Consider the following 57671-nt stretch of genomic DNA (forward strand, 5'->3'; position numbering starts at 1 on the left):
ATGCAGGTGTAGTTCAATGGTAGAACTTCAGCCTTCCAAGCTGACTACGTGAGTTCGATTCTCATCACCTGCTCCATGTAAAACATCTACTCGCAAATGCGAGTTTTTTTATATTTAAAACGCCAAGGAATTACTCCTTGGCATCATTTATAAACGCATATACATCTTCATAAATCATTTGATTCTCTTTTTCATTTAAGATTTCATGTTTTAAAGTCGGATATAATTTACTAGAAACATTCTTATATCCAACACTCACTAAAAATTGTTTCAACTGTTCAAACTTATCTTTACCCTGAATGACCGGATCTTCTTGACCTGCAATCATCAAGATTGGCAATTCACTATTCGTTACCTTCCAATCCTTTTTATCAAATGCTTTCACCATCAATTGAAATAAGTTTATAAAACCATTTGTCGTAAATAAAAAGCCACACAATTCATCCGCTTCATACTGATCCACATTCTCTGAATTTTTACTCAACCAACGATTTTCTGATTCATACCCCGCAAAAGCCATCTTATTCAATAGTCCATTGCCTTTCTTGTCCTTGTAGAAAGGCTTTATTATTTTCGCTAATGCCAAACCAAGACTAGCAGCCGAATTTTCTGTTGGAGGACCACACAAAATCAAACGATTAATATACCCATCATATTTTTTTAAGTAACAACGAGCTACTAAAGTCCCCATACTATGACTAAATAAAGTAACCTCTAATCCAGGATACATATCACACACATACTCCGTGACCTGAAATAAATCATACACAATATAATCGGCATTTTCAGTATAGAAATATCCATAATCATTCTTTGACTTTACACTAGCACCATGCCCTCTATGATCATGAATCACACAAATATAGCCTCTTTCATTTAAATACTGCATAAAATCAAAATAACGCTCTTTATGCTCCGCCATTCCATGTGAAAACTGTACGATTCCTTTTGGATTATCACACTCCATGATCGCAATCTCTAACTTTAATCCATCTTGTTTCGATGTAATTTTTTTAATTATCATATTATAGTACCTACATATCTTTCTTATACTCATTGTACCAAAAATTAAACAATCAAAAACTAAACAAATACAAAAAAAAGACCATTTTTTAAATGGTCCAACTAGTTTTCACTAATTTCTACTTTGACTTTGTGATCTGCTTCCACATCAAAAGTAATCTTTGCGAAGTCATCTAAATGATTTGTGACAATATTATGAACTTGATCAAATACTTCATCCTCTTTTTCTTCAGACTTGCAATCATATTCAATAGATGTAACTGTGTGCTTTTTAATTTTTACATCTTTTAATTCTTCTAACATTGATTTCATAGCTATCTACCTCGATATAAGTCTATCACTTATTAAATCCAGTTGTCAAATTTATGCATGAAGCCAATCTACCCTATGATAATAAATAAAGAAAGTAATACTTGATAAAGACCAAGTAATCGGATAGATCCAATATACACACCAAATATTATGCACTAAAGCTCCCATAATTGTAAGACCTGCAACACGTACGAAGCACCAACAAACCATCATAACAATCATTGGAACCATAGATTTACCAGCTCCTCTTAAGATAGCCGATACACAATGTGAATAAGCTAATAAACAAAAGAAGAATGCACTGGTTTGTCCTCGCAATGTACCAAACTGAATAACTTCAGGTGTCGCATCAAAAGCTGCAATAAATTGAGAACCAAACACAAAAATAATCACACCAATGATTTCCGCCAAAGTCATCGAACAAATCATACCAAACTTAGCACCTTTTAAAACACGATCATACTGACGAGCTCCTAAGTTTTGTCCAACAAAAGTCGTAAGTGCCATTGTAAAACTTGTGATTGGCAAGAACGCAAAACCTTCAATCTTTGAATAAGCACCGCAACCTGCCATAGCCATATCGCCAAAAGAGTTGATATTCGATTGAACAACTACATTAGCTAGTCCAATAATGGAATTCTGAAATCCACTAGGCAAACCATACTTTAAGATTTCTCCTAGAAGTTCTTTATGAATCTTTATCTCAGAAAGAACAATACGATGTGTTCCCTTTGTCGTCAACAATAAATATAAACAAAGACCTGCCGAAATATATTGTGAGATAATCGTAGCTAGAGCAGCGGATCCTACTCCCATTTTAAGAACCGCAATAAAGAACAAGTCCAATACAATATTCACAACACTTGAAATAATCAAATAATAAAGTGAGTGCTTACTATCTCCTACAGCCTGTAAAATACCTACAAAAAAGTTATACATAATCGATCCAAAAGAACCTAAGAAATATATTTTAAAATAAGTTACAGAAGCATCCATTACACTTTCTGGTGTTGACATCCATTGAAGCAATGTTGGTGTAAAAAAGATACCTACAAGCGTCATAATAAAACTGACAATCAATCCAAACGCAACTGTTGTATGGATTGCACTTTGCATACGTTCTATTTCTCTTGCCCCAAAATATCGTGAAATGACTACACCTGCACCAATCGCAACCCCATTAAAGAAACCAATCATCAAGAATATAATGTTACCACTTGAACTTACAGCTGCAAGTGCCTGACTTCCTAAAAAGTTTCCAACAATCAATGAATCCACCGTATTGTACAATTGTTGAAATAAGTTTCCTAATAAAATAGGTAACGCAAAGAAAACCATCTGTTTAGGAATCGAGCCCGATGTCATTAACTTTTGTCCTTGTGCCAATCCTAACACCTCCTATGTTACTAAAAGAAAAGGAAGTTTAAACTTCCTTGTAAAAACTTTGTAGATGACTACAAGAAGAGTCAAACTGTTCTTTTTCTTCTTTTGTCATTTCAATCTCTACAACCTCTTTGACACCTGTCGCATCCAAAATAGCAGGAACACTAGTGAATACTCCATCTTGTCCATATTGACCATCTAAATAAGTAGAAACTGGAAGAACTACAGATTCGTTAAACATCAACGCACGAACAATACGTGTTGTACTTGCGGCAATACCATAACAAGTATTTCCTTTACGGTTAAAGATTTCCCAACCATCTTTCTTTACGGCTTCATGGATACTATCAAACATTCCCTCATTCATACGAGTTGGATTATCTTTAATGATTTGATAAATATCTTTACCACCAACACGAACTGTACTCCATGGAATCATTTCACTATCTCCATGCTCACCTAAAACATACGCATGAATACTCTTTGGATCTACATCAATACAATCGGCAATATGACATTGTAAACGTGCTGAATCCAATAATGTACCCGATCCAATGATTTGATTAGCTGGTAAACCAGAAACTTTATAAGCCACATACGTCATAATATCCACTGGATTCGATACAACGACAATAAAGCCATCAAAACCATTTTCCATAGCACTCGATACAATGCTCGTCACGATCTTAGAACTTGATTTTAAAGCCACTAAACGATCATTTTCCTTGCCCATTGGAGCACTTGCTGTAATGACTAAAACATCAGCATCTTTACAATCTGTATAATCCCCCAATTTGATTTCCATATTACGATTCATAAAGGCAATACTATGAATCATATCCAAAGTTTCCCCTTTAGCTCTTTCTGTATTCATATCAATTAAAACAATTTCATCACAAATTCCTTGGTTGATCATGCAGAAAGCTGTACTTGCACCTACATTTCCCGCACCAACAATAACTACTTTTCTCTTTTTAATCATAATGGCTCCTCCTACAAAAATTTAGAGATATATCCCTGTATAAATATTACCAAAATAATAACAGGAATGATATATGAAACATAGAAACCTACTTGTTTAGGAAAAGAGATTCCCTCACCACAATTGGCTTCCTTTAAAAAGTTTTTAAATCCCCATCCATATTTAGATGTGCAAAACAATACATAACAAAGTGATCCTAGTGGCAATAAATTATTCGATACAATGAAATCTTCTAAATCCTGAATCGTTGTACCAGCACCTAATGGTTGAATAAAAGACAACACATTAAATCCCAATGCGCAAGGTAAAGATAGCACAAAGACAAGTACAAAACTTACTTTGATCGTTTTTGAATGAGACCATCCTGTCCATTCCATTGTCATAGTGATAATATTTTCAAATACCGCAATAATTGTAGTTAATGCCGCAAAACTTAAAAACAAGAAGAACAAAGCACCCCATACATTACCAAACTGCATATTCGCAAAGATATTAGGTAATGTCTGAAAAATCAATCCAGGACCTTGACCAGGATCCACATTATACGCAAAACATGCCGGTATCACAATAAAGCCTGCAACCAATGCGACAAATGTATCTAAACATACTACTGTAATGGCTTCTGAAGTTAATTTCTTACTTTTATCAATATAGCTGCCAAATATCGCAATAGCACCAATGCCTAAACTCAAAGTAAAGAAAGCTTGTCCCATAGCCGCAAATACGACTTCCGATACATTTTGCATCTTTGAAAAATCAGGCAATAAATAAAATTTAACACCAGCCATGGCTCCTGGCAAAATAAGTGAACGTACTGCTAATATCAGCATCAATGCCAATAAGCACAACATCATATACTTTGATACTTTTTCAACACCATTCTGCAAACCTTTTGAACAAATGAAAAAGCCAATACATACGACTAGAAACATCATGCCAACCTGAATCAAAGGATTGGACAACATCAAACCAAACTCACCATTAATTTGACTTGCGTTTAAGCCATTAAAATCCCCTATCAACATCTTATAAAAATAATAGAATAACCAACCACATACAGATGTATAAAACATCATCAATATATAGTTACCCGCCATGGCCACATATTTCATAAAATGCCACTTCGTACCTTTTGGCTCTAATACATCAAAAGATAAGGCTGCACTTTTTTGACTGGCACGACCTACCGAATACTCCATAACCATAACGGGCAATCCTAATATGACTAGAAAAAATAAATAAATTAAGACAAAAGCAGCTCCTCCATATTGTCCTACAATATATGGAAAGCGCCAAACATTGCCAATTCCAATGGCGCATCCTGCACTAATTAAAATAAATCCTAAACGATTTGAAAACCGATCTCTCATCCTGTTATCTCCCTATAAAAACAATCTAAACAACCTATATACCTTCCATTCCAAGGTTTCATTCTTCCACAATAATGAATAATTACACTATTTTGTTTCACCCAATCCAAATCCATCTTATTTCTTGGATTTCTTAAATTATAAAAATTCATCATTCTTTCACTCAAATTATATTTACGATAATCCACAAGTTTAGTTTTATCCCCATATAATGCCGTTAATACATCTTGATCAAAAAGTACTAGTTTTTTCTTATATGTATTCACATAATTTAAGATATCTTGCTTATTCAATTGTTTACGTAACGCTATTAAGTTCATCAACAAAACCCCAGTATTGATATATGGAACATCTTCATTTAACCCTAATCTTTTCGCATTTAAATGCGTCATATTCTCACTCACATGACTACATGCGATATAAAGATTGTCTTCAAAATCCATATTATACAATTCCTTTAAACTTTGAATCACCACAATATCCACATCTAAGTATAGAATTCGATCCAATGAAGCCGGCAACAAATCCGATGCGAATAATCGATAATATATTTCTAAAGGATATCTAGATGAAATAGGAAATTCTTTAAATTCTTCTTCCTTTACTTCAATAAAATGAAATGTACATCCTAAAAAAGCATTTCTTAAATCATCCATATGTTCTTGATCCAAATCATGATGCAGAATATAAAAATCAATATTCTTGTCAAAACGAACGATGGAACGTATACATATCTTTGTCAAATCTATGAATTTTGCGTTAATTGAAAATAAAATGTTCATAAAATGATTTTATCACAAAATTAATTGAAAATCTTTTCATAAAATATGATACAATACTTACATTGAGGAGAAGATGATAATATGAAACTTATTATACCCGAAAACTACGATCCAGTATTAACTGTTCGAGAAACACAAGAAGCCATTAAATATATTCGTGACACATTTCAATATGAATTTGGTAAGGAATTAAATCTTTCTAGAATTTCTGCACCTTTATATGTCACACAAAGTTCTGGTTTAAATGACAACTTAAATGGTATAGAAAAACCCGTATCTTTTACCATGAAAGAATTGCCAGGCGAACAATTAGAAGTTGTACACTCTTTGGCAAAATGGAAACGTATGGCTTTGAAGAAATATGGTTTTAAACTACATGAAGGCTTATACACAAATATGAATGCCATTCGTAAAGATGAGGAATTAGATAACATTCACTCTACATATGTTGATCAATGGGACTGGGAAAAAATCATTTCTAAAAATGAGCGTACCCAACAAACACTAGAAGAACATGTTCGTACGATTTTTAAAGTCATTAAACACATGGAACATGAAGTATGGTACAAATATCCTCAGGCTGTGAATCATTTACCAGATGATATTTTCTTTATCACTACCCAAGAACTATTGGATATGTATCCAAATATGAACGCAAAAGAAAGAGAAAATGCCATCACAAAAGAACATGGCTGTGTATTTGTGATGCAGATTGGTGATAAGTTATCAAATAATGAAAAGCACGATGGCCGTGCACCAGACTATGATGACTGGACATTAAATGGAGATATTCTTTTCTGGTATGAACCGCTACAAAGTGCTCTAGAAATCTCTTCTATGGGTATTCGTGTGGATGAAGATACTTTACTTGAACAATTAAAAAAAGAAAATTGCCTAGAAAGATGTGAATTACCTTTCCATAAAGCCATTCTAAATAAAGAATTACCATATACATTAGGTGGAGGAATCGGTCAATCAAGACTTTGTATGCTTCTACTAAAAAAAGCACATATCGGAGAAGTCCAAGCCAGCTTATGGCCTGAAGACATGGTCGATACATGCTTAAAAAATAATATTCAAATTTTGTAGGACAATCGTCCTACTTTTTTATTATCGTTCCGTTGGGATTTGAAATATAGTTTCCATACACTAAATCCGATAATGCACATCCATCAAGCGTTATATTTCCATCACAAACGGTGATTGACCCATCTACACCTTCATAAAATCCATCATATATGAATGCACCATCAAATAGTAAACCATCCATGATGTTGTGTTTAATATCAATATCATCACATATTACACTAACAGTACATTGATCTTTCTTTGTACTGTTTTTTAAATGTGTATAATAAGCTCTTCCTAAATCAAAATACTTTTCCACACTATTCTCCTAAAGAAAAGGAATAGGCATTCACCTACTCCTTAAATCTTATTCTTCAGATTGGATATCGATTGAACCATTATCTGTAGTTTCTGCATCTTGTAGAATAGATTCTTCTACTGAAGCATCTACAGTATCCATCATATCTTTATCATCAGATCCTGATACTAATTTATCAAATTTTTCAGAATCCTCATTGTGAACTTCATTCATACGTGCAATACGTTTGTCACGAAGTTCTTTTGCCTTTGCAGCAACGATTTCATTCTGAGGACGATCACCTTGACATCCTGTACCAGCTGGAATCAATTTACCAATGATAACATTTTCTTTCAAACCAATTAAGTGGTCAACTTTACCCTTAATTGTCGCATCTGTAAGAACTTTTGTAGTTTCCTGGAATGAAGCGGCAGATAAGAAAGAATCTGTTTCAACAGAAGATTTAGAAATACCTAGTAATACAGGTTTGAAAGTAGCTGGAGTTTTTCCACTTAATAAAGCTTCACGGTTAATTTTTGTGATGTTGTTAAGTGACAATTGAACACCAACATTCAAATCAGTGTCTCCACTATCTACAACGATTACTTTCTTCATCATCTGTTTAATCATTACTTCCAAGTGCTTATCGCTAATTTCGATACCTTGGCTTTGGTATACTTTCTTAACTTCTTTTAAGATGTAGTCTTGAACTTCACGTACACCAGCAACACGTAACAATTCTTTTGGATCTAATGGACCTTCAGTCAACGCAACACCGGCTTCGATCTTAGCACCGATCTGAACCCATGGACGCATTGATTGGTTCGCATTGATTTTATGAGAAACACTTTCGTGTTCATTTGTGATAATAACTTCTTGGCGCATTGTTCCTTCAATACGTTCGATTGAAGTGATTTCACCAGAAATCTGAGCAATTACCGCAACACCTTTTGGACAACGAGCTTCGAACAATTCTTCAACACGAGGCAAACCTTGAGTAATATCTTCTGCACCGGCACCGGCAACACCACCTGTATGGAATGTACGCATTGTTAACTGTGTACCTGGTTCACCGATAGATTGGGCAGCCATGATACCAATAGCTTCACCAACTTCAACGTCTTTACCAGTAGCCATGTTACGTCCATAACATTTACGACAAATACCTAAACGAGACTTACAAGTAAATACAGAACGGATATACATTCCTGTAACACCAGCATCTACAATTTTCTTTGCAAGTTCATCTGTGATAAATTCATCACTCGCAATAATTAATTCACCAGTTTTTGGATCTGTTACATCTTGTTTTGAATAACGACCAACTAAACGATCTTGTAATGGTTCGATTACAGAGTTTGTCTTACGATCCATTAAAGTTTCGACCCAGTAACCCTTATCTGTACCACAATCATCTTCTTTGATAATTACATCTTGTGCAACATCAACCAAACGACGAGTTAAGTAACCAGATTCGGCTGTCTTCAAGGCAGTATCGGTTAAACCTTTACGCACACCGTGAGTCGAGATAAAGAACTCACTTACGTTCAATCCTTCACGGAAACAAGAGTAAATAGGAACTTCTATGATAGTTGGAACATATTCACCAGCACCAGCTTTGGCATGACCTGGCTTAGCCATTAAACCACGCATACCGGCTAACTGAGTAAAGTTTGACGCGTTACCACGAGCACCAGAAGTCGCCATCATGTTGATTGGGTTTTTACGAGGTAAGTTTTTCATCAATGATGTAACGATCTTATCTTTTTGATCATCCCACATCTTAGATAAATGACGTTCCCATTCTTCCATCGTCAACATACCCTTACGTTGTAAGTGTTTTAATTGATCGGCTTTTACACGACCCTCATCGATATATTCATCTTTGTGAGGAGCCACTTCGATATCAGATAGGGCAACTGTAATACCAGCCACTGTTGAATATTCAAATCCTAATGATTTGATTTGGTCAAGAATTTCAGCTGTTTGATCAGCATCATAACGTTTGAAGACTTCGGCAATAACTTTACCTAAATCTTTTTTCTTAACCGCATCCACTAAAGGCATAGCTTCGATATATTCTTTAATGTTTTGTCCTGGAGAAACAAAATATTTATCAGGAGTACTTACAAAGTTTTCCTTACTAACCTCATTGATATAAGGGAAATCTTCAGGGAACATTGAGTTGAATACAATCTTACCAACAGTTGTAATTAAATAATCATTTTTATGTTTTTCATCAAATGATGTTTTATGCATGTTGCATACAGGCAATGCGATACGAGTGTGAAGGTGAACTTGTTTTGACTGATAAGCCATCATAACTTCATCTTCATCTGTATATACATGACCTTCACTTTCACCAAAACGGTGCCAGTGAGCTGCTTCTAATGGGCAGCCAACTTCTTCGTAGTGTTTAGCTTCTGCAAAGAATTCATCTTTTGTTTCTTCCATTGTTAAATAGAAGTTACCCATAACCATATCCTGTCCTGGCGTAACGATAGGTTTACCATCTTTAGGACCTAAGATATTGTGAGAACCTAACATCATAACTAATGCTTCGGCACGAGCTTCTTCTCCTAATGGAACGTGGATGGCCATCTGGTCACCATCGAAGTCGGCGTTGAACGCAGTACAGACCAATGGGTGAAGACGCATTGCACGTCCTTCTACTAATTTAGGCAAGAAAGCCTGAATACCCAAACGGTGTAATGTAGGCGCACGGTTCATCAATACTGGATAGCCATCGATTACTTTTTCAACAACATCCCAGATACGAGGATCACGACGTTCGATTAATTTTTCTGCATTTTTAGGATTTTGAGCCAATCCTTGATTTACGATTTCATTAATAATAAATGGTTTAAACAAGTTAACTGCCATTTCACGTGGAATACCACATTGGTACATTTTCAAATCTGGTCCTACGGCAATTACTGAACGACCAGAGAAGTCAACACGCTTACCTAATAAGTTTTGACGGAAACGACCTTGTTTACCTTTTAATGAGTGAGACAATGATTTTAATGCACGTCCACCAGCACCTGTAATAGGTTTTGAACGACGACCATTGTCAATCAACGCATCTACAGATTCCTGTAACATACGCTTTTCGTTTTGAACGATGATATTTGGAGTACCCAAATCTAACAATTTACGTAAACGATTATTACGAGTGATAACACGACGATATAAATCATTTAAGTCACTTGTCGCAAAACGACCACCATCCAATTGAAGCATTGGACGTAAATCAGGAGGTATTACCGGAATATTAGTCAGAATCATCCATTCTGGTAAGTTTTCACTATTACGGAATGCATTGATTGTATCTAAACGCTTGATTAATTTCTTACGTTTTTCACCTTGTGCTTTTTCAAGTGCATCTTGTACTTCTTGATATTCTGATTCTAAATCTACATCTTGTAATAGACGAAGTACAGCTTCAGCACCTGTTTGAGCTGTAAATCCTGTTGAACCATAGATAGCTTGGTTTTCACGGAATTCACGTTCAGAAAGAATTTGTTTATAAGCTAAACCAGATTCTTTTGGATCTGTAACAATGTAGCTAACAAAGTATACAACTTCTTCTAATTGTTTTGGTGTTACATCCAACAACAATGCCATACGGCTAGGAATACCACGTAAATACCAAATATGAGCTACTGGTGCAGCCAAATGGATGTGGCCCATACGCTCACGTCTTACGCTTGCCTTTGTGATTTCTACACCACAACGGTCACATACAACACCTTTAAAACGTACTTTTTTATATTTTCCACAAGCACATTCCCAGTCCTTAGTTGGACCGAAAATGCGTTCGCAGAATAAACCATCACGTTCAGCTTTTTGTGAACGATAGTTAATTGTCTCAGGCTTAGTTACTTCACCATGACTCCATTTCAAAATCGTTTCTGGACTCGCTAAGCGAACCTGAATCGAGGCAAAATTGTTAATACTCATATTTTATACTACGCCTCCTCTTCTTCATTATTTTCTTCTTCAATATCGTCGACTAACTCTTCCTTTTGTTCTTCCTGTAATAAAGGTTGAACTGGATGAGCATCCTGGTCATCATCATCTAATGTGATGTCAACCTCGTTATTGTTTTCATCTAACAAACGAATATCGATTGCTAGACCTTGTAATTCGTGCATTAATACACGGAATGATTCTGGAACACCTGGTTCTGGAATGTCTTTACCTTTGATAATAGCTTCATAAGTCTTGATACGACCTTGAATATCATCGGATTTAATTGTCAAGATTTCTTGTAATGTGTGGGCAGCACCATATGCTTCCAATGCCCAAACTTCCATCTCTCCAAATCTCTGACCACCATTTTGAGCTTTACCACCCAAAGGTTGTTGAGTTACTAAAGAGTATGGTCCTGTGGCACGAGCATGTAACTTATCGTCAACCATGTGGGCCAACTTGATCATGTACATTACACCGACACTAATACGTTCGTCAAATGGTTGTCCAGTTTGTCCATCGTATAATACCTGTTTTCCATCGACAGTCATGCTTGCTTCGCGCATTACATCTTGCAAGTCTTCATTTGATAAACCATCAAATACAGAAGTAGAGAATTTAACACCTAATTTACGAGCTGCATAACCTAAGTGGATTTCTAAAATCTGTCCGATGTTCATACGAGAAGGTACACCGAATGGGTTCAACAAGATATCAACTGGATGTCCATCCGCCATAAATGGCATATCTTCGATAGGTAAGATCTTAGAGATGACACCCTTGTTACCGTGACGACCAGACATTTTATCACCTTCAGAAATCTTACGTTTCTGAACGATATATACTTTAACACGCATATTTACTCCAGGAGGAAGATCCGATCCATCTCCACGTTTAAATACACGAATAGAATGAACAATACCAGCACCACCATGAGGTACTTTCAATGAATTGTCACGAACTTCACGTGATTTTTCACCAAAGATTGCTAATAATAATTTTTCTTCTGGACTAACTTCGCTTTGTCCTTTTGGAGTAACCTTACCAACTAAGATATCTCCTTCTTTTACTTCGGCACCAACCATAATGATACCGTTTGAATCTAATTTACGAACAGCTGCTTCACTAACGTTAGGAATATCACGAGTGATTTCTTCAGGACCTAACTTCGTTTCACGGCAGTCAATATCATATTCTTCTACGTGGATTGAAGTATATACATCATCACTAACCATACGCTCTGACATGATGATGGCATCCTCGTAGTTATATCCATGCCATGTTGTATATGCGATAACAACGTTTTGACCTAATGCCAATTCACCATTTTGCATACTTGGACCATCGGCTAAGATATCACCTTTTTCAACCTTTTCTCCAACTTCTACGATTGGACGTTGGTTGATACAAGTACTAGCGTTTGAACGAGCAAACTTACGTAATTGATAAGTGTGGTTTTCACCTTCATTATCTTTAACAACGATACGCAAACCATCTACATATTCAACAACACCATCTTGTTTTGCGACAATACCTACACCAGAGTCTTTGGCAATCTTATATTCAATACCAGTACCAACATAAGGTGAATGAGGAACTAATAATGGAACGGCCTGACGCTGCATGTTGGCACCCATTAAGGCACGAGACGCATCATCGTTTTCCAAGAATGGAACACAGGCAGTCGCAACAGATACGATCTGTTTTGGACTGACGTCGGCAAGTTCTACTTCTTCACGATCGGCGATAATTGTTTCACCAGCCTTACGAGCTACGACACGTTCATTTACTAAATGACCATCACGAACCTCATTGGCCTGCGCAATTACATAATCCGCTTCTTCATCCGCGCTTAAGTAAACAGTATCTTCACTAACTGTACCATCTTCATTTACCTTACGATAAGGTGTTTGGATAAATCCATATTCATTGATACGAGCATAAGTTGTTAAGTTGTTGATCAAACCGATGTTTGGTCCTTCAGGTGTTTCGATTGGACAAATACGACCATAGTGAGAGTTGTGAACGTCACGAACTTCGAAACTTGCACGGTCACGACTGATACCACCTGGACCTAAAGCTGAAATACGACGTTTGTTTGTCAACTCAGCTAGAGGGTTTTGTTGATCCATGAACTGTAATAACTGTGAACTAGAGAAGAATTCTTTAATTGCAGCTGTCAAAGGACGAATGTTAGTCAATTTTCTTGGCGTTAAACTATCCATTTCTTGAATTGACATACGTTCTTTAACAACACGTTCCATACGAGATAAACCAATACGGAATTGGTTTTGGATCAATTCACCAACAGAACGAATACGACGGTTACCTAACATATCGATATCATCTGTTGTTCCTACACCTTCCATAACATTTAAGCTATATGAGAAGAATGCATACATATCTGAAACTGTAATTGTGTGTTTATTTGCGAATGGGTCATTTCCAGCAACACGTACTTCATCCCCATTGTTGTCAATAATATATACTTCTTGAACACATGCACCAATCAACCATGCTGTGATATCTTCACTTAAAGCACGTTGTTTCACTTGTGTTTCAACATCACTATCGATGGCATCTGGACTTACACCAACCATATAACGGTTCGCAACTAATTCCATATCTGCATCAACAATATCTTCACCTTGAGCATTTGTTAAACGTCCAAGAGCATATAAACGTTGACCATAGTTAAATACAGAATCCATATTTTCAGCTGTTAATTTAACTGGTTGTGCAAACAATCCTGCAAAAATTTCAACATTTTCAACAACCTTTTGGATTGCTAAAACATCTTGTTCAGTTAATACTGTACCAGCATCTAAATAAGCATCTTCTGTTTCCACATCACTAGCCAATACACGACCAATTAAGCCTGTAGTCCAGCTTGTTGGAATTGAAACGATATCTTCTTCATGGAATTCTGAGCGGAATGGATATGCGACACAATAAGTACCTTTAGCCAATTCTTCACGCAATGCATTTCTTTCATCACGGTGAACCATTGTACCTTTTTCCATGAATACGTTGCCATTTACATCAACAATATCATGAGCAAGGCTCATACCATACATACGATCGATCGCATTTAATTTCTTACGTAATTTATAACGGCCAGCCTTTGTCAAGTCATAACGACGGTGATCAAAGAATTTAGCCTGCATCAAAGTGATTGATCCATCTAATGTTGGGATTTCATCACTTCTTTGGTTTTCATAGAAAGAAAGTAAAGCTTCCTGTGTTGTTTTTACTTTATCATTCAATAAAGAATTTTCGATTTCTTCATATTTACCGAAGAAAGCAGTATACAACAACAAATACATATTCATGTATTCGCGATCTTCTGCATCTGTAGCTACATCAGACCAGTTACGTCCCATTGCACGTAAGAATGTTTCCATCATTGATGTATCGTGAGTATCTTCATTTACTCCAATATTCAAAGACATACCAATCGCCTTGAATAAAATACTGAATAATACTTTACGACGACGGTCAATAGAAACGTTGATCAAACGTCCATTTGTAGTTTTCTTTTGTTCAGTCATGAACTCTAACCAAGTACCACGACTTGGAATTAATTCACAGCTAAAGTTTTGTTTACCAGTCTTTTCATCATAACTGTCCGCAAAATATGCACCAGGAGAACGTACGATCTGACTAACGATTACACGTTCTGCACCATTGATGATGAATGTACCAGTTTCTGTCATTAAAGGGAAATCCCCTAAATATACTTCTTCACTCTTAGTTACTACTTCACCCGTTTCTGAGTCAGTAACTTCTAATTCCATATCTGCATATAGAGGTGCTGCAAAGTTGCATTCTCTATACATAGATTCTTCAGCGTTATATTTTGGTTCTTCAAAATGATAACGTAAGAAATTTAAGCGAATGTTTTTTCCATAGTTTTCAATTGGATAGATTTCTTCAAATACTTCTTGGATACCTTGTTGCGTAAACCATTTAAATGAATCTGTCTGGATTTCGACAAGATTAGGTAACTCTAATTTACCACTAACCTTTGAGTAATCTCGGCGGGAAGATTTTTTTCCACACGAGACAATACGATATGCTTTGTTGTTGTCCATGCATGCCATCCTTTCGTTCGAATTTGTACTATACTAGGAAGTTTTCATCCGAAAACTTACACTATTATGCAATTTATTATACTACTAGTAAAACTACCAAAAGTCAAGAAAAACTTGACAAAATCGTAAAAATGGGTTATAAATATTGCCTATCCCTTTTAAGCACCTTCACAAACTAGGTGCTTTTTTATTTGTCCATTTTGACAACCCTTCTATTTATGCATACAATAAAGAAGTTTAAAGGAGTACTCAATGAAAAAAATATTAACTATCATCTTAACTTGTTTTTTAACCCTTAGCCTTGCAGGATGCTCTAGCAAAAAGAACGACGATGACATCCTTGCATTCTTCAATGCGTTAGATAATACACTAAATTTAAAAAGTGCCCAAATCAATGGATCACTTACAATGAAAGATTCAAAATTAAATATTGATGCGCAAATTCTTCAAAAAGACGACTTACAAGTTTCAAGCTCCATCGGTCTTGTCGCAGGGAAAAATGTGCAAAATGACTTTTTGAACTTTTATATCAAAGATGGAAAAACATATTTAAATTCTATGGGAACCAAAACCCAAAGTACAGTTGATAAAATTGGATTAAAACAAAATTCAAAATTAAATACATACAACCCATTTCTAGATTTAACCGATGATCAACTATGTGAATTGTTTGATTCTTCTAAAAAAGAAAATGACACCTACACATTTAAAGTCAACACGAGCAAATTAGCAACCCTACTCGATAACATGGGATCTGTCAAACTGGATAATGCAACGCTTGAAGCAACCATCAAAAACAAGAAAATATCTCACCTTGTATTAAGCTTTACAGGAACACAAACCGTAGATGATGCTAGTGCTGATATTGATGTTTCAATTGAACTAAGCATCAAAAAACTAAATAAGATCAACTTCCCAAATGATTTAGACGATTATAAAAACGAAACTGCAGAAGATTAATTCCTCTGCAGTCTTTTTATTTATTCGCTTTTTCTTCAATCTCTTTTTGCTTTTGCATAACCTCATTAATTTTTTCTTGAATTAAATGAGCATATGCATCAGCACCAGGTTCCATTGGATGGATTCCATCCTCTTCTAATAAATCTGTATGCTGAGAAATATAAGAATTCCAATCAATCAGTGTAATATTTGAATGTTTTTTAGCTAATTCCTGTAAATATTCATTATTGCTAGCTTCCCATTCAACACCTGGTGCATATACATTGACCCAGAAAATAGATTTATCTGAACCAATCATTTCTAATGTTTGTTCAACCGTACTCTCATCCAAAACACCATTCGTTCCTAGTGACATCACAACTGTATTATGCACAGCTCCTTTTGACTCATACCAACGTAACACATCTGGTGCTTGTGACATTTGTCTTGAAACAGCCGCATCGACAGTTGCATCTGGGTAAATAGCTTGAATATTTGTATATGCCGACAACATTACAGAATCTCCTAAACAGAACAATCCTTTATCTGATACTTTCTGTGAATTTCCACTAGGACTATAATCTACATTTTTAGCCTTTTCCATTTTGCCATCTGATTTTGCATTCTTTTTCTTATTCTTGATAGCTTCTTCATTTTCGGCAATACGCTTTTGTAACGCACTAGAATCCACATCTTTTGAAGTTGCTAACGCAACAACTCCTGTAGCTTGAAAAACAAATCCAACAATTCCACAAGCCAATACGGCTTTTTGAAATTTTGGCTTAATTTGTTTATACTTAAACACCTTTAAGAAATAATTTGTCCATACTACAAGTGCAATCAAAATCACAAATTCAAACAAATACATAATGAAGTGTTTATTCCAATCTTTATATTGGAATAAGTAAATCACTGGATATTGCCACAAATAGATTTCATAACTATGCTTACCAATCCAATCTAATACAGGTACATCCAATGAAATTGAACTATTTGCTGTCTTCTCAATTAAAAACATGGACAAGATTGTTGTTAGTGCTAACACCAATAAATATACAATTGGCATTTTACCCGCAAAAATAAAGTAAGAAACTGCCAATATTCCAATCAATGAAAGTGAAATATAAAAATTCTTTTTTGTTTCTTCCTCTTTTGTATATATCCAACCCAAAAGCATTCCGGCAAACAATGAATAGATTCGCGTATCTGTTCCATAATACAATCTTGTAACATTCACTTTACATAAATAAAGTATTGGCATTATTAGCGCAAAAACCACAGTAACTGTAAGCATCGTCTTGATTGTATTTGACTTTCCCTTTTTTTCTTCTAACTTATATAATCCAAATAATAAAAGTGGAAAAATCAAATAAAATTGCATTTCTATAGACAAGAACCATAAATGAGAGAATGGTGAAGTATTCGCAATTCGTGTAAAGTAATCCAAACTCTGCGAAATCTGCCAAAAGTTATTAAAACCCGCAAATATGCTTAATACTTGCATCTTCATTCCACGCAAGCTATCATTCGCCAAAAAGAAATAAACCCCTAAAGTCGTAAAAACCATTACCAACAATGGTGGGTACAACCTTTTTATTCTTGATATATAAAATTTAACTACAGAAAACTCCTTGTTTTCCATTTTTTTCTTATTTGTGATAACCATTAAAAAACCAGTTAAAACAAAAAATAAAACTACACCTAAATAACCACCTTTAAACACATTAGGAAACATATGAAATAGCGTAATTCCGATGATCGCAATACCACGCAGTCCATCCATTCCCTTAATTCGGTTTCCTTCTTTTTTCATATCTACATATCCCCTTATCGCGCTACTACTAGCACTATATATTCTAACACAAACAAACCTTAATAATTATTAATAAATATATAAATTTTTAATATCACTTTTTTTCAAAATACCATATAATATATTAAGGTTCCAGAAAGGAAAATGACATGCAAAGTATTAAGACAATTTATAAAATCGGACCCGGACCTAGTAGTTCTCATACATTCGGTCCAATGATGGCTTCTAAGTATATCAATGAACAATACCCAGATGCCTCACATTTCAAAATCACTCTATTTGGTTCTTTAGCACTTACAGGAAAAGGACACCTTACAGATAAGATCATTTTAAAAACATTAGGTGCTAGTAAATGCGAAATCATCTTTGATATGAAAACGCCTGTTGAACATCCCAATACAATGATTATTGAAGTATTTGACAATGATACAAAAATTGCGCAACACACATTTGTTTCAATTGGTGGCGGTAAAATTGAAATTGATGGTAAAAAAGGCAATGTAGACCCAGAAATTTATCCACACACAAAGATGGATGATATCCAAGTCTATTGTAATGAACGACATTTACGTTTAGACCAATATATTGATGAAGTTGAAGGTCCTGATTTTGACTCTTACATGAATCAAATCTTTAAACAAATGCTAAAAACAGTAAATACAGGATTAAAGAAGACTGGTGTATTACCTGGAAGCTTAAAAATTGATCGTGTAGCCCACGCATTATACCAATCCGCACAAAGTTGTAGTGATATCCAAGACAAAAACAGTTTATTACTAAGTAGCTATGCCTATGCAGCCAACGAACAAAATGCCAGTGGAGGCATTGTCGTAACTGCTCCAACAATGGGTAGTTGCGGTGTATTACCTAGTCTTGTATACCATTTCTATCACGATCAAAATTATCCTAAAAAGACAATTATCCAAGGACTTAAGGTTGCCGGATTGATTGGTAATCTAATTCAGACAAACGCAACCATTTCAGGAGCTAAAGCCGGATGTCAAGCCGAAGTTGGTGCTGCCTGCTCCATGGGTGCTGCCTTTGTTGCTTATTGCCAACTTCAAAATAATGAACAAATCGAATGTGCTGCAGAAATTGGATTAGAACACCATCTAGGACTCACATGCGATCCAGTTGGCGGATACGTTATGATTCCTTGTATTGAAAGAAATGCCGTAGCTGCACAAAGAAGTGTAGATGCCGCAAGACTTGCTAAATATTTACGCAACGTAAAAAAGAATCGTGTAAGTTTTGACATGGTTGTTCAAACCATGAATCTAACAGGAAAGAAACTTCCAATTGAGTTAAAAGAAAGTGCACTAGGCGGACTAGCCGTAGTTGTACCAGAAAAAGCTTAAAGGCCTAATTCATATGAATTAGACCTTTTATATTACTTATCACGAACAAAACACTCTAATACTTTATAGCCTTTTCGTTCTAAATCCGCTTGTAAATCATCTGGTTCTGTTGTATCACAACGAATAACTAGATTGGCAATTCCATCTTCAAAAGAATACACACCAATATGATTGATATTCACCTTATTTTCAACAAAGATTTCCGACAATTTACCAATCGCACCAATCTCATCTTTTACGGCAACCGTAATTCTTGAACCCACTTCATCCCATCCAAGAACATTCAAGAAACATTTAAATACATCATTTTGCGTTACAATACCCGTAACTTCACCCGATGCATTGACAACCGGCAAACATCCAATGTTGTTTTTCAACATTTTCTGTGTCGCATATTCCATCAATTCATTTTCATCCACAGAAATGACTTTTTTAACCATCACAGTACTTACAGTCGTTTTTGACAATAAATAATTCAATTCATATATGCTTAAGCTTGTTGCATTCGTTGTACCCGAATTTGAAATCATACCCTCAGTAATCAATCCAACAAGTTGACCTTTTTCAACAACAGGAACACGGTGAATCCCCTTTTCCTTCATCAAATCAATGATTTGTGAAATCGTTGCATCTGGTTCAGCACATATAACATTTTTTGTCATATAATCCTTAACTTTAAACATCTTATTATCCTCCTAGATATGCCTTTTGAACATCAGGGCTCTTGGCAAGCTCTTCACCTGTTCCTGACATTACAACTTTACCAGTCTCTAAAACATAGGCACGATGAGCAATCGACAAAGCCATCTTTGCGTTTTGTTCTACCAATAAAACCGTTGTTCCCGACTTATTGATTTCTTCAATAATATTAAAGATTTCCTTAACCAAAATAGGAGCAAGCCCCATACTAGGCTCATCCAAAAGTAACAATTTAGGCTTAGCCATTAAAGCACGTCCCATCGCTAACATTTGTTGCTCACCACCAGATAAAGTAGAAGCATCCTGATTCATACGTTCTTTTAAGATTGGAAACTGCTCACAAACCTTTTCATAATCACGCTTGATTCCATCTTTATCTTTTCTTAAAAAAGCGCCCATCATCAAGTTTTCATATACACTCATACCTGTAAAGATACGACGACCCTCTGGCACTTGCGTTAAACCCATCTCAACAATATGTTTCGGATTGGCCTTCATAATCGACTCATTTAAAAAGTTGATTTCTCCACCCGACTTTTTAACGATACCACTAATTGACTGCATCATTGTCGTTTTTCCAGCTCCATTGGCACCAATCAACGCAACAATTTCACCTTCATTTACTTCTAAGCTTATACCTTTTAAAGCTTCAATAACACCATAATGCACATGAAGATCTTTGATTTCTAACATTGCCATACTAGATCTCCTCTCCTAAGTAGGCCTTAACTACAAACTCATTTTGTTTGATTTCTTCAGGCGTACCATTCGCTATCATTTTACCATAGTTTAAAACATAAATACGCTCACAAATCTTCATAACCAAAGACATATCATGTTCAATCAGGATTACAGTTAATTTATATTTCTCTCGAATATGATCAATCAATTCTGTTAACTCTTTTGTTTCCTGCGGATTCATACCAGCAGCCGGCTCATCCAAATATAAAATTTTTGGTTGAATTGCCAAAGCACGAGCAATCTCTAATCTTCTTTGTTTACCATAAGGAAGATTGGTCGCCAATTCATTTCTTAAAGAATACAATCCAACTTCTTTTAACAACTCTTCTGCCTTTTCTTCGACCCACTTCTCTTCTTTATAATATGTAGGCAAACGTAAAATTGCAGCTAAACTTCCATAACGAATATTTTTATGCATCGCCACCTTAACATTTTCTAAGACAGTCATAGATTTAAACAAACGAATATTCTGGAATGTACGTGCAACACCTAAGTTTGTGATTTTGTAAGGCTTCAATCCACCAATCTGAATACTCTTATCTTGATCCATCAACTCAATCAAGCCACTACTTGGTTCATAAACACCTGTCAACAAGTTGAATAATGTTGTTTTCCCCGCACCATTTGGACCAATCAAACCAATAAGCTCACCCTCATTGATTGTCATAGACACGTTAGAAACTGCACAAAGACCACCGAAATTCTTTGTCAAATTTTTTACATTTAAAATCGTTTTCATGCAGATTTCTCCTTTCGCTTATCAAATAATTTCTTAAATGACAATTCTTTAGTACCTAAAATTCCAGTTGGCTTAAAGATCATGATTCCGACCAATGCCAAACCATAAATAATCATTCGAATTTCTGAGAAGTTTGCCAAAACAACATTGATAATACCAATCGCAACAGCTGCCAAAACACTCGATGTCATAGAGCCCATACCACCAAATACGACCATGACTAAGATATCGATTGATTTATTGAAAGTAAATTGATCTGGCTTAATAACATAGAAGTTACATGCGAATAAGGCTCCAGCTAAAGAAGCAAGTAAGGCCCCAATCACAAAGGCAATAACTTTATATTTTGTCGTATTGATACCCATTGCCTCACTGGCAATCTCATCTTCACGAATCGATAAACAAGCACGTCCAGGAGCAGAATGTGTAAAGTTGCAAACAACTAAAATTGAAATAACAGCACACACAAACAACAACGGAAATGTAGTTAATTTAGGAATACCATTTAGTCCGGCTGCTCCATTTGTGATTTCCATATTTTGCACTAAAATACGCACGATTTCGGCAAAACCCAAAGTTGCGATTGCCAAATAATCCCCTTTTAAACGCAATGTTGGAATAGAAACAATCAAAGCTACAATGGTTGAAAGAACAAAACCAATCAATACGCCAATCACTAGTCCTGTCATATTTGGCATCATTTTAACCATAATACCAGCACAATAAGCACCAATACACATAAATCCAGCATGTCCTAATGAGAACTGACCACATACACCAATAACTAAGTTTAATGAAACGGCTAGAATAATATTAATAAAAATATTATATAAAGTGATGGAATAATAAGATCCAATAATTCCGACTTTCATTAAAATCGTTAAAACTACAAAAGATACTATAGAAAGTAAAAGCCAAGCCAAATTTGCCTTATTCAATAATTCTTTACGCATGACTTACACCTTCTCTCTAACGTTTTTACCTAATAAACCAGCTGGTTTTAAGATCAAAATCAAAATTAAAATAATGTAAACAATCGCATCCTTATACAAGGAACTACCATAAGCCGTAACCATAGTTTCGGCAATTCCAATAAACAATCCACCAATCATTGCGCCTGGAATACTTCCAATACCACCAAATACAGCGGCAATAAATGCTTTTAATCCTGGTGTCATACCCATTAATGGATTGATTGAATTATAGTAAATACCAACTAAAACGCCGGCAACACCTGCTAAAGCAGATCCCAAAAGGAATGTAAATGAAATCGTCTTATCTACATCGATACCCATTAAACGTGCAGCATCTTCATCGACACTAACAGCGCGCATGGCACGACCCATTTTTGTCTTTTGAACAATAAACTGCAAAACAATCATTAAAATTACAGTAATCACAAAAATATAGACTTGTTGCATCGTAATCGTAACGGGTCCTAAATGAAAAGATGCACTCGTTAATAATTTAGGATATGTTCTTACTTCACTTCCCATAATATATTGTGTTGCATATTCCAATACATAACTTACACCGATTGCGGTAATCAATGCGGTAATTCGAGTCGCATGACGAAGTGGCTTATAGGCAATACGTTCAATCAATACACCTACAATTCCACAGAAGATCATTGAAATTAATAATGCAGGAATAAAGCCCAATCCACAATTTGTTGTAATAATAAATGCACAATACGCACCTAGCATATAGATATCTCCATGTGCAAAGTTGATCAATTTAATAATTCCATAAACCATGGTATATCCCAAGGCAATCAAGGCATAAATACTTCCTAAGGATAGACCATTGACTAGTTGTTGTAAAAAAGCTGTCATATTAACCTCCTTATTAAAAAAGAGGGGGAATTGTTCCCCCTTTGAACAAAGACTTATTTATTTGGATCTACTGAAACGGCTTCCGTTTGAACACCATCTACTAAGTTAACAACTAATACAGATTTCTTTGGTGAATGTGTTTTATCAAATGTGAATGAACCAGTCAAACCATCAAATTTAGTATCAGCAATTGCTTTTTGTAGATCAGCACCTGTCTTACCAGCTTTTTCTAAAGCTTGTAAACCTAAGTTAGTAGCATCATAAGCTAATGCAGAGAACATATTTGGAGCTTCTCCATATTCTTTTGTATATGCATCTACAAAGGCTGTTAAAGTATCACTTGCGTTAACTGTAGTATAAGCTGTTGAATAGTAGCAGTTATTTAAGTTTTCACTACCAGCAAGTTCAGCTAATTTTTCAGATTCGAATCCATCAGCACCTAAAATTGTGCAATCCATACCAGCTTCACGAGCCTGTTTGATAATCAAACCAGCTTCTGAATAGTAACCAGCGATGAATAATACATCTGCCCCTTTATCTTTTACTTTTGTGATGATACCAGCAAAATCTGTATCTTTAGCGTTATAACTTTCAGTAGCTACGACTTCTCCACCCAAATCTTCAAATTTTTTTGTAAATACCTTAGTAAGACCTTTTCCATAATCACTTACTTCATTGATGATTACAGCTTTTTTCTTACCTAAGTTTTCATATCCAAACTTAGCCATTGCCTTACCTTGATATGAATCTTCGAAACAAATACGGAACGCATATTCATAAGGAGAATCCCCATTCATTGTTGCGTCTACCTGAGTAGCAGATGGTGAAATAACTGGAACTTGGTTTTGATCAGCTACTGGATATGTTGCGATCGAAGCCCCTGAAGTTGCAGGACCTACAACGAATGCCACACCATCTTCAGTCATCAATTTTGTAGCTGCTGAAGTTGATTCACTCGCATCACCCTTATTGTCCATTTTGACAGCTTTAATTTTATATTTTGAATCTTTATTTTCATTGTATTGTTTGATTGCTAGTGACGCCCCTTTATACTCAGCTTGACCATAAGAAGCTACAGCACCAGACAATTCATAGTTCAAACCAATTTTGACTGTATCTCCCTCTTTTAATTCAGTACTAGCAGTTCCACTTCCCGAACTACAACCGACTAACATGCTTAATGCAACAGCACTAGAAGCAAACGTTTTTAATAATTTACCTTTCATAATCTATACCTCCCTCGAGTTGTACAGATATAATAACGCAAGCAGAAAACGTTTTCAAGTACTTTTTACATTTTATTACATTTAAATTTACATCTCGTTTTACATTTTACATTCTTTTCAACTGTTTTCTTTGCGCAAAAAAAATAGCCAAAGTTATAAAACCTTAGCTATTCAATCAACTATTAATACATTCCTTGAGGCATCGCAGGCGCTGGTTCGTCCTTATCAATTTTTGCCACACCAGCCTCTGTCGTTAAGAACAAGGCTGAAATACTAGAAGCATTCATTAACGCATTACGAGTTACCTTTGTAGGATCAATGATACCAGATTCGATCATATCGACCCATTTACCATGTTTGGCATCAAATCCCACATTTTCTTCAGCTTCTTTTTGTTTTTCAACAATCTCTTCACTGTTATATCCAGCATTATCGGCAATCTGTGCAATTGGAGCTAACAATGCATCAAATACAACTTTGATACCTTTTTGCACATCCACTACATCTGATTTCACTTCATCTTTCAAAGCCACATAAGCCTTTACTAAACAAGCTCCACCACCAACGACAATACCTTCACTAACAGCAGCACGAGTTGAGTTCAATGCATCTTCAATACGAAGTTTCTTTTCTTTCAATTCACTTTCCGTTGCAGCACCCACTTTAATGATCGCAACACCATTTGATAATTTACCTAAACGCTCTGCCATACGTTTCTTATCATAATCACTTGTTGTGTTTTCCATTTGCGCTTCAATTTCTGCAACACGAGCAGCCACTTCTTCTTTACTTCCAGCTCCACCAATCATTGTTGTATTATCCTTCGTGACAACGATCTTTTTAACTGTACCTAAATCCGATAACTGCATATCTTTCAATTCCATATTCAAATCTTTTGAATAGAATTTAGCGCCTGTCATAATCGCAATATCCTGCAACATTTCTTTTTGGTTATCCCCAAAACCAGGAGCTTTTGTAGCCACTACATTAAATGTTCCACGAAGTTTATTCAATGCCAAAGTAGAAACTACTTCATTTTCCAAATCTTCCGCAATAATCAATAAGGCACGATTTGCCTGAACCAATTGTTCAAGTAAAGGCAAAATTTCTTGAATATTTGTGATTTTTTGATCTGTTACTAACACATAAGCATTTTCCATTGTTGCTTCCATCTTTTCACGATCACTGACCATATATGGAGAAACATAACCCTTGTCATATTGCATACCTTCACTAATTTCAAGTTCTGTTTCAAAGCCTTTTGAATCATCCGTTGAAATGACACCATCACGACCGACTTTTTCCATCGCATCCGCAATGATCTTACCAATTTCTTCTGAACCTGATGAAATTGTCGCAACATTGGCAATATCCTTACTACTTTCTACTTTTTTAGAAACAGATAAGATATATTCACTTACAGCCTTAGCTGCCTTTTCAATACCTTCACGCATCAATACTGGATTAGCTCCACGATCCACTTGGCGTAAACCATTTTCAATCATACTTTGAGCTAAAATAGTAGCTGTTGTAGTTCCATCTCCAGCTGTATCATTGGTCTTATTGGCAACTTCATATACCAATTTAGCACCCATGTTTTCAAACTTATCTTCCAATTCAATTTCTTTGGCAATACTTACACCATCATTTGTGATCAATGGTGAACCATAATCCTTTTCAAGAACAACATTACGTCCTTTAGGACCTAAAGTAACACGAACCGCATTAGCCAATGTGTTGACACCTCTTAACATCGATTCGCGAGCATCTTTTGAAAAACGTACTTCTTTAGCCATAATTCATTACCTCCTATTACTTGCTTACCGCAATAATATCTTCATCTTTGATGACAATAAATTCTTCATCATCGATCTTCATTGTAGTTCCTGAATATTCTTTATATAAAACTTTATCTCCACAAGCATATCCAGCATCTTTAACATCTGCTCCAATACTTGCGACAACTGCAAGTTTTGACTTTTCTTTACCACTTGTCAAAATAATTCCACTTGCCGTAGTTTTTTCTTCTTTCTCTTTCTTTAATAAAACATAATCATGTAAAGGTTGTAACATAAAATCATCCTCCTTTTAGCACTTAGCTGTTCCAATTGCTAAATACTATTATACTCACTTTTAGCACTGATGCAATAAGTTTGCTAAAATTTAACAAAAGAAAATGGCGAGGATTACTCGCCATATACATGAATTCTATTAATCGCTCTTTCTAAAGATAATTGAGCTCTTTTTAAATTCGTATTTGAATCTTTCTTTTCTAAACGCTCTTTAGCACGTTCCATTGATTTTTTAGCACGCTCAAGATCGATATCTTTTTTTCCCTCGATCGCATCGGCTAAGATCATACCTTCATTTTTATTGAACTGTAAAAAGCCACCAGAAATCGCATAGATCTCTTCTTCGTCATTTTCATTCTTTAAAACAAGTTTACAAGGAACTAAAGATGCAAAGATTGGCATATGATTTGGTAAAATTGTAGTTTCACCAATCACTGTCTTTGCATGAATACTCTTTACGTCTTGTTTTAAATATTCGCCTTTAGGTGTTACAACTTTAAAAGCAATCATGACTATTCACCAGCCATTTTTTTAGCTTTTTCCTGTGCTTCTTCAATTGTTCCCACAAACATGAATGCTTGTTCAGGAAGATCATCGAATTCACCAGCTAATAAACGTTCGAAACTACGAATCGTATCTTCCAAAGGTACATATTTTCCAGGAATACCAGAGAATACTTCGGCTACGTTAAATGGTTGTGACAAGAAGTTACGAACACGACGTGCACGGTTTACAACCTTCTTATCTTCTTCACTTAATTCATCCATACCTAAGATGGCGATAATATCTTGAAGATCTTTATATCTCTGTAAGATATTTTGAACACCACGAGCTACCTTATAGTGTTTTTCACCAACTACAAGTGGATCCAAGATACGAGAACTTGATTCCAGTGGATCTACGGCAGGATAAATACCCAATGCCGCAATATCACGGTCCAATACGGTTTTGGCATCCAAGTGAGAGAATGTTGTTGCTGGAGCTGGGTCCGTCAAGTCATCCGCAGGCACATAAATAGCCTGTACAGAAGTGATTGAACCATCTTTAGTAGATGTGATTCTTTCTTGTAACTGTCCCATTTCAGTAGCTAATGTAGGCTGATATCCTACGGCACTAGGAACACGTCCTAATAAGGCACTTACTTCAGATCCTGCCTGAGTAAAACGGAAGATATTGTCAATAAACAACAATACATCTTGGTGTTCTACATCACGGAAATATTCCGCCATTGTAAGACCTGTTAATCCAACACGCATTCTGGCTCCTGGACTTTCATTCATCTGTCCATAAACCAATACAGTCTTATCTAATACACCACTATCTTTCATCTCGTGATACATATCGTTTCCTTCACGAGTTCTTTCGCCGACACCTACTACGACAGATTTACCACCATGTTCTTTGGCAATATTGTGGATCAATTCCTGAATTAATACGGTTTTACCTACACCGGCACCACCAAACAATCCAATCTTACCACCCTTTGCGTAAGGACATAATAAATCGATTACTTTAATACCCGTTTCTAATGGTTCACTTGTCGTACTTTGTTCATCAAATGCAGGGGCTTTTCTATGAATTGGCATAGTTTTCGCATCTACATCACCTAAACCATCAATTGGCTTACCTAATACGTTAAACATACGACCCAATACATTTTCTCCAACAGGAGCTTGGATTGGTTTTCCTGTATCAATGGCATCCATACCACGTACTAAACCATCTGTACTTCCCATCGCAATACAACGTACTCGATCTGAACCAATATCTTGTTCGACTTCTACAATTAGATTTTCTTCATTTGGGCGTTCAATTTCAATTGCCGTTAATAAATCTGGTAAATTATTTTGTGAAAACTGAATATCCACAACTGGACCAATGATCTCAACGACTTTTCCAATATTTTGACTCATCTTTACCCTCCTTTATGAAAGTGCATTTGCACCACCGACAATCTCAGTAATTTCTTGCGTAATTGCACCCTGACGTACACGGTTATATGCAAGTTCAAGATCATTCTGCAACTCTTCTGCATTGTCAGTTGCACTCTCCATTGCCATTCTTCGAGAAGCCTGCTCACTTGTTTTACTCTCTAAATAACGAGAGTAAAGAATTGATTTTGTCACCATAGGAATCATGTTTTGCAGCATTGTTTCCTTATCTGGTTCAAAAATCATATCCGCATGCATGCCTGACTTCTTTTCTTCACTAGGTTTAGAAACAGGTAAAACCGTTTCTAAAGTAGGAACAAATGTCAATGTGTTTTTATAGTGCGTATATAAAATTTGAATTTTTGAAATTTCTTTCTTTTCAAACAAGTCTAATGCATCCTGCATACATTTTGATAAAGCATTATATACATCATCCTCGTCAAGATCACTTAATACAGTTTCAACATTATAGTCACGTTTTGAAATCCATGCAGCACCACGAACTCCAACCATAACTACATGATCCTCATTTGAAAACTCATCTTGTATCATACGATACACGTTTGCGTTGTAGCCTCCACAAAGTCCCATATCACTCGTAATCACAAAGATAAAACTTGGCTTTCCTTGATTCTCATTTAAATACATAGAATCATTTCCAGCACTACGAAGTACCATTGTGAAAAGTTCTTGAAGACCTTGTGCATAACTACGGTTTTCTTCCATAATTTGTCTTTGTCTAGTTAATTTACTTGAAGCAATCAGCTGCATTGCTTTTGTGATTTTCTTTGTTGAACTAACGGAACTGATTCGAGCCTGAATAGCCTGTCTACTCTGTGCCATGTTGCGCACCCTTTTCTAGCGCATATTGTTTTGCGTAGGCATCTAAAGCCTTCTTAATATCAGCTTCTAATTCATCGTCAATTGCCTTTTTCATTTCAATCTGATCTAGAACATAAGGATATTCACGATGTACATATTCCAACATTCCCTGTTCAAATTCACCAACTTGATCGACTTCAACTGGTTTTAAATATCTATTTTTTGCAGCATATAAAGATAATACTTGTTCAGGCACTGTTAATGGTGAATATTGTTTTTGAATCAATAATTGAGTCAATCTTGCACCATGATCCAATACATCTTTTGTACTTGCATCTAAATCAGAACCAAATTTCGCAAAAGATTCCATTTCACGATATTGAGCAAGCTCTAATTTTAATGAACCAGATACCTGTTTCATAGCTTTTGTCTGTGCAGCACTACCTACACGACTTACACTTAAACCACTATCTACACTTGGACGAATACCTTCATTAAACATATCTGTCTTTAAGAAGATCTGTCCATCTGTAATTGAAATTACATTTGTAGGAATATAGGCAGAAATATCTCCGGCTTGCGTTTCAATGATTGGTAAAGCAGTTAAAGATCCACCGCCATAGTTTTCATTTAAACGAGCTGCACGCTCTAACAAACGAGAATGCAAGTAGAAGACATCTCCAGGATAGGCTTCACGTCCAGGAGGACGACGAAGAAGTAAAGACAGTGTACGGTAAGCTACGGCATGTTTTGATAAATCATCATAAACAATTAATACATCTTCTCCGTTTTCCATCCACTCTTCACCCATAGCACAACCTGCATATGGTGCAATATATTGTAATGGTGCTGCCTCAGATGCAGTAGCCGCTACAATTGTAGTATATTCCATAGCTCCATGTTGTTTTAATTTTTCAACGATTTGAGCTACAGTACTTGCCTTTTGCCCAATCGCCACATAAATACATTTTACATTTTGACCTTTTTGATTCAAAATCGTATCAATTGCAATAGCTGTTTTACCTGTTTGACGATCCCCAATGATCAACTCACGCTGACCACGTCCAATAGGAATCATAGAGTCAATAATTTTTAAACCTGTTTGTAATGGAACAGAAACACTCTTTCTTGTCATTACACCTGGGGCAACACGCTCAACTGGACGTGTTTTATCTGTTTTGATTTCACCTAAACCATCAATCGGTTGTCCTAATGCGTTGACAACACGACCCATCAAACTATCACCAACGGGAACTTCAATGATGTGACCTGTACGTTTTACAACGTCGCCTTCTTTGATATCTGAATTATCACCTAAAAGAACAACACCTACTTGTTCATCTTCTAAGTTCATGACCATACCATATACATCGTGAGGGAATAACAACAATTCACTCATCATGGCATTTTTTAATCCATATACCGTTGCGATACCATCTCCAACTGTTAGAATAGTACCACTTTCATTCATTTCAAGATCCTGGTCGATACTTTGAATCTGAGCTTTGATTAATTTTGAAATCTCTGCTGGATTTAAACTCATCATATCACCTGCTTATCTATTAATTGCTTCCTTCATTGCATCAATCTTCGCAACGACCGTATTATCCATCACCAAATCATTTGCCTGTACCTTAATACCTGCAATCAAAGATGGATCCACTTGCACTTCAAGTTCAAGTGTTTTATTTAATTTTTTCTCTAACATCTCTTTCAATCTTGATAATTGATCTTCATCAAGTTTTGATGCACTTGTCACCTTAACAATTTCAATTCTATGTTTCTTTCGATAACACTCTTCATACGCATCACTAATTTTATCAATATGTGAAAGTTCATTATGCTCATTTAACACAAGCAAGAAACGAAACACAGTTGTATCTAATTCGGATTCAAAAGCTGTCTGGATGATTTCCTTTTTCTTTACTCGAGGAATACTTGGATGTGCTAGAATTTGACTCAATTCTGGCACTGAAGTAATCACTTGCGCTACTTGTTTTAGCTCAGACATCCAAGCCATTTCTTGTTTTGGATCTTGTGCTAATTCAAATAGAGCCTGGGCATAAGGCGTGTAATCTACCATTGTTTATCGCCTGCCTGTTCAATAAAATCTTCCACAAATTGTTTTTGTGTTTCTTCATCCATTTCTTTTTTGATCAACTGACTCGCTGCACTTAAAGCAACATCACTAATTGCTTTTTTCATTTCCTTTTGAGCGTCACGCTTTTGACGTTCAATATCTTCATTTGCGTTTTTCTTAATACGCAAAGCTTCATCATTTGCTTCTTTTATAATCTGCTGTTTTTCTTGATCCGCATGTGCTCTAGCTGAAACAAGAATGGTATGAGCTTCTTGCGAAACATTACGCAATTTTTCATCATACTTTTCTTTAACATCTTCAGCCTGCTTTTTAATAGCCACTGAAGAATCGATATTTTCTTGAATTAAATCTTGTCGTTTTTGAATTAAAGTTAGTAATTTATCCCAAAAGAATTTTTTGGCAAACATTACAATCAAAAATGTAGAAATACAAACTAAAACAACATCGGTCAATGAAATTCGCAAATAATTGTCAATATTAAAGTCAATCATTACCGATTCTCCCAATCATTAACCTTTGATGAAAATTAATAAAATCGCAATGATCAACGCATAGATACCAGTTGTTTCGGCTAAGGCGATACCTAATACCATGATTGATTGAATTTTACTTGCTGCATCTGGGTTACGACCAACACTTTCTGCACCTTTACTAGCTGCAATACCCTGACCAATACCAGGACCTAAACCAGCGATCATCGCAATACCTGCACCTAAGCAAGCCATACCACGTACGAAAAATTCATTAAACATTTTATTTTCCTCCTATTAAATTAATCTTCTTGAATAGCTACTTGTTGTCCTAAGAAGAACGAACTTAGCGTAAAGAAGATATATGTCTGAATTACACCTGAGAATATATCAAAATACATATGTAAGAAAGGCGTTACTAATAAACCTAAAAGTCCTACTGGCATCAACATTTTAATCAATGTATAGACCAACATAGAAATGATATATCCCGCTAAAATATTACCAAATAAACGCATTGTCAATGAAATAGGCAAAGCTAATTCTCCAATGACATTCAATGGTGTCAATAGAAACATTGGTTCCGTCAATTCTTTCATACGAGCTAACAATCCACCTTTTTTAATACCATTACCCTGGATCATCAACCACATTGTGACAGCCAATGTCGCATTAAAACTTACATTGCTCGTTGGATTTTGAAGTCCAATCAACCCAATTAAGTTACTTACAATCATCATCACAGTCAAAGTACCAAACAATGGAACATATTTCTTTGTTGTTTCCCTTAAGTTATCTTTAATTATGTAAAGTACTAAGTTGTATATCTCTTCACAAATATACACAATCCCCTTACTTGATTTTGATGGATCTTGTGCCTCAATTTTCTTCCCTGCAAAATAGAAGAAGAACGCAAAGAAAACACAAATTCCAAGCCAAACAAGAATGGATTGCTGAATCTGTAAAGAGAACTTTCCTATGTGAATGATAATTGCACTTACATCACTCATGGAAATCCTCCTTTTCTTTTAGTGCATATAAAAGAATGGCTCCTTTATTGCACATTAACCCAACAAGAACAGCCAATATAGGCAATTCCATACATTGACAAACAACTAGAACTAGACCATACATTAAATATCGTTTCATATATTCTAGTGTACCCATCTTTTTTCCAGCCACTTCATCCGTTGGGATATTTAAAGCCATCTGAACAATTTTATGATACCCAACCAAACCTGTCAGACATCCAATCCAAACAGCTATAAATACTTGAATCATTTGAGAATGAAAAATCATTGCACAAGCTATAGAACAAAATAAGCTAAAAATTAAAGTATACCTTTTTATTTTTTTATTCATTTGCTGCATTGCTCTACCTCGATTTTTTAATTAATAAAATTACACTGCCAATTATGCTATATAACAAACCAATAATCACAAATAATGGCGTAGTATGTAACCAGCCATCAATATTATAACCAATAAGGCCAAATATCAGCATGCTCGTGCATAACATTCCCGAAAAAGCATAAGGTTTCATCGATTACTTTGTACCGAAAATACGATCGCCTGCATCTCCTAAACCAGGAACAATATATCCATGTTCATTTAAATGATCATCTAGTGATGCCAAATAAATATCTACATCTGGATGTGCTTCTTCAACCGTTTTTACACCTTCAGGAGCACCAACTAAACAAACCAATTTAATATTTGTAGCTCCCTGTTTTTTAACCATATCAATAGCTGCCACACTCGATCCACCTGTTGCCAACATTGGATCCACTACGATTGTGATAGCTTCTTCTAAATTCTTTGGATATTTTTCAAAATAAGTGTGTGGCTCTAAAGTTTCTTCATCACGATACATACCAACATGCGCAATCTTAGCTGTTGGAATTAAATCCTGAATTCCATTTACCATTCCAAGTCCAGCACGAAGAATTGGTACAATAACCACTTTTTTAGCCAATTCATAGCCAGTGTACGGACAAATTGGAGTTTCGATCTCAACAGGATTTAATGGTAAATCACGCGTGATTTCATAAACCATCAAGCCTCCAATTTCATCTAAGTTTTGACGAAAATCTTTCGTCCCCGTATCCTTTTTTCGCATAACTGTTAGCTTATGCTTAATTAAAGGATGATCAATAACTGTTAACATTTAAATTACCTACCTTTATAGTCATAATTATAACATTCTTATTCTCAATAGAAAACACTGAAAGAAATGGATTCCTCCAAAAACTTCCAGTGCTTAATTATATAGATATTCAAATTTTTAACACTAAACAATTTTATTCAATTGTCAAAATTTCAAACTGTTTAGCCGCCCTTACATCCACTTTAGAAGGATGTAAGTCCTTTCTAAGTAATACATCCGAAAATGTATCTAATGCCAAATCTTGCGTATTCGCCTCTTCACTCAAATGAGCCAAGACAATATTCTTTGTCTTCATATTGATCAACGAAGTTAAATTTAAACTTGAATCTTCATTATTCAAATGCCCACTATCACTTAAAATACGCTGCTTTAAAAACATCGGACGCTTTGTCTGCATCAAACGATTGACATCATGATTACTTTCAAAAATATAATGGTCAGCATTCGCGATATATGGCTTGATTTGATTCGGTACATATCCCGTATCGGTTACATATACCAACTTTTCACTATCTGATTCAACCACAAAACCAATGGTATGAGGTGAATCATGTGATAAACCAATAAATTGAACACTCAAATCATTAATAATCATTTTTTGATTTGGGAATACATCATGCTTATCTAAAGCATCCTTTAAATCACAATAAGAATATACATCCAAATGATTAAAATGTTTTAATTGCGAAACATGATCCGAATGCGCATGACTAATCAAAACACCATTTGTATCATCGACACAAGCTCCTACTTTTTTTAAACTTTCCATTAAATATTTTTTAGTTGAACCACAATCAATCAACAATTGCGTATCTTTATGTCGAATCAAACAACTATTGCCTTTCGAACCACTACACAACAAATCAATGCGCATAAATATCATCTCCTGAAGCTTCTAAATTTGTAAAGCGAGATATATTCTTTTCAAAAGCCAACTGAATCTTTCCAATACCACCATTACGATGTTTTGCCAAAGACAAATCGACAACTTCTGTTTCTTCTTGCGATTCCTTATCTTTATCATAATAATTACTACGATATAAGAACATTACGATATCGGCGTCCTGTTCAATAGATCCAGACTCACGCAAATCCGATAATTGAGGTTCATGATCCGTTCTTTCTTCAACCTTACGAGAAAGCTGAGAAAGCGCAATAACTGGACATTCCATTTCTTTAGCTAGAATCTTTAGGTTACGCGAAATATCACTGACCTCTTGTTGACGAGAATCGGCACGCGTTCCTGTAATCAGCTGCAAATAGTCGATCACAACTAATGAAATGGAGCCATTTTCACTCTTTAATTTACGACACTTTGAGAAAATCTGAGATACCTTGATACTACTTGTATCATCAATATAAATCTTTCTTTCACTCAAATGTGAACCTGCCTCATACAAACGAGACATCTCTTCATTTGTCAATTTACCACTACGAAGCTTATCCGAATAGACCTGAGATTCCGAACTCATCAAACGTTTCATCATAGAATCACTAGGCATTTCCAGTGAGAATATCGCAACCGCTCCCTCATTACGTTTCGCAACTTGAGCTGCAAAATTTAAGGCCAAGGCACTCTTTCCCATGGCAGGACGAGCCGCAAGGATAATTAAGTCTCCACGTTGAAAGCCATTTGTCATACGATCCAATAAGACATAACCCGTTTCAATTCCAGTTACACCTTTCATCGTACGAAGCTCTTTTAATTCATTAATAACACGAGTAACGATTTCTTCACTCGATTCAAATTCACTTCCCCTACGATGACGAGTTACATCCATAACTAAACGTTCCGCATCATCTAATACCGTATCAATATCTTCCCCAGATGAATAGCCTTCTTCACTGATTTTATCCGCAACATAAATCAGTCTTCTCAACTGTGCCTTATTCTTGATCGTTTCAATATATGATCTTGATGTTGCACTTGAAATAGCTGAATCTGCCAAGCGAATAATATAATCCGCTCCTTGACTAGACTCCAACTGATCCGTTTCCTGCAAACGCGTAACCACTGTATTCATATCAATAGGCTGACCATTTTCATGAATTGTACAGATAGCCTGATAGATCTGCTGATGAGAAGGCAAATAAAATTCTTCTGCATGTAAATCGAGTTCCTGACAATCTTGAATGACTCTTGGATAAACCATTAAAGAACCAAGCACAGATTGTTCTAAGGAAACCGCATTAGGCATTTCACGAGACATATTATGCCTTTTCACTTACATGAACAACAATTTCACCAACCACTTGTCCATGATATAAGTCAACTGGAACACGAGTTACACCCAAAGAAGCAATCGATTGATCCAATTGAAGTTTTCTTTTATCAACACGAATTCCTTTTTTAGCTAATGCCTCAACAATTTGTTTACTTGAAACAGAACCAAAAGTTGCACCATTTTTTCCTGTACTCAATCTAAACTCTAAAGTAATACCCTTTAAAGTTTCGCTTAAAGCCTCAGCCTCTTTTTTCAATTCCGCTTCATGTTCAGCTCTTTCTTCCATTTGTTTATCTAAAACTTTGGCAGAACCCTTTGTATAGGCAATGGCAGACTTATTTTTGAACAAGAAGTTTCTTGCGTATCCATCACTCACTTCGACTACATCGTCTTTCTTTCCTAATTTACGAATATCTTTAAGCAATATTACTTTCATTGTTTTGTTCCTCCTCTATACATTTTAAGATCATATCCTTCATCTGTTGTACGGATACATCTTCTCTTTCAACAGCAGCCGCACTAAAGTGACCACCACCATTTAATTTTTCCATGATTTTTTGAACATTGTATGAACCATCACTACGAGCACTAACCGCAACTGCATTTGGATTGTTCTTAACTTTCGCAATCGTAAAACTTGCGATACAACCCTTGATCAAAAGCAACGCTTGCGATACTTGAGCCATCATTGTTTTTTCCAATGTTTCATCTTCAATCGCCGCAATCATAAAATGATTGTAATAAGGCTTAGCCTGCTGAATCAGAGCATTCTTCATTGAGAAATACAAATAGTCTTCACACAAAGCTTTTTCAGCACGCTTTGTATTGGCACCCCAATTTTGTAAAGCAGCCGCCGCCTCAAATGTACGTGCATCCGTATGCATTTTAAAACGATTTGTATCCACTAAAATACCCAAATACATAATCGTAGCTTCCATTTCATAAATCGGAATATGATTCGGAATATTTTGAAGCAATTCAACAATCAATTCACAAGCTGAACTAGCACTACTTTCAACATAAGTTAATAAAGTATGTTTCACAAATGCATCACTACGTCTATGATGATCAATCACAAGAATACGGTTGCACTGATCTACAAATTCTTTAGCACTTGAAATAGCAGGAATACCATGATCAGCCATAATCAATAGGTCTTTATTGAAGTCCATAGAAGCCATGGCCTCATCTGGCGTAATCAAGCTATGTCTTTCTTCAACAACTGAAACAAATGAATTCATTACTTCTTGAAGTTGCTCATCTCTAGGTACATCTTTTAATACGATATATACTTCTTTACCTAACGCATGCACCCAACTTGATAAGGCAAGACACGCTCCCATACAGTCAAAGTCACTCATCACATGTCCAGCAATATAAACACGATTCGATTCCATAATAGCTTCTTGAATCGATTGTGCCATAATACGCACACGCACTTTAGAACGAGTCGAACTAGTTTCTGAGTTTCCACCTACAAACTGTACGGTTCCTCCACTAGCACGAATGGCCGCCTGATCTCCACCACGACTTTGAGCTAGTTCAATCAGTTCATTGACCATATCATCTAAAACTGTGAAATCATTCGATCCATACGCAAAAGCCATACTTAAAGTAATAGAAACATCCAATTTATTAGCTTCATCTTTGATTAATTGTAAAATTGTAAAATTCTGTTTGCGTACTTGAGCCAAAATCTCTTTATTTAAAATAACCAAGAAACGATCCGAACGCAAACGTCTGACAAACATTTTATTTTCTTTTGCCCAAGTAACTAAAGATGCTCTTAAATGCGTATTGATTTGTGCCATGATCTCTTCATTTTCATAAGATTGATATTCCATATAATTGTCTAACTGCAACAAACCAATCACAATTTCATTATCTAAATACTGTTGACGCATATTATAGTAATCCGTAATATCTTTCACATACAAAATTTGAGCATCTCTTTTACGCGTGATTTCATAGATACGACCTTCACTTTTACCAATGACCATATCTACATCATCATCAAATAAAGTACGAATATTACTGATCCAACTCGTCAATTTATTGTTAGTCAGGTTAATTCCTTTTTCCTTAAAGAAAGGCGAAGCCCACGTTACAATATATTCTTCGTTGTACGTTAAAATACCAACATCACCAAAACTTAGTGCATCCTTGGCATCTTTACCCAACACTCTTGATATATCGACTTCTGTTTTCATACCATGCTTCTTTAAAGCTTTCCAAAAGCCAAAAAAAGCATACATTAAAATAATTCCTACAATTAAGGCTGCAACCATGAATATGTATTCTTTTTTCAAAAATAACAGAAGCGATAGTATGCCACCTAAAACAAGGCCTGTAACGCATAGACTACGCCACTTTTCAAATTGTTTCATATAGAAAACCTCTATTCTTTTCTCAACTGCAAAAGACAGTCTAATTCTCCCATAAACATCCACAATAAATTAAGTCCAGGTATAAAAGCTCCAAAAATAGAAAGGAATGACCATTTCTTTTTTTGATACTTTACACATAAACTCATAAAATAAACAACACCAAAATATAAAAGTAAAGCACAATCCACAAAGAAAATAATTTGTGCTAAATCAACGATCCCCGTTGGACATTCTATCACATTTTGAATAAAAAAGAACGCAATCCACACAACAACAGAGCATACTCCAACCCATCTTGGACTTTGTACCTTCGATAATGGCTGCAATGGAACTATATCCATATGCATACGCATGCATACCATCAATGCGACTAAGTGAATACATAAAGCTTGTAAAAGACCTAGCATTCCTATCATCAAGTATGTGAATACTTTTAAACTGATAAATGGAATGTATTGTGAAATCATACGGAAATCTTCATAGAAATCAATACCAAATAATGTACTCCACAATAGAATAATGCATAAATTAGCTAAAACAGAAAGAATAAAACAGAAAATAAAATTCGTCATATTCTTAACGTGTTTAGATACACCCACGCCATATAAAAAGCCAATCAATAATGAAGTCCAACTATAAAACCAGGTTGTAAAGCCGCCAAAAAACATGGTCATTAAACCCATACAAATGGTGACCAAAAGTCCCATTTTGACTCCACTCATAGCTGTATAAATAAGTACAGGAAATGCAAAAATCCAGGAAGCACTGGATTCAATCATTAATGCACTCTGTTGATTTAAAAATAATAAAGCTCCATAAATAGCGCAAACCATAGCGCCTTTTGTGATTTGTTTCGTTTTTATCATATGATTATTATATAAAATAAAAAAAAAGACTTCAATATATGAAGTCTAATTAGTCAACCACGTAAGGTAACAAAGCCATTTGACGAGCACGTTTAATAGCTGTTGCTAACATTCTTTGGTATTTTGCACGAGTTCCAGTCACACGTCTAGGAATAATTTTTCCGTTAGCGTTGATGAAACGTTTTAATAATTCTACGTCTTTGTAGTCGATTTCCTTAATTTTGTTCTTAGTGAAGTAACAAACTTTTTTACGACCCATACGTTGTTTTTTAAATGCCATAAGTAAGTCCTTCCTTTCTAGAATGGTAAGTCATCACTAGCAATATCCAGTGAATCATTCGCATTGAATGTTGAATCAAATGCGTTGTTTGTATTCTGCGCAGGATTTGAATATGGATTTTGATTATATCCATTCTGTGCAGGAGCAGTATATGTATTTTGAGCAAAACCTTGATTCATTCCATAATCTTGGCTTCCAGCTGAGTAATTTGATTGTGCATTTTTTGGTTCTAAGAATTGAACACTTTCTGCCACAACCTCTGTAACATATACCCTTTGTCCTTGTTGATTATCATAAGAACGAGTTTGAATACGTCCTTCTAAACCAATCAATGAACCTTTGTGTAAATACTGTGTCATCAAATCAGCTGTTTTATTCCAAGCTACACAGTTAATAAAATCTGCATCTGGCTGTCCTTGTGTTGAAACACGACGACCAACTGCCATTGTGAATGAGCAAACACTTGTTCCACTTTGCGTTTTACGTAATTCTGGATCACGTGTTAAACGCCCAACTAATACTACTCGATTAATCATATGTATTTAACCTCGATTATTTTTCGCTTTCAGTTTTAACAACCATAATACGAATTACATTGTTGCTGATACGAGACAAACGTTGGAATTCGAAAACTCCTGCATTGTTTGCAGTTACGTTGATAACTACATAGTGTCCCTTCTTCATGTGATTGATTTCGTAAGCGAATTCTTTCACACCCCAGTCATCTACTTTGTCAATTGAACCACCGTTGTCAGTGATTGTTGCATGTAAACGATCTGAAACTGTTTTGAACGCTGCATCATCTAAAGATGCATTCACAATGTACATAATTTCATATTTTTTCATGTGTACACCTCCCTTTGGTCTTTTTTGGCTTCTTTCGAAGCAGAGAACAGGCATAAACCTGCTTTGTTATTATAACAAAAAAAGACTTTGCTTGTAAACCACAAAGTCTAATATTTTTTTAATTGATATTGCGCATTATAGTAAAGCTCATTAAATTTAGTTCCCGAAAACACTTCAAGCACATCGTTTAAACTGGAAACCAACTTATAATCCTGAATATTTGATAATGGAATCCACTTTGATTCTTCATTTATTTCTCCATTAAATACATTCGTTTTATATAAGAATACAATATGTCTACAATTATCACTTGTGATAAATTGTTTGGTTCCACATAAACTAAGTTGTTCTACATTTAAACCTGTCTTCTCTTTTACATCACGAATTGCCGATTGTACAAAAGATTCACCAAGTTCAATATGACCTGTTGGCAATGTATATCCATTTGGATTCTGGCTATTTTGAACTAGCACATTTCCATTTTCATCTTGAACCATGACCATATTTGTAAGTTCACAATATTCAGCTTGCTTATTCGCATTCAATCGTCTTCTTTCAAGGGCTAATTTACCATCCGCTACAATATTACGAATCTCTGTTGAAATACGACGTTCTGGGAAAGCTTTCGAAATATGTTTTTTAGCTTCTAATGAGAAGTTATCCAAACTGCTTTGGAATTCTTCAATACGTTGGGTTAAATCAGGACGAGATAACATCCATTCTTGGAAAGCTTCTTGCGCTTCTTGAACACGCAATTGACTTTCGGCTTCGAAATCCTTCTTGAAAGCTTCCATTTGTGTTTGCACCTTTTGGAATACTTTCTTGCGACGAAGTAGGGCAAGTACTGTGAATACACAGTCAATGCCAAAACCAATTGTAAAGGCTGATAAAAAACTCATCAATGCCGTAAGCGGAATATCTAATACAATATCTTGAATCACTGGATGAACAATATAAACCACCACAATGGACATAATGCCAAATAAAGTGGAATTCAACAAACATACACGTCCATTAATATTCATAAATCTTTCAGAATAATCCCACCATCTTGTTTTAAATAAGATTTCCATGACCCAACTTGTAATATATTCCAAAGTACTTGTAATTAGGACTCCCAAAATAAATACAAGTATTGGATAATCTTTCACAAACAATAAAGGATATAAAACTAGTAAAGCACCTACTCCATAGATTGGACAATATGGACCATACAAGAAGCCTCGGTTAATAAACTTCTTTGCAGGAATTCCACAATATAAATCTTCACACACCCAACCTAAAAAGGCATACAAAATAAAGTAGGCATACGCATACACAAATTCCATCATACACTAGCCTTCATTTCTTCACTTAATTTCGCATTGGCCAACATCAAGCGAATACGATTTTCCTGATTTACTTTTGAAGCACTCGGATCATAGTCAATCGCAACAATATTAGCTTCAGGATATTCATCCTTGATCTTACGAACCATGCCTTTGGCAACAATATGATTGGGTAAACAACCAAATGGCTGTGCACTGATCACATTGGTAACACCGCTTTTAATTAATGAAACAACCTCACCTGTTAAAAGCCAACCTTCACCCATTTTTACACCAGGATCAATAAAAGCTTTTCCATTATCAATCACTTCACTAAAATCATCCGGCGCAATAAATGTACCATCTTTTTTTACGATATCTCTAAATGTTTTCTGCATACGCATAATCACATCTTTTACTATATTGTATATATAGTGATTCTTAGCGTGCATATGATAATATTCATAATCAATAATTGAATTTTCTACGCAGTATAACGCAAAATCCATCACGCCTGATAGAACAGGTTCAAAGCCTTCTTCAATTAAATAATCTTCTAAATGTTGGTTTCCTAATGGAGAATATTTCATATAGATTTCTCCAACAATTCCAATCCGAATCTTATCTTGAGTTCGATCTTGAGGAATTGCCTTAAACATTTCCAACATCTTTTTATAAATACGTTTGGATTGTTTATAAGAACCATGTTCAAATGTTGGAATCAATTCATCAATAAATTGATTGACTGCCTTTTCTGTAGCTCCTTTTTCAAGTTCATAAGGCTTTACTTGATTGCTAAGCCACATTAAGGCATCTCCATATAAAGCTCCATAAAGAATACGAAGAATCAAAGGCATGGTAAATTCAACGCTACTGCCTTTTTCAAGTCCATTCGCATTGGCAGATAAACAAGGAATGTGTTGCCATCCTTCCATAGCCAAAGCTTTTCTTAATAAGGAAAGATAATTGCTGGCACGACATCCTCCGGCTGTTTGTGTAATAGCACAAGCTACATGATCCATATCGTACTTACCACTTTTTAAGGCATCAATCATTTGTCCAATAACCAATAATGCTGGATAACAAGTATCATTATGCACATGGGCCAAGCCTTCTTCACGTACTTGATCTCCTTCATTTGTCAAAACTTCTAATTTATACCCACTTTTCGCAAAGACCGGTGTCAATAAACAAAAGTGAATGGGAAGCATAGAAGGAACTAAAATTGTATAATCCTTCTTCATATCCGAATTAAATAATGTATATTCTAAACTCAATTTTAGACTCCTTTCTTTTGGGCAATCGCCTCTTTTAAAGAACGCAAACGAATTTTAGCTGCACCTAAATTATCAATTTCATCAATCTTGATTTGTGTATAAAATTTATTTCCATCCTTTAATATATCTCGAACCTCATCACTTGTGATCGCATCAATACCACATCCAAAACTTACAAGCTGAATTAAATTCATGTCTTTATTGTCATTCACATAGTGAGCTGCTTGATATAATCTTGCATGATATGTCCATTGATTTAAAACATTCACTTTGTGATTCATCTGACGAGGAACACTTTCTTCACTGACCACCACAAAGCCAAGTTGTGTCAACAATTGATTCATTTGGTGATTGATGAGTGGATCTAAGTGATATGGACGTCCACAAAGAACAATAATCGGATGATTGTTTTCGCGTGCATACAAAACGGCTTTTCGATGTTCTTTTACCAATTGTTCATGGAATGCTTCATATTCATTTGTTGCAGCGTTTTTCGCAATAATAATATCTTTTTCACTAAAATGAATACCCACTTTTTCAAAATGCATGCGTATAGCTTTCGCAAAAGTTGCATTGTCATCAAAACTAATAAATGGATATACAATTTTTGTATCACCAAAATCCATATTGGCCGCGATCACTTCTGGATAGTAGGCAACTAATGGACAATTATAATGATTATCCGATTGATGTTCATCTACATTATAGGTCATACATGGATAGAAAATCACATCTATACCTTCATTGATCAATTGTTGAATGTGTCCATGGACGACTTTAGCTGGAAAACATGCCGTATCACTTGGAATACTTTGTTGTCCTGAATGATACATTTCTTTTGTGCTTGGCTTTGACCATACAATTTCATAGCCTAAACTATCAAAGAATCGTGTCCAGAAAGGCAATAAATCATAGTTATTTAAAACTAGAGGCATACCAATCTTTTTATCATGCTTGAATTTTTTCTTTTGCGCATTCAACATATCTGTTTTGATCTTATATAGATCTGGAAGTTCTTCCTTCTTTGTCTCTAAATGATGCACCATCTTATCACATTTGTTTCCGGCAACTAAACGTGTTCCATCATTAAATGTATTGATTGTCAATGAACAATGGTTATTGCAGCCTTGGCAAGCCACAGATTGTGATTTATGCGTAAATTTAACAAGTTGTTCATAATTCAAAATATTACTTTTAGTACGATGTAATTTTTTGGCATATAAAGCCGCACCATAAGCACCCATTAAAGGTGCAATACTTGGTCGAATCACTTCAAGTCCTAGCTCTTGTTCAAAACAGCGAAGGACAGAATCATTTTGGAAAGTTCCACCTTGTACAACGATATGTTTTCCTATATCATCCTTATTTTTGGCACGAATGACTTTATACAATGCGTTCTTTACAACAGATTTACATAATCCAGCTGAAATATCTTCAATGCTGGCACCATTCTTTTGAGCTTGTTTAACCCCTGAATTCATAAATACCGTACATCGTGTTCCTAAATCCACAGGGTGTTTTGATTTCAATCCTAATTTAGCGAATTCTTTCGCATCATATCCTAATGATTTTGCGAATGTTTCAATAAATGAACCACATCCACTTGAACAAGCTTCATTCAATACAATATCGTCGATGTGTCCATCACGAATTTTAAAGCACTTAATATCCTGTCCACCAATGTCTAGTATGTAGTCTACATCTGGATTAAAGGAGCGTGCAGCCGTATAATGTGCCATTGTTTCAACAATTCCACCATCTAAATGGAAGGCATGACGCATCAATTCTTCACCATATCCTGTGGCATAGGCTCCATAAATTTTAATATTTGGATTTGTTTCATAAATCTTCTTTAAATCCTCTAATACAACATCTAGTGGATTTCCCTTATTTGAAGTGTATGAATCATATAGAATCGCATCGTTTTCATCCAATAAAACGAGTTTTGTGGTCGTTGAACCTGAATCAATTCCTAAATAGGCTTTGCCTAAATAATCTTTTAACTGAGCATACTTCGCATCATGTGATTTATGACGTTCAATAAATTTTTGATAGTCTTCTTCATTTTCAAATAAAGGTTTTGATTCCGTTAATTTAGCCGGTGCATGCACTAAATCTTCTAGAGCCTTATACAATTCATCATATGTATATTCTTGATCTGCACAAATGGCTGTCCCTAGTGCCACAAAGTTAATGGCTGTTTCAGGACAATTGACTTGTGCATCACTTAATTTTAAAGTCTCGACAAAACGTTTTCTTAGTCCACTTAAGAAATATAAAGGACCACCTAAAAATAGAATATTTCCTTCAATCTTTCTTCCTTGTGCAAGTGAAGTGATAGTTTGATCTACAACTGCTTGAAAAATACTAGCACACAAATCACATTTATCCACACCTTGATTGATCAATGGCTGAATATCTGTTTTCGCAAACACACCACAGCGAGATGCGATGGGATATAAACGATGATAGTTTAAACTAGCTTCATTCATTTCTTCCAAAGACATATTTAATAAGGTAGACATTTGGTCAATAAATGCACCTGTACCACCGGCACAAGTGGAATTCATTCTTTGTTCTACACTTCCTTGAAAGAAAAGAATTTTTGCGTCTTCTCCACCAAGTTCAATGGCGCAATCCGTTCCTGGATATAATTTAGTGACTCCCGTTGCACTTGCGAATACTTCTTGCACAAATGGCAACTCACCTTGTTCGCATAATCCTAAAGCACCCGATCCACTGATTGCGAATTTAAATGGTTCTTTTGTATATTTCTTTAATTCTACTAATTTATCTAAAGCTTTTTGACGCACTTGCGCCTTGTGTCTTTCATAACTTTTATAACAGATTTGGTTATTTTCATCTAAAACAACTGCTTTGATTGTTGTACTTCCAATGTCGAATCCTATACGATAACCCATAATCTCCTCCATTTTCTTATTTTATCAGTATTATTATACTCATTTTTCATTTTTTTTCATGTTTTCAGCTCAAAATTAATACAACACAATAAATATGTTCACTTTGTTGTAGATTATTCGAAACAAAACATATATCATTAAATTAACAAATTGTTTACATATCAAAGATTAAAATTTGATAAAATTAATTTTGGAAAGTTGGTAAAACAGATGAAAAACAAATTAACAAAACTTGAATTCAAGTGGATTTGTTACGACATGGGAAACTCTGCCTTTATTTTATTAGTCGCAACAATTCTTCCTATTTATTTTAATTATCTTTCAAGCTCACAAGGTGTAGCCGAACACAACTACTTAAGTTATTGGAGCTATGCAGCAAGTATTTCGACATTAATTGTTGCACTTGCAGGTCCAATTCTAGGAACACTAGCTGACTATAAAAATCACAAAAAGAAAATCTTCTTAACAACCGCGATGCTAGGCGCATTGGCCCTTGCATGTTTCTGGATTCCTAGTTCTTGGTTTGCATTTCTAGTACTATTTGTAGCTGCCAAAGTTGCCTATTCTTTATCTTTGATCGTATATGACTCCATGTTAACAGACATTACGACAGAAGAAAGAATGGATGCCGTAAGTTCAAAAGGATATGCATGGGGATATATTGGTAGTGTTGTTCCATTTATTATCAGTTTAGTCTTTGTATTAATGTATGACAAAATGGGCATGACATTAAAAACAGCTATGATGATCGCATTTATATTAAATGCGGTATGGTGGATTGCCTTTACACTTCCTTTAGTAAAGAGCTACAAACAAAAATACTATATTGAACCAGAAGCACATCCTGCTTTGGATACATTTACTCGTTTAAAAGACACTTTAATGAAAGCTAAAGAACAAAAGAAAGTCTTCTTATTCTTACTTGCATTCTTCTTCTATATTGATGGTGTATATACAATCATTGATATGGCTACCGCATATGGAACAAGTTTAGGATTAAATACAACTGGACTTCTATTAGCCTTATTGTTGACACAAATCGTTGCCTTCCCTGCAAGTTTAACATTTGCCGTATTATCGAAGACAAAAAACACAGCTTCATTAATTAAAGTCGCAATCATCGCATACTTCTTAATTGCCCTATTTGCCGTACAATTAGATAAACAATGGGAATTCTGGGTATTAGCGGTTGCGGTTGGATGTTTCCAAGGTGGTATTCAAGCTTTATCTAGATCATACTTCGCAAAGATCATTCCAGAAAATGCCAGTGGTGAATACTTCGGATTATTCGATATCTGTGGTAAAGGCGCTAGCTTTTTAGGAACTATGTTGATTGGTGTTGTAACACAGATTACAGGTAAACAAAACTTAGGTGTTGCCGCTATCTCTATCATGTTTGTGGTTGGATATTTAATCTTTAATAAAGTATCCAAAATGGACGACTAAAAAAGATTGTACAAATAAAGTACAATCTTTTTTTAATCCACCTTCATTACCACTTTTACAATTCCATACAATGCTGCATATAAGACGGTTGCAACTGGCCAAACAATATAGGTTATATCCCATTGTTTAGTCCATAAGCTCCAACCAAGATAAATAGCTGTTGTAAGACACCAATAGGCACCTGTAAATGTTTCAGTTTTCTTCTTTGCGAGCTTTTCTTTTTTTGTAAAGTCACCTTCTTGTAGCAATGTATCATAGCTACTTTTTATTGTAGAAACACGAATTAAAATATTCACACCAACAGAAGCCAAAATCATTAATGCCACTAAACATAATGTACACACATAATCTGAAGCTTCCATGCACCCTGCAATGATCAACGGGATTACAGATAAAATACATAGAACAACACCACATGCTAGAGAAAAAGAATACTGTTCTTGATAGCTTTGATTCTTTTCTTTGACTAGTCCTGTTACACCATATTCCGTTTCAAAGGGTTCTTGTTCTAAATACTGTAATGGACTCAATTTAATTCCTGTTTTGATAAAGATAAATACTGCAAGTGCAACCATACCTAATAATGTGGTGCACGCAAGTGCAATAGCTAAGCCATCATTAAACGTTGAAACCAGAAATAAAGGAATTGGACTTAAGATGCATAATGTTGTCGCATTCGCAAGCATAGGTGCCGCTTTTTTCTTTTCATCCATATATGCATTTGCTTCTTCCATACTCACACGATGTAATTCACTATCTGTATCACATGTTGTCTCTGTATTTTCTTTCTCAATTTCATCTTTTAATAAGTAATCTGTGCTTACTCCAAATAAATCTGCCAACTGAATGATCTTTTTTAAATCCGGAATAGCCCCAGCACTTTCCCATTTTGAAACCGATTGTCTAGACACACCTAGTTTTTGTGCAAGATCCTCTTGGGTCCATCCATTCTTTTTTCTTTCTTCAATTATTTTATCGGCTAGAATCATATTTCTTCCTCCTTAGCCAAAGTTTACTAAAATGCGCGGTTGCATTCCACCAACTCGACTTGTCAATTTATCAATCGACAGTTGCATAGACTAGAAAAGACCTACTTTTACGCAAGTCTTTATCTAAGCCACATATTTTCTTAATATTTGATTCAGTTTTTGTTCATCAATAGGTTTTGAAATCGAATCATTCATAATCGTTTGATCAATTTCATATTCGGATTGTGCACTCATCGCAACAATTGGAATGGATGGATTAATTTTGTGAATGCATCTAGCCGCTTCATCCCCATTCATTTTTGGCATCATGATATCCATTAAAATTAAAGAGTATGTATTTGGTTGTTCCTTAACTTTTTCAACCGCCTCTAATCCATTCCATGCCTTATCAATATTTACATATTCACCCAAGTAAAACTCGGCCACTTCCATATTGATTTCATTGTCTTCTACTAAAAGAATTTTTTTATTCTTTAAATCCAATTTTGAAGCATCTTGTTTTTTATTTTTAGACGAATCCAATTGATAAGTAAGAACCACCTTGATTTGTGTACCTACACCCACTTCACTTTTAACTTCAATAGTTCCACCCAGCTTATCCACTAAGCCCTTCACAATCGACATACCTAAACCAGTTCCTTCATATCTTGTTCTGGCATCTTGTTTAGCTTGTGAAAAAGGCGTAAACAGCTGATTTTCAATATAATCTTCACTCATCCCAATTCCTGTGTCTATGATTTCAAATTCAAATGTAACTTTTGAATCATCACTCTTTATTTCTCTAACATACGTATCAATTGTGCCATTTGGCTTATTATACTTAATCGCATTCGTCAACAAATTAACAAGAATTCGTCTAAGTTGTAATGCATCACCAATTAAATGTGTATGAACTATATTGTCCATATGCTTATGATATGTAATATTTTGAATTGACACTTGGGCATCAATCAAATCACTTATTTCATCAATCACATGATTTAAATCAAAGGACTCATTCACAATTTCCATATGATCCGATTGTAATTTTGACATATTTAAAACATCTTCAACCAATTCATTTAAATGGTTCGTCAATATTTCAATCTTATTCAAAGAATCATCCAACTTATCCATATCACCCCAGTTTTTACGAATAATCTGCATCATGCCTAAAATACCATTGATCGGCGTACGAATATCATGGCTCATGCGATTCATAAAATCCGTTTTCGCTTTACTTTCTAAATCCACCTTTTGATAAGCCAATTGAAGCTGTTTCATTTCTCTATCTTCCTTTTCATGGAAAGAAGAAGTGTTTCTAAATAATAGAATAGCACGAACTATATTTCGTTCACTTTGAATATCTACATCATAAATTGTTTCTTCACTCATCAAAATCATTTCTTGAACCCAAATCACTCGATCATCGGACATTTGAATTTGATATTCCACCGTAACATGCTTATCCCCAGCTTTATAGCGATCTAATAGGCTTTGGCAAGATTCTACAATTTCAAAACTCCCTAAACAATCTTCTAATACATTAGGTTTCCATTGTTTAAAATAAGCTTCATATGAACAAGGTAACATAGGCTTTTTATTTTTCTGCATATATTTATCATAAATACCATCAATTTGATTTTCTGTTAAATTCACAGAAAAAATAGATTGTGCCATATTCATCAAAGCTTCAATATAATTCGCATTTTCTAAGATGGATTGTTTCAACTGATCATAGTAACGCATCAATTGTTTCTTTTCATCCATCTCTACAGTATTCGAATACATTTTAAATCCCAACACAAAATGATGTAGATTTCCATACTCGTCACTATCCAAGTAAACTGCTATGATTTTACCTTTCAATTCTGTATGATTCACTCGATGACAATATGGTATTTCAAATACAGGATTTTCCTTTGTGACATGCTTATTCAAACTATCCATGTTTAAGACATGACGATAATCCTTTCTTTGATCTTCATTAAACAATTCATCTAAGATTTGTTCAATGGCACCCGAATAATTTCCATCTTCAGCTAAGAAGAAAGAATAACCTGCACGCAAAGTAAAATATGCATCTGTCTTGGCATCACAATATATACAATCTGAGAAATTAAATCCTTTATCTTTTAATTGTTGAATCACACTTAGAATCAAATCTCTTTTCTTGGCAGCCTCTTTAATTTTTGCCTGGTTTTTATCAATATACATATTTTTATCTGCCTGACAAAACAATTCGCGCATTGTGAGTCCTAAAAAATCATTTGAATACGCAAAACCAGCCGCATAGCTTAATGGCATTTCTGTACAATGATCACATACACGTTTTATATTCTCTAAATTTCTTTTTACATCTTCCCTTGTCACATCTTTAAAGAAAGCAATGAATTCATCTCCACCATAACGACCTACAAATTGATTTTCATCCACACCTTTACGAAGACTTTTCGCAAACGAATGGATATATAAATCGCCTCTTTCGTGTCCTTGTTGATTATTAATAATTCTTAGATTATTCAAATCAAATACACAGATTGCCATATTTTGTTCAACTTCTAAAGTAAGAATTTCCTCACACTTATTTTTATTTGGTAAGCCCGTAGCTTCGTCTAAATAGATTTTACTTTTTAATTCTCGATTTGCCTTCGCATAACGAAAAGCTTTAAAAAGTTCATATAAAATCATAAATATTAAGACAACAATATCTGCAATTGTCATAAGCTCAAATTGTTTAAGTCGGGTTGCGATTCTTTGTGAATACGATTCCGCAAGGCCGGTCGCTACATCACATAAGCTAAAAAATATTTCACTCTTCTCAATTATATTTGTATTCTCATAGCCAACTTGTCGCACAATATAAATCTCTTGTTTTAAAGTGTCAAAATAATCATCTAATTCTTCCATCTTCACCTGAAAAGCCTTGTCATCCAAAGAAACTAAATTTAGCTCTTCACTACCAAAACGAAGACCTTCAATATATCCTTCAACATCCGCAATCATTTCATCCTGTGGAATTCTAGCATCTTCCAACTTAATGATACGCTGCGTTTTTCCACGCACTAATCCCGCATAATTGACAACACGTGCAGTTCCTTGAATACGTGAAACCATCATAATGATGATTAAAATGAGCACAATTAAAAGACTGGTAAATACCGTCATTAAAAAGCGCATTATTTTTGAGAAATGATTCTTTTTTTTGTTTTTCATACTTTTATTGTATTAAGAAAAACAAAGAATCACAAGAAAAAAGGACAAATCTAATGATTCATCCTTCTCTTGATCCATATCATGATCCATATGCAAATTCCAATCACCATGAAACTAAATCCAATGAGTTCCAAAGCTGTCCCTTCATGCATTAAGCCATCATCCCCTACATACGCATTGATTTTCCCCTTTAAAAACAAGAATACTAGACCTGCAATCAAAAATAAATTTGCGATAAAAGTAGGTGTAAAAACACGATCCTTTTGATTCATCTAAAACATCCCCTTAATATTTTGTAGTATTATACCACTTCTCACCTTTATTTAGTCTTAAATTTCTCTTAACTTTCTAAGCATTTGATTGTACAATAGATGAGAATAAAAGAAGGAAGGATTCTTATGCAAAACATTGATGAATTAGTTGATTTACACGAATGCCCTCTATGCGAAGGTGGTTCGATTCTAGAAGAAGAAGGAAACGGATTCTATGCACAATGCATGGATTGTGGCTGCTATACAGTTCACGTTGATTATAAAAACGAAGAAGATCGTTTAGAAGCGGCTAAAAGAGCGGCTGAACTATTTAATACAGGTAAAGTATTAAAATCAAATCCTGGTGAATAAAGAAAATGAGTGAATCAATTCCACTCATTTTTTTATTTGATTGAATTTTGATCTAACCACTTACCACGAACCATACGAATAAAGAATATAATACCCCTAAACACAAGTTCGAAAGTCATTGTAATCCATACACCAATCACACCATATCGCTTTGTGAAGATGATAATCGGTAAAACACGCATGCCCCACATACTCAAGGCATTTAGAACAAAAGGACGCTTACTATCTCCAGCACCACGTAATGCTCCCATAACTACAATACTTATCGCAAACAATGGTTCTGAAAAAGAAACAATTCTTAAACATTCACTAGCTCCATCTATGACTTTTTGACTAGTTGTAAGGGTTGAAGCTAAAAATGGTGCAAACACAAACATAATAATACTCATGAAGATGACAAGAATAAACGACAATAATGTAGTTAAATACGCAAAGCGTTTCGCCATATCTTTTCGTTTTGCCCCAATACTTTGTCCAACCAACGTCGTTGCAGCACCACCAATTCCATAGGCCGGTAAATAACATAAGCCTTCTGCAGATACAGCCACATAATTGATGGCCACACTGATTGCACCCATACTAGAAACAACACCTGTCATTACAACTTGAGCTAAAGATAATGTAACTCTTTCAAGTCCTGCAGGAATTGATAGATTGACTACATTTTTTAAAATATCTTTGTCAAACTTCCAAGACTCATCTCCCAAAAGACGTAATGATTTTTCCTTTTTGACAACAATATACATTAAGATAAAACCTACAACCAATTGTGCCATTCCCGTACCAAGTGCAGCTCCTGCAACACCTAAATTCAATATATAAATAAAGAAATAGTTAAAAGCAACATCAAAAACACACATCGAAATATTCATAAGACTTGGAAGCACAGCATTTCCTGAACACCTTAACATTCCCGAATGTAACATGGCCATCATATTAAATGGAATAAAAGCCCCTACAATAGCTAAATATAAAGTGGCATCTTTACAAATGGAAGGATCTGCCCCTAATAAAGTAGGCAAATAAAAACTGGCCCCTACTACAATCAAAGCCATACATAAGCCAAAAATAACATTAAAAAGTATCGACTGACAAACAACTTGCCTAGCCAATTTATTTTTACCTGCCCCTAAATATTGGGCTACCTGCACCGAAAAGCCTAATACAGCCGCTGTACAAATACCACCAAATAACCATGTCGTACTCGCAACAACACCAATGGCTGCCGTAGCCTTGTAACCTAAAGATCCAACCATCGCTGTATCAATATAGCTCATAGCCGTTCCAACCAATTGTTCTAATATGGCAGGTACAGATAATAAAATGACAATTTTTAATTGATCTTTAAAATCTATTTTTTTATTTTCACGCATCTGCGCCGTTATTTCCATCATGTTCATAAAATGATTATACAAAGAAAAAAGATGTATGTCACCATACATCTTAATCTTCTACCTCTTCACGCCACATTTTAGCGCCTAAATGAGCTAACTTACCATCCAAGTTATCATATCCACGATCAATGTGATAAATATCATGAATTTCTGTAACACCATCTGCCATCAAGGCTGCGATCACAAGTCCTGCACCACAACGAAGATCTGTTGCGGTTACTTTTGAACCATGTAACTTTGTTTTTCCATTGATAAATGCACTTGGTGTGTGTACATCAATATTTGCGCCCATTTTATTTAATTCCGCACAATGCTTAAAGCGCTCTGTATAAATTGTCTCTGTGACAACAGACTGTCCTTCACATTGCGTTAATAATACAGTAAATGGTTGCTGGACATCTGTCGCAAATCCAGGATATGGTTTAGTCAATATTTCTGTGCGTTTTAACGGCTTATCACTCTTAAATACATGAATAAAATCCGAACCCACTTCCATATTGATTCCCACTTCTTGAAGCTTCATAACAATAGCTTCCAAGTGCTGCGGAATAATATTCTCAATTCGCATATCATTGGCCATAGCGGCTGCCATGATCACATATGTAGCTGCTTCAATACGATCTGGAATAATTTCATGAATACATCCCTTTAAGTAATCAACACCATCAATGACTAATGTACTTGTACCCATACCATGAATTCTTGCGCCCATTTTATTCAATAAAGTCGCAATATCAATGATTTCCGGTTCACGTGCCGCATTTTCAATGACAGTTCTTCCTTTTGCGTAAACAGCTGCCATCATAATGTTGATTGTAGCCCCTACACTAGAGATATCTAAGAAAATATTTGTTCCTTTTAATTCTTTCGCATCCAATATATAACATCCATTTTCATATTGAATATTAGCACCCAAAGCCTCAAAGCCCTTCAAGTGTAAATCAATAGGTCTAGGACCCAAATAACACCCTCCAGGCATCTTGATTTCTACATGTCCAAATTTTCCTAACAACGCACCCATAAAGTAGTAGCTTGCTCTTAATTTTGAAACAGCCTTAGATACCATAGGAATATTTTCCATATGAGTAGGATCTATATATAATGTTTCTTCATCTCGTTTTTCAACATAAACACCAAGTTCATTCAATAAAACGATCAAAGACTGTACATCCGAAATATTAGGTACACCATAAATTGTTACTGGCTCATTTCCTAAAACACACGCTGGAATTAAAGCCACAGTCGCATTTTTAGAACCACTAATACGAACTGTTCCATTTAAATGATGTCCACCTTCAATTTTAATGACTTTTTCCATTCATTTTCCCCCATTTCAAGGTAATGCCTATCTATTATAGCCTATTCAATCCGGATAATCTAGAAAAATATTGTAAATTCCAAAAGCCATCTATTTTAAATGTTGTTCCATCCAATTTGTGATTTCATTTAAACGACGCAAACGATGTTGAGGAAGTCCTGTACGTGATAAATCATGATTTTCACCATGGAACAAGCACATACGAGCCTCGATATTTTGATCCAACAACGCGTTCAACATTTGTAGACCCTCACAAAGTGGACAACGATAATCCTCATCTGAGTGAATAAACAATGTTGGTGTCTTTACATTACGCGCATATTTCAATGGTGAATGCCACCATAATTTTTCTGGATTCTCATCATATGTAGCTAATTGTTGATCTTGCGCAAAATATGGTCCAATATCACTTGTCTGAGAGAATGAAATCCAGTTTGCGATACTTCTTTGACTTGCTGCACACGCAAAACGATCTGTATGACCAATGATCCAGTTTGTCATAAATCCACCATAACTACCACCAGTTACACCGACTTTACTAGCATCGATTTGAGGATATGTTTCCAAAACTTTATCTGTAAACTGCATTAATTCATCATAATCAATCGTTCCATATTTTCCACGGATGTCCATAAATTCATTGCCACGTCCATCCGATCCATGAATATTACAGAAGAATACAAAATAGCCTTTACTTGCCCATACTTGCATTTCATGATAGAACACTTTTCCATATACAGTTTTAGGACCACCATGAATATCTAAAATAGCTGGATATTTTTTAGTTTCATCATAATCTTTTGGCAACAATACCCATCCTGTTAAATCTTCACCAAAACTTACTTCGACAGGATCAGCCACATATGTATCTTCCATCTTATTAAAGTCAGACAATTGAGTTACTTTTCCATCTTGAACCTTATATAATTGTTGAAGGCTCGCCACATCAGCTCCAATAAAATACAATGTGTCATCTTCAAATGCGAAAGTTTGAATCGTTCCTGACCATTCAAATACCAATTCAATCTTTCCATTTTCTAATTTATATAAATTATTATGATCATAAATCGTTGATACAAAATATAAAGCTTGATCTTTTACTAAAGTGGCATTTCCGGCAACTAAAGCACAATCCGTACCTACGCTGTTACCAACACATTCTTGCCAATCGGCAATTAAATTAAAATCTTGATCAAAGAATTTTGGATTTTCATTCAAACCATATTTTTCATGTGTACTCGCAACAAGAACCAATTTATCATCCACAAAATTAAAGTCTTGAATACTTCTTTTTCCAGCTTCTACAACTGTACTAACCGAACCATCATACTTATAAAGATCTTCATATAAAGCTTGTTTGCGTGTCCAGTTTTGACCTGTATAGTACAAAGCACCATCATGAATTTTTGCGTTAGATACATCAAAAGTACCTTCTGTAACACAAACTAGTTCTTTTGTATCTAAATCATATGTATATAAATGACTACGATGTTTATTTGTGACTCCCTGACCATTCATATAGAAAGGAATCTCATCAAATACTTCGTAATCACTTTCTTCTTCCACTAGTTTTTCTTTCGTCAATAATACAAGTGTATTCTCATTTAAATATCCCAATACATTCATTCCTGGTTTATCAAAGCGAGCAATTTCTTTAGCTTCTCCACCATTTAAAGATAAACGATATAAAGAAGTGGATTTTTCAATATTTTTACGATTTCCACAGAATAGAATCGAATTCTTGTTTTCAATATAAAAACTAGCTTCTTTTCCAAAAGAAGTTAAATCATATACTTCATCATTCTTTACACATTTTAATGTGTATTCATAAGCATTGTCTTTTTCTGCTGCTACTCCATCAACAAAGACTTTTACGCCATCTTTCACTTTTAAATTTCCATAAAAGTGATAAGACAATAAATCATTAATTTCAACTGACTTCATGTTTTTCCCTCCAAATTATGCAAAAAGCAGGCTTTAAAGCCTGCTTTACTTAAAAACTTTAATTATTCAGCTTTTCCAGCAGAACCAAAGAAGTTTTCCATCATTTCTTTACATAATGCAGTGATTGCATCAGCACCTGGTTTTAATAATTTACGTGGATCGTATCCTTTTCCTTCTTGGTCTTTTCCAGCTTCGATGTATTTACGAGTTGCTTCAGCAAATACTAATTGGCATTCAGTATTAACGTTAACTTTAGAAACACCTAATGTGATAGCTTTTTGAACTTGTTCACGAGGGATTCCTGAACCACCGTGTAATACTAATGGTTTACCATTTGTAGCGTTTTGGATTTCTCCTAAACGATCAAAGTTTAATCCAGCCCAGTTTGCAGGATATTTACCGTGGATATTTCCGATACCAGCTGCTAAGAAGTCTACGCCTAATTCAGCGATA

Annotated in this window: 52 protein-coding genes and 1 tRNA gene (1 of these 53 running past the window's edge); 6 read left to right on the forward strand and 47 right to left on the reverse strand. The window is 35.1% G+C overall.

Annotation, left to right across the window (positions count from 1 at the left end; all coding sequences use genetic code 11):
* Positions 1-2 precede the first annotated feature (2 nt).
* Positions 3-76: transfer RNA gene (locus Q0E86_RS03865), tRNA-Gly, on the forward strand.
* A gap of 54 nt (positions 77-130) precedes the next feature.
* Here the strand turns inward: Q0E86_RS03865 and Q0E86_RS03870 are convergent.
* The 6 genes from Q0E86_RS03870 to Q0E86_RS03895 form a co-directional block, all read right to left on the reverse strand.
* Complete coding sequence (locus Q0E86_RS03870; protein ID WP_295754636.1) at positions 131-1024, reverse strand: alpha/beta fold hydrolase; 894 nt, start codon at positions 1022-1024, stop codon at positions 131-133.
* A 101-nt stretch (positions 1025-1125) separates the two neighbouring features.
* Entirely contained in the window at positions 1126-1335 is a 210-nt protein-coding gene (locus Q0E86_RS03875) for a hypothetical protein (protein WP_003864747.1), read from the reverse strand.
* A gap of 51 nt (positions 1336-1386) precedes the next feature.
* Positions 1387-2700 carry an MATE family efflux transporter gene (locus Q0E86_RS03880; protein WP_295754723.1) on the reverse strand — a complete coding sequence of 438 codons (1314 nt, stop codon included), beginning with the start codon at positions 2698-2700 and terminating at the stop codon, positions 1387-1389.
* Positions 2701-2758: 58 nt separating this feature from the next.
* Positions 2759-3700 (reverse strand): L-lactate dehydrogenase, encoded by a 942-nt coding sequence (locus tag Q0E86_RS03885; protein WP_295754637.1) that lies wholly within the window; start codon positions 3698-3700, stop codon positions 2759-2761.
* A gap of 11 nt (positions 3701-3711) precedes the next feature.
* Entirely contained in the window at positions 3712-5070 is a 1359-nt protein-coding gene (locus tag Q0E86_RS03890; RefSeq protein WP_295754638.1) for a sodium-dependent transporter, read from the reverse strand.
* On the reverse strand, positions 5067-5852 hold the full coding sequence (locus Q0E86_RS03895; protein ID WP_295754639.1) for a glycosyltransferase family 8 protein: 786 nt from the start codon (positions 5850-5852) through the stop codon (positions 5067-5069). Before Q0E86_RS03895 ends, Q0E86_RS03890 begins: the two co-directional genes overlap by 4 nt.
* Positions 5853-5933: 81 nt before the next feature.
* Here Q0E86_RS03895 and asnA point away from each other — a divergent pair, with 81 nt between their 5' ends.
* Positions 5934-6941, forward strand: a complete 1008-nt coding sequence (gene asnA, locus Q0E86_RS03900) for an aspartate--ammonia ligase (RefSeq protein WP_295754640.1) — start codon at positions 5934-5936, stop codon at positions 6939-6941.
* Between the two features lie 10 nt (positions 6942-6951).
* Here asnA and Q0E86_RS03905 read toward each other — a convergent pair whose 3' ends face one another.
* Genes Q0E86_RS03905 through Q0E86_RS03915 form a run of 3 tightly spaced genes read right to left on the reverse strand, consistent with a single transcriptional unit; the run spans position 6952 to position 15287 of the window.
* Entirely contained in the window at positions 6952-7239 is a 288-nt protein-coding gene (locus tag Q0E86_RS03905) for a hypothetical protein (RefSeq protein WP_295754642.1), read from the reverse strand.
* Positions 7240-7287: 48 nt separating this feature from the next.
* The gene (rpoC, locus tag Q0E86_RS03910; protein WP_295754645.1) at positions 7288-11181 is read right to left on the reverse strand and encodes a DNA-directed RNA polymerase subunit beta'; all 3894 of its coding nucleotides are present in this window, start codon (positions 11179-11181) and stop codon (positions 7288-7290) included.
* 8 nt (positions 11182-11189) lie between these two features.
* Positions 11190-15287: a DNA-directed RNA polymerase subunit beta gene (locus Q0E86_RS03915; protein WP_295754648.1), complete on the reverse strand. Its 4098-nt coding sequence runs from the start codon at positions 15285-15287 to the stop codon at positions 11190-11192.
* A gap of 252 nt (positions 15288-15539) precedes the next feature.
* Between Q0E86_RS03915 and Q0E86_RS03920 the strand changes: the two genes are divergently transcribed.
* Positions 15540-16247: a hypothetical protein gene (locus tag Q0E86_RS03920; protein WP_295754651.1), complete on the forward strand. Its 708-nt coding sequence runs from the start codon at positions 15540-15542 to the stop codon at positions 16245-16247.
* 16 nt (positions 16248-16263) lie between these two features.
* Here the strand turns inward: Q0E86_RS03920 and Q0E86_RS03925 are convergent, their stop codons facing one another.
* Positions 16264-18039, reverse strand: a complete 1776-nt coding sequence (locus Q0E86_RS03925) for an acyltransferase family protein (protein WP_295754653.1) — start codon at positions 18037-18039, stop codon at positions 16264-16266.
* A gap of 149 nt (positions 18040-18188) precedes the next feature.
* Here Q0E86_RS03925 and Q0E86_RS03930 point away from each other — a divergent pair, with 149 nt between their 5' ends.
* The gene (locus Q0E86_RS03930; protein ID WP_295754656.1) at positions 18189-19397 is read left to right on the forward strand and encodes an L-serine ammonia-lyase, iron-sulfur-dependent, subunit alpha; all 1209 of its coding nucleotides are present in this window, start codon (positions 18189-18191) and stop codon (positions 19395-19397) included.
* Positions 19398-19429: 32 nt separating this feature from the next.
* On the opposite strand, the gene Q0E86_RS03935 is transcribed toward Q0E86_RS03930, so the two are convergent.
* The 30 genes from Q0E86_RS03935 to Q0E86_RS04075 form a co-directional block, all read right to left on the reverse strand.
* Positions 19430-20080, reverse strand: coding sequence for a CBS and ACT domain-containing protein (locus tag Q0E86_RS03935; protein WP_288536244.1), 651 nt, complete (start codon positions 20078-20080; stop codon positions 19430-19432).
* A 4-nt stretch (positions 20081-20084) separates the two neighbouring features.
* Positions 20085-20789: an ABC transporter ATP-binding protein gene (locus Q0E86_RS03940; RefSeq protein WP_288536291.1), complete on the reverse strand. Its 705-nt coding sequence runs from the start codon at positions 20787-20789 to the stop codon at positions 20085-20087.
* A gap of 7 nt (positions 20790-20796) precedes the next feature.
* The gene (locus Q0E86_RS03945; RefSeq protein WP_288519959.1) at positions 20797-21576 is read right to left on the reverse strand and encodes an ABC transporter ATP-binding protein; all 780 of its coding nucleotides are present in this window, start codon (positions 21574-21576) and stop codon (positions 20797-20799) included.
* Positions 21573-22529, reverse strand: a complete 957-nt coding sequence (locus Q0E86_RS03950; protein WP_288519957.1) for a branched-chain amino acid ABC transporter permease — start codon at positions 22527-22529, stop codon at positions 21573-21575. The genes Q0E86_RS03945 and Q0E86_RS03950 overlap by 4 nt, the downstream gene beginning before the upstream one ends.
* 3 nt (positions 22530-22532) lie before the next feature.
* Complete coding sequence (locus Q0E86_RS03955) at positions 22533-23411, reverse strand: branched-chain amino acid ABC transporter permease (protein ID WP_288536238.1); 879 nt, start codon at positions 23409-23411, stop codon at positions 22533-22535.
* A 53-nt stretch (positions 23412-23464) separates the two neighbouring features.
* Positions 23465-24637 carry an ABC transporter substrate-binding protein gene (locus Q0E86_RS03960; protein ID WP_295754660.1) on the reverse strand — a complete coding sequence of 391 codons (1173 nt, stop codon included), beginning with the start codon at positions 24635-24637 and terminating at the stop codon, positions 23465-23467.
* Positions 24638-24819: 182 nt separating this feature from the next.
* Positions 24820-26433 (reverse strand): chaperonin GroEL, encoded by a 1614-nt coding sequence (gene groL, locus Q0E86_RS03965; RefSeq protein WP_295754661.1) that lies wholly within the window; start codon positions 26431-26433, stop codon positions 24820-24822.
* Between the two features lie 16 nt (positions 26434-26449).
* Entirely contained in the window at positions 26450-26710 is a 261-nt protein-coding gene (locus tag Q0E86_RS03970; RefSeq protein WP_117572063.1) for a co-chaperone GroES, read from the reverse strand.
* Positions 26711-26823: 113 nt separating this feature from the next.
* Entirely contained in the window at positions 26824-27219 is a 396-nt protein-coding gene (atpC, locus tag Q0E86_RS03975; protein WP_295754662.1) for an ATP synthase F1 subunit epsilon, read from the reverse strand.
* A gap of 2 nt (positions 27220-27221) precedes the next feature.
* Complete coding sequence (gene atpD, locus Q0E86_RS03980; RefSeq protein WP_295754665.1) at positions 27222-28622, reverse strand: F0F1 ATP synthase subunit beta; 1401 nt, start codon at positions 28620-28622, stop codon at positions 27222-27224.
* A 12-nt stretch (positions 28623-28634) separates the two neighbouring features.
* The gene (gene atpG / locus Q0E86_RS03985) at positions 28635-29483 is read right to left on the reverse strand and encodes an ATP synthase F1 subunit gamma (RefSeq protein ID WP_295754666.1); all 849 of its coding nucleotides are present in this window, start codon (positions 29481-29483) and stop codon (positions 28635-28637) included.
* Complete coding sequence (gene atpA, locus Q0E86_RS03990) at positions 29470-31005, reverse strand: F0F1 ATP synthase subunit alpha (RefSeq protein ID WP_295754667.1); 1536 nt, start codon at positions 31003-31005, stop codon at positions 29470-29472. The genes atpG and atpA overlap by 14 nt, the downstream gene beginning before the upstream one ends.
* A gap of 12 nt (positions 31006-31017) precedes the next feature.
* Positions 31018-31545 carry an ATP synthase F1 subunit delta gene (atpH, locus tag Q0E86_RS03995; protein WP_295754669.1) on the reverse strand — a complete coding sequence of 176 codons (528 nt, stop codon included), beginning with the start codon at positions 31543-31545 and terminating at the stop codon, positions 31018-31020.
* The gene (gene atpF / locus Q0E86_RS04000) at positions 31539-32054 is read right to left on the reverse strand and encodes a F0F1 ATP synthase subunit B (RefSeq protein ID WP_295754671.1); all 516 of its coding nucleotides are present in this window, start codon (positions 32052-32054) and stop codon (positions 31539-31541) included. The genes atpH and atpF overlap by 7 nt, the downstream gene beginning before the upstream one ends.
* Before the next feature lie 18 nt (positions 32055-32072).
* Positions 32073-32315: an ATP synthase F0 subunit C gene (gene atpE / locus Q0E86_RS04005; RefSeq protein WP_003864774.1), complete on the reverse strand. Its 243-nt coding sequence runs from the start codon at positions 32313-32315 to the stop codon at positions 32073-32075.
* A 20-nt stretch (positions 32316-32335) separates the two neighbouring features.
* On the reverse strand, positions 32336-33043 hold the full coding sequence (gene atpB / locus Q0E86_RS04010; protein WP_295754673.1) for a F0F1 ATP synthase subunit A: 708 nt from the start codon (positions 33041-33043) through the stop codon (positions 32336-32338).
* Positions 33036-33395, reverse strand: a complete 360-nt coding sequence (locus Q0E86_RS04015) for a hypothetical protein (RefSeq protein WP_295754675.1) — start codon at positions 33393-33395, stop codon at positions 33036-33038. The genes atpB and Q0E86_RS04015 overlap by 8 nt, the downstream gene beginning before the upstream one ends.
* A gap of 13 nt (positions 33396-33408) precedes the next feature.
* The gene (locus Q0E86_RS11150; RefSeq protein WP_083783520.1) at positions 33409-33576 is read right to left on the reverse strand and encodes an AtpZ/AtpI family protein; all 168 of its coding nucleotides are present in this window, start codon (positions 33574-33576) and stop codon (positions 33409-33411) included.
* A 3-nt stretch (positions 33577-33579) separates the two neighbouring features.
* Positions 33580-34200, reverse strand: coding sequence for a uracil phosphoribosyltransferase (gene upp, locus Q0E86_RS04020; protein ID WP_003864777.1), 621 nt, complete (start codon positions 34198-34200; stop codon positions 33580-33582).
* A 133-nt stretch (positions 34201-34333) separates the two neighbouring features.
* A complete protein-coding gene (locus tag Q0E86_RS04025) occupies positions 34334-35074 on the reverse strand; it encodes an MBL fold metallo-hydrolase (protein WP_295754677.1) in 741 nt (246 codons plus the stop codon).
* Positions 35064-36410 carry a replicative DNA helicase gene (gene dnaB / locus Q0E86_RS04030; protein ID WP_295754679.1) on the reverse strand — a complete coding sequence of 449 codons (1347 nt, stop codon included), beginning with the start codon at positions 36408-36410 and terminating at the stop codon, positions 35064-35066. The genes Q0E86_RS04025 and dnaB overlap by 11 nt, the downstream gene beginning before the upstream one ends.
* 1 nt (position 36411) lies before the next feature.
* A complete protein-coding gene (gene rplI, locus Q0E86_RS04035; RefSeq protein ID WP_295754681.1) occupies positions 36412-36861 on the reverse strand; it encodes a 50S ribosomal protein L9 in 450 nt (149 codons plus the stop codon).
* Positions 36842-38812 (reverse strand): DHH family phosphoesterase, encoded by a 1971-nt coding sequence (locus Q0E86_RS04040; protein WP_295754682.1) that lies wholly within the window; start codon positions 38810-38812, stop codon positions 36842-36844. Before Q0E86_RS04040 ends, rplI begins: the two co-directional genes overlap by 20 nt.
* A gap of 11 nt (positions 38813-38823) precedes the next feature.
* Positions 38824-39678, reverse strand: coding sequence for a DUF2232 domain-containing protein (locus Q0E86_RS04045; RefSeq protein WP_295754684.1), 855 nt, complete (start codon positions 39676-39678; stop codon positions 38824-38826).
* 49 nt (positions 39679-39727) lie between these two features.
* On the reverse strand, positions 39728-39958 hold the full coding sequence (gene rpsR / locus Q0E86_RS04050) for a 30S ribosomal protein S18 (RefSeq protein WP_003864783.1): 231 nt from the start codon (positions 39956-39958) through the stop codon (positions 39728-39730).
* Between the two features lie 17 nt (positions 39959-39975).
* On the reverse strand, positions 39976-40494 hold the full coding sequence (ssb, locus tag Q0E86_RS04055; RefSeq protein ID WP_288519935.1) for a single-stranded DNA-binding protein: 519 nt from the start codon (positions 40492-40494) through the stop codon (positions 39976-39978).
* 16 nt (positions 40495-40510) lie between these two features.
* On the reverse strand, positions 40511-40804 hold the full coding sequence (gene rpsF, locus Q0E86_RS04060; protein ID WP_295754687.1) for a 30S ribosomal protein S6: 294 nt from the start codon (positions 40802-40804) through the stop codon (positions 40511-40513).
* Between the two features lie 107 nt (positions 40805-40911).
* Positions 40912-42135 carry a putative ABC transporter permease gene (locus tag Q0E86_RS04065; RefSeq protein ID WP_295754689.1) on the reverse strand — a complete coding sequence of 408 codons (1224 nt, stop codon included), beginning with the start codon at positions 42133-42135 and terminating at the stop codon, positions 40912-40914.
* On the reverse strand, positions 42132-43388 hold the full coding sequence (locus tag Q0E86_RS04070; protein ID WP_295754691.1) for a 2-hydroxyacyl-CoA dehydratase: 1257 nt from the start codon (positions 43386-43388) through the stop codon (positions 42132-42134). Before Q0E86_RS04070 ends, Q0E86_RS04065 begins: the two co-directional genes overlap by 4 nt.
* 2 nt (positions 43389-43390) lie before the next feature.
* On the reverse strand, positions 43391-46309 hold the full coding sequence (locus Q0E86_RS04075; RefSeq protein WP_295754694.1) for an acyl-CoA dehydratase activase: 2919 nt from the start codon (positions 46307-46309) through the stop codon (positions 43391-43393).
* Positions 46310-46519: 210 nt separating this feature from the next.
* On the opposite strand from Q0E86_RS04075, the gene Q0E86_RS04080 reads away from it, so the two are divergent.
* Positions 46520-47755, forward strand: a complete 1236-nt coding sequence (locus Q0E86_RS04080; RefSeq protein ID WP_295754696.1) for an MFS transporter — start codon at positions 46520-46522, stop codon at positions 47753-47755.
* 32 nt (positions 47756-47787) lie between these two features.
* On the opposite strand, the gene Q0E86_RS04085 is transcribed toward Q0E86_RS04080, so the two are convergent.
* The 3 genes from Q0E86_RS04085 to Q0E86_RS04095 all read right to left on the reverse strand — a co-directional run bounded on the left by Q0E86_RS04085 (position 47788) and on the right by Q0E86_RS04095 (position 52211).
* Entirely contained in the window at positions 47788-48744 is a 957-nt protein-coding gene (locus Q0E86_RS04085; RefSeq protein WP_295754698.1) for a helix-turn-helix domain-containing protein, read from the reverse strand.
* Positions 48745-48867: 123 nt separating this feature from the next.
* The gene (locus Q0E86_RS04090) at positions 48868-51939 is read right to left on the reverse strand and encodes an ATP-binding protein (RefSeq protein ID WP_295754700.1); all 3072 of its coding nucleotides are present in this window, start codon (positions 51937-51939) and stop codon (positions 48868-48870) included.
* A 50-nt stretch (positions 51940-51989) separates the two neighbouring features.
* Positions 51990-52211 carry a DUF3955 domain-containing protein gene (locus tag Q0E86_RS04095; protein WP_288518541.1) on the reverse strand — a complete coding sequence of 74 codons (222 nt, stop codon included), beginning with the start codon at positions 52209-52211 and terminating at the stop codon, positions 51990-51992.
* 126 nt (positions 52212-52337) lie between these two features.
* Here Q0E86_RS04095 and Q0E86_RS04100 point away from each other — a divergent pair, with 126 nt between their 5' ends.
* A complete protein-coding gene (locus Q0E86_RS04100; protein ID WP_117571665.1) occupies positions 52338-52562 on the forward strand; it encodes a Lar family restriction alleviation protein in 225 nt (74 codons plus the stop codon).
* A gap of 32 nt (positions 52563-52594) precedes the next feature.
* Here Q0E86_RS04100 and Q0E86_RS04105 read toward each other — a convergent pair whose 3' ends face one another.
* From Q0E86_RS04105 to fba, 4 genes are all read right to left on the reverse strand, one after another.
* The gene (locus Q0E86_RS04105; RefSeq protein WP_295754702.1) at positions 52595-53962 is read right to left on the reverse strand and encodes an MATE family efflux transporter; all 1368 of its coding nucleotides are present in this window, start codon (positions 53960-53962) and stop codon (positions 52595-52597) included.
* A gap of 43 nt (positions 53963-54005) precedes the next feature.
* Positions 54006-55274 (reverse strand): UDP-N-acetylglucosamine 1-carboxyvinyltransferase, encoded by a 1269-nt coding sequence (locus tag Q0E86_RS04110; protein ID WP_295754704.1) that lies wholly within the window; start codon positions 55272-55274, stop codon positions 54006-54008.
* A 90-nt stretch (positions 55275-55364) separates the two neighbouring features.
* Positions 55365-57218 carry a S9 family peptidase gene (locus Q0E86_RS04115; protein WP_295754705.1) on the reverse strand — a complete coding sequence of 618 codons (1854 nt, stop codon included), beginning with the start codon at positions 57216-57218 and terminating at the stop codon, positions 55365-55367.
* A 62-nt stretch (positions 57219-57280) separates the two neighbouring features.
* Positions 57281-57671, reverse strand: the 3' end of a protein-coding gene (gene fba, locus Q0E86_RS04120) for a class II fructose-1,6-bisphosphate aldolase (RefSeq protein WP_270499875.1). Its footprint extends 479 nt past the window's final position; the window shows 391 of its 870 coding nt (coding positions 480-870); its start codon lies beyond the right edge, outside the window; its stop codon occupies positions 57281-57283.

Origin of the sequence: uncultured Holdemanella sp. (assembly GCF_934754935.1) — a bacterium.
Lineage (GTDB): Bacteria > Bacillota_I > Bacilli_A > Erysipelotrichales > Erysipelotrichaceae > Holdemanella.

Coding starts and splice junctions, on each gene's coding strand:
- Q0E86_RS03955 (WP_288536238.1), bottom strand. CDS start 23,411: ATGACAGCTTTTTTACAACAACTAGTCAATGGTCTATCCTTAGGAAGT.
- Q0E86_RS03930 (WP_295754656.1), top strand. CDS start 18,189: ATGCAAAGTATTAAGACAATTTATAAAATCGGACCCGGACCTAGTAGT.
- Q0E86_RS04105 (WP_295754702.1), bottom strand. CDS start 53,962: ATGAACATGATGGAAATAACGGCGCAGATGCGTGAAAATAAAAAAATA.
- Q0E86_RS04080 (WP_295754696.1), top strand. CDS start 46,520: ATGAAAAACAAATTAACAAAACTTGAATTCAAGTGGATTTGTTACGAC.
- atpA (WP_295754667.1), bottom strand. CDS start 31,005: ATGAGTTTAAATCCAGCAGAGATTTCAAAATTAATCAAAGCTCAGATT.
- Q0E86_RS03950 (WP_288519957.1), bottom strand. CDS start 22,529: ATGCGTAAAGAATTATTGAATAAGGCAAATTTGGCTTGGCTTTTACTT.
- Q0E86_RS04085 (WP_295754698.1), bottom strand. CDS start 48,744: ATGATTCTAGCCGATAAAATAATTGAAGAAAGAAAAAAGAATGGATGG.
- rpoC (WP_295754645.1), bottom strand. CDS start 11,181: ATGAGTATTAACAATTTTGCCTCGATTCAGGTTCGCTTAGCGAGTCCA.
- atpC (WP_295754662.1), bottom strand. CDS start 27,219: ATGATTGCTTTTAAAGTTGTAACACCTAAAGGCGAATATTTAAAACAA.
- Q0E86_RS03935 (WP_288536244.1), bottom strand. CDS start 20,080: ATGTTTAAAGTTAAGGATTATATGACAAAAAATGTTATATGTGCTGAA.
- Q0E86_RS04040 (WP_295754682.1), bottom strand. CDS start 38,812: ATGAAACAATTTGAAAAGTGGCGTAGTCTATGCGTTACAGGCCTTGTT.
- atpF (WP_295754671.1), bottom strand. CDS start 32,054: ATGATTGACTTTAATATTGACAATTATTTGCGAATTTCATTGACCGAT.
- Q0E86_RS03915 (WP_295754648.1), bottom strand. CDS start 15,287: ATGGACAACAACAAAGCATATCGTATTGTCTCGTGTGGAAAAAAATCT.
- Q0E86_RS04095 (WP_288518541.1), bottom strand. CDS start 52,211: ATGAATCAAAAGGATCGTGTTTTTACACCTACTTTTATCGCAAATTTA.
- rpsR (WP_003864783.1), bottom strand. CDS start 39,958: ATGGCATTTAAAAAACAACGTATGGGTCGTAAAAAAGTTTGTTACTTC.
- rpsF (WP_295754687.1), bottom strand. CDS start 40,804: ATGAAAAAATATGAAATTATGTACATTGTGAATGCATCTTTAGATGAT.
- rplI (WP_295754681.1), bottom strand. CDS start 36,861: ATGAAAGTAATATTGCTTAAAGATATTCGTAAATTAGGAAAGAAAGAC.
- Q0E86_RS03895 (WP_295754639.1), bottom strand. CDS start 5,852: ATGAACATTTTATTTTCAATTAACGCAAAATTCATAGATTTGACAAAG.
- Q0E86_RS03920 (WP_295754651.1), top strand. CDS start 15,540: ATGAAAAAAATATTAACTATCATCTTAACTTGTTTTTTAACCCTTAGC.
- groL (WP_295754661.1), bottom strand. CDS start 26,433: ATGGCTAAAGAAGTACGTTTTTCAAAAGATGCTCGCGAATCGATGTTA.
- Q0E86_RS04045 (WP_295754684.1), bottom strand. CDS start 39,678: ATGATAAAAACGAAACAAATCACAAAAGGCGCTATGGTTTGCGCTATT.
- atpD (WP_295754665.1), bottom strand. CDS start 28,622: ATGAGTCAAAATATTGGAAAAGTCGTTGAGATCATTGGTCCAGTTGTG.
- Q0E86_RS04015 (WP_295754675.1), bottom strand. CDS start 33,395: ATGAATAAAAAAATAAAAAGGTATACTTTAATTTTTAGCTTATTTTGT.
- Q0E86_RS04090 (WP_295754700.1), bottom strand. CDS start 51,939: ATGAAAAACAAAAAAAAGAATCATTTCTCAAAAATAATGCGCTTTTTA.
- atpB (WP_295754673.1), bottom strand. CDS start 33,043: ATGAGTGATGTAAGTGCAATTATCATTCACATAGGAAAGTTCTCTTTA.
- Q0E86_RS04025 (WP_295754677.1), bottom strand. CDS start 35,074: ATGCGCATTGATTTGTTGTGTAGTGGTTCGAAAGGCAATAGTTGTTTG.
- dnaB (WP_295754679.1), bottom strand. CDS start 36,410: ATGTCTCGTGAAATGCCTAATGCGGTTTCCTTAGAACAATCTGTGCTT.
- ssb (WP_288519935.1), bottom strand. CDS start 40,494: ATGATTAATCGAGTAGTATTAGTTGGGCGTTTAACACGTGATCCAGAA.
- Q0E86_RS04100 (WP_117571665.1), top strand. CDS start 52,338: ATGCAAAACATTGATGAATTAGTTGATTTACACGAATGCCCTCTATGC.
- Q0E86_RS03960 (WP_295754660.1), bottom strand. CDS start 24,637: ATGAAAGGTAAATTATTAAAAACGTTTGCTTCTAGTGCTGTTGCATTA.
- atpG (WP_295754666.1), bottom strand. CDS start 29,483: ATGGCACAGAGTAGACAGGCTATTCAGGCTCGAATCAGTTCCGTTAGT.
- Q0E86_RS03880 (WP_295754723.1), bottom strand. CDS start 2,700: ATGACATCGGGCTCGATTCCTAAACAGATGGTTTTCTTTGCGTTACCT.
- Q0E86_RS03945 (WP_288519959.1), bottom strand. CDS start 21,576: ATGAAAACGATTTTAAATGTAAAAAATTTGACAAAGAATTTCGGTGGT.
- Q0E86_RS03925 (WP_295754653.1), bottom strand. CDS start 18,039: ATGAAAAAAGAAGGAAACCGAATTAAGGGAATGGATGGACTGCGTGGT.
- asnA (WP_295754640.1), top strand. CDS start 5,934: ATGAAACTTATTATACCCGAAAACTACGATCCAGTATTAACTGTTCGA.
- atpH (WP_295754669.1), bottom strand. CDS start 31,545: ATGGTAGATTACACGCCTTATGCCCAGGCTCTATTTGAATTAGCACAA.
- Q0E86_RS03885 (WP_295754637.1), bottom strand. CDS start 3,700: ATGATTAAAAAGAGAAAAGTAGTTATTGTTGGTGCGGGAAATGTAGGT.
- Q0E86_RS04110 (WP_295754704.1), bottom strand. CDS start 55,274: ATGGAAAAAGTCATTAAAATTGAAGGTGGACATCATTTAAATGGAACA.
- Q0E86_RS03875 (WP_003864747.1), bottom strand. CDS start 1,335: ATGAAATCAATGTTAGAAGAATTAAAAGATGTAAAAATTAAAAAGCAC.
- atpE (WP_003864774.1), bottom strand. CDS start 32,315: ATGTTTAATGAATTTTTCGTACGTGGTATGGCTTGCTTAGGTGCAGGT.
- Q0E86_RS11150 (WP_083783520.1), bottom strand. CDS start 33,576: ATGAAACCTTATGCTTTTTCGGGAATGTTATGCACGAGCATGCTGATA.
- Q0E86_RS04075 (WP_295754694.1), bottom strand. CDS start 46,309: ATGGGTTATCGTATAGGATTCGACATTGGAAGTACAACAATCAAAGCA.
- Q0E86_RS03940 (WP_288536291.1), bottom strand. CDS start 20,789: ATGTTAGAAATCAAAGATCTTCATGTGCATTATGGTGTTATTGAAGCT.
- Q0E86_RS04115 (WP_295754705.1), bottom strand. CDS start 57,218: ATGAAGTCAGTTGAAATTAATGATTTATTGTCTTATCACTTTTATGGA.
- Q0E86_RS03870 (WP_295754636.1), bottom strand. CDS start 1,024: ATGATAATTAAAAAAATTACATCGAAACAAGATGGATTAAAGTTAGAG.
- upp (WP_003864777.1), bottom strand. CDS start 34,200: ATGTTAACAGTTATTGATCATCCTTTAATTAAGCATAAGCTAACAGTT.
- Q0E86_RS04065 (WP_295754689.1), bottom strand. CDS start 42,135: ATGATGGAATTTGTGTATGCGTATGCCTACTTTATTTTGTATGCCTTT.
- Q0E86_RS03970 (WP_117572063.1), bottom strand. CDS start 26,710: ATGTTACAACCTTTACATGATTATGTTTTATTAAAGAAAGAGAAAGAA.
- Q0E86_RS03890 (WP_295754638.1), bottom strand. CDS start 5,070: ATGAGAGATCGGTTTTCAAATCGTTTAGGATTTATTTTAATTAGTGCA.